This is a genomic window from Citrobacter sp. KH_055_1 (assembly GCF_057838705.1).
Genome location: NZ_CM174473.1, coordinates 4,712,622 through 4,770,292 on the forward strand (window position 1 = coordinate 4,712,622; position 57,671 = coordinate 4,770,292).

At 51.8% G+C, this 57,671-nt stretch carries 49 protein-coding genes, 3 tRNA genes, 3 rRNA genes and 1 pseudogene; 27 read left to right on the plus strand and 29 right to left on the minus strand.

Going from position 1 to position 57,671, the window contains the following annotated elements:
* Positions 1 to 71: 71 nt before the first annotated feature.
* The 6 genes from AC3ITF_RS22135 to AC3ITF_RS22160 form a co-directional block, all read right to left on the minus strand.
* A tRNA-Trp gene (locus tag AC3ITF_RS22135) sits at positions 72 to 147 on the minus strand.
* Positions 148 to 199: 52 nt separating this feature from the next.
* A tRNA-Asp gene (locus AC3ITF_RS22140) sits at positions 200 to 276 on the minus strand.
* 55 nt (positions 277 to 331) lie between these two features.
* A 5S ribosomal RNA gene (gene rrf, locus AC3ITF_RS22145) occupies positions 332 to 447 on the minus strand.
* Positions 448 to 541: 94 nt separating this feature from the next.
* A 23S ribosomal RNA gene (locus AC3ITF_RS22150) occupies positions 542 to 3,451 on the minus strand.
* Between the two features lie 216 nt (positions 3,452 to 3,667).
* Positions 3,668 to 3,743 (minus strand) — tRNA-Glu (locus AC3ITF_RS22155).
* 85 nt (positions 3,744 to 3,828) lie between these two features.
* Positions 3,829 to 5,370: ribosomal RNA gene (locus AC3ITF_RS22160) — 16S ribosomal RNA — on the minus strand.
* Together the 16S, 23S and 5S rRNA genes with 3 tRNA genes alongside form the textbook arrangement of a ribosomal RNA operon.
* A gap of 479 nt (positions 5,371 to 5,849) precedes the next feature.
* Between AC3ITF_RS22160 and AC3ITF_RS22165 the strand changes: the two genes are divergently transcribed.
* Together AC3ITF_RS22165 and mdtD are read left to right on the plus strand one after the other, a co-directional pair.
* Positions 5,850 to 6,554, plus strand: a complete 705-nt coding sequence (locus tag AC3ITF_RS22165) for a FadR/GntR family transcriptional regulator (protein ID WP_096758963.1) — start codon at positions 5,850 to 5,852, stop codon at positions 6,552 to 6,554.
* Between the two features lies 1 nt (position 6,555).
* On the plus strand, positions 6,556 to 7,983 hold the full coding sequence (gene mdtD, locus AC3ITF_RS22170; protein WP_096758964.1) for a multidrug transporter subunit MdtD: 1,428 nt from the start codon (positions 6,556 to 6,558) through the stop codon (positions 7,981 to 7,983).
* On the opposite strand, the gene rbsR is transcribed toward mdtD, so the two are convergent.
* From rbsR to kup, 7 genes are all read right to left on the minus strand, one after another.
* On the minus strand, positions 7,949 to 8,941 hold the full coding sequence (gene rbsR / locus AC3ITF_RS22175; protein WP_096758965.1) for a ribose operon transcriptional repressor RbsR: 993 nt from the start codon (positions 8,939 to 8,941) through the stop codon (positions 7,949 to 7,951). The two genes, mdtD and rbsR, sit on opposite strands and share 35 nt — an antisense overlap.
* A 3-nt stretch (positions 8,942 to 8,944) precedes the next feature.
* The gene (gene rbsK / locus AC3ITF_RS22180; RefSeq protein WP_115259866.1) at positions 8,945 to 9,874 is read right to left on the minus strand and encodes a ribokinase; all 930 of its coding nucleotides are present in this window, start codon (positions 9,872 to 9,874) and stop codon (positions 8,945 to 8,947) included.
* Between the two features lie 137 nt (positions 9,875 to 10,011).
* On the minus strand, positions 10,012 to 10,902 hold the full coding sequence (gene rbsB / locus AC3ITF_RS22185; protein ID WP_096758967.1) for a ribose ABC transporter substrate-binding protein RbsB: 891 nt from the start codon (positions 10,900 to 10,902) through the stop codon (positions 10,012 to 10,014).
* A 24-nt stretch (positions 10,903 to 10,926) separates the two neighbouring features.
* Positions 10,927 to 11,892: a ribose ABC transporter permease gene (gene rbsC, locus AC3ITF_RS22190; protein ID WP_096758968.1), complete on the minus strand. Its 966-nt coding sequence runs from the start codon at positions 11,890 to 11,892 to the stop codon at positions 10,927 to 10,929.
* A 5-nt stretch (positions 11,893 to 11,897) separates the two neighbouring features.
* Complete coding sequence (gene rbsA, locus AC3ITF_RS22195; RefSeq protein WP_096758969.1) at positions 11,898 to 13,403, minus strand: ribose ABC transporter ATP-binding protein RbsA; 1,506 nt, start codon at positions 13,401 to 13,403, stop codon at positions 11,898 to 11,900.
* 7 nt (positions 13,404 to 13,410) lie between these two features.
* Positions 13,411 to 13,830, minus strand: a complete 420-nt coding sequence (gene rbsD, locus AC3ITF_RS22200; protein WP_061075803.1) for a D-ribose pyranase — start codon at positions 13,828 to 13,830, stop codon at positions 13,411 to 13,413.
* Positions 13,831 to 14,021: 191 nt separating this feature from the next.
* The gene (kup, locus tag AC3ITF_RS22205; RefSeq protein WP_115259869.1) at positions 14,022 to 15,890 is read right to left on the minus strand and encodes a low affinity potassium transporter Kup; all 1,869 of its coding nucleotides are present in this window, start codon (positions 15,888 to 15,890) and stop codon (positions 14,022 to 14,024) included.
* A 328-nt stretch (positions 15,891 to 16,218) separates the two neighbouring features.
* Here kup and ravA point away from each other — a divergent pair, with 328 nt between their 5' ends.
* Positions 16,219 to 17,715 carry an ATPase RavA gene (gene ravA, locus AC3ITF_RS22210; protein WP_489176020.1) on the plus strand — a complete coding sequence of 499 codons (1,497 nt, stop codon included), beginning with the start codon at positions 16,219 to 16,221 and terminating at the stop codon, positions 17,713 to 17,715.
* Entirely contained in the window at positions 17,709 to 19,160 is a 1,452-nt protein-coding gene (viaA, locus tag AC3ITF_RS22215; RefSeq protein ID WP_117342610.1) for an ATPase RavA stimulator ViaA, read from the plus strand. Before ravA ends, viaA begins: the two co-directional genes overlap by 7 nt.
* Positions 19,161 to 19,163: 3 nt before the next feature.
* Here viaA and asnA read toward each other — a convergent pair whose 3' ends face one another.
* Positions 19,164 to 20,156 carry an aspartate--ammonia ligase gene (asnA, locus tag AC3ITF_RS22220; protein WP_096758973.1) on the minus strand — a complete coding sequence of 331 codons (993 nt, stop codon included), beginning with the start codon at positions 20,154 to 20,156 and terminating at the stop codon, positions 19,164 to 19,166.
* A 151-nt stretch (positions 20,157 to 20,307) separates the two neighbouring features.
* On the opposite strand from asnA, the gene asnC reads away from it, so the two are divergent.
* Entirely contained in the window at positions 20,308 to 20,766 is a 459-nt protein-coding gene (gene asnC / locus AC3ITF_RS22225) for a transcriptional regulator AsnC (RefSeq protein WP_135912813.1), read from the plus strand.
* A 14-nt stretch (positions 20,767 to 20,780) separates the two neighbouring features.
* Here the strand turns inward: asnC and AC3ITF_RS22230 are convergent, their stop codons facing one another.
* The 5 genes and pseudogenes from AC3ITF_RS22230 to AC3ITF_RS22250 form a co-directional block, all read right to left on the minus strand.
* Complete coding sequence (locus AC3ITF_RS22230) at positions 20,781 to 22,943, minus strand: T6SS phospholipase effector Tle1-like catalytic domain-containing protein (RefSeq protein WP_489176021.1); 2,163 nt, start codon at positions 22,941 to 22,943, stop codon at positions 20,781 to 20,783.
* Positions 22,928 to 23,437 (minus strand): Tli1a family immunity protein, encoded by a 510-nt coding sequence (gene tli1a / locus AC3ITF_RS22235; RefSeq protein ID WP_489176464.1) that lies wholly within the window; start codon positions 23,435 to 23,437, stop codon positions 22,928 to 22,930. Before tli1a ends, AC3ITF_RS22230 begins: the two co-directional genes overlap by 16 nt.
* Before the next feature lie 141 nt (positions 23,438 to 23,578).
* A complete protein-coding gene (locus AC3ITF_RS22240; RefSeq protein ID WP_489176466.1) occupies positions 23,579 to 23,893 on the minus strand; it encodes a hypothetical protein in 315 nt (104 codons plus the stop codon).
* 36 nt (positions 23,894 to 23,929) lie between these two features.
* A pseudogene (locus AC3ITF_RS22245) lies at positions 23,930 to 23,995 on the minus strand (hypothetical protein); the annotation flags it as partial.
* Between the two features lie 4 nt (positions 23,996 to 23,999).
* A complete protein-coding gene (locus AC3ITF_RS22250) occupies positions 24,000 to 24,122 on the minus strand; it encodes a hypothetical protein (protein ID WP_489176022.1) in 123 nt (40 codons plus the stop codon).
* A 564-nt stretch (positions 24,123 to 24,686) separates the two neighbouring features.
* On the opposite strand from AC3ITF_RS22250, the gene mioC reads away from it, so the two are divergent.
* The 21 genes from mioC to phoU all read left to right on the plus strand — a co-directional run bounded on the left by mioC (position 24,687) and on the right by phoU (position 47,650).
* Positions 24,687 to 25,136, plus strand: a complete 450-nt coding sequence (mioC, locus tag AC3ITF_RS22255) for an FMN-binding protein MioC (RefSeq protein ID WP_115259872.1) — start codon at positions 24,687 to 24,689, stop codon at positions 25,134 to 25,136.
* 372 nt (positions 25,137 to 25,508) lie between these two features.
* The gene (gene mnmG, locus AC3ITF_RS22260; RefSeq protein WP_096758975.1) at positions 25,509 to 27,398 is read left to right on the plus strand and encodes a tRNA uridine-5-carboxymethylaminomethyl(34) synthesis enzyme MnmG; all 1,890 of its coding nucleotides are present in this window, start codon (positions 25,509 to 25,511) and stop codon (positions 27,396 to 27,398) included.
* Between the two features lie 105 nt (positions 27,399 to 27,503).
* Positions 27,504 to 28,127: a 16S rRNA (guanine(527)-N(7))-methyltransferase RsmG gene (rsmG, locus tag AC3ITF_RS22265; protein WP_489176023.1), complete on the plus strand. Its 624-nt coding sequence runs from the start codon at positions 27,504 to 27,506 to the stop codon at positions 28,125 to 28,127.
* 615 nt (positions 28,128 to 28,742) lie between these two features.
* A complete protein-coding gene (atpI, locus tag AC3ITF_RS22270) occupies positions 28,743 to 29,123 on the plus strand; it encodes a F0F1 ATP synthase subunit I (RefSeq protein ID WP_096758977.1) in 381 nt (126 codons plus the stop codon).
* A 7-nt stretch (positions 29,124 to 29,130) separates the two neighbouring features.
* Positions 29,131 to 29,946, plus strand: coding sequence for a F0F1 ATP synthase subunit A (atpB, locus tag AC3ITF_RS22275; protein ID WP_096758978.1), 816 nt, complete (start codon positions 29,131 to 29,133; stop codon positions 29,944 to 29,946).
* 46 nt (positions 29,947 to 29,992) lie between these two features.
* Entirely contained in the window at positions 29,993 to 30,232 is a 240-nt protein-coding gene (atpE, locus tag AC3ITF_RS22280) for a F0F1 ATP synthase subunit C (RefSeq protein WP_000429386.1), read from the plus strand.
* A gap of 59 nt (positions 30,233 to 30,291) precedes the next feature.
* Entirely contained in the window at positions 30,292 to 30,762 is a 471-nt protein-coding gene (gene atpF, locus AC3ITF_RS22285; protein WP_003827022.1) for a F0F1 ATP synthase subunit B, read from the plus strand.
* A gap of 14 nt (positions 30,763 to 30,776) precedes the next feature.
* Entirely contained in the window at positions 30,777 to 31,310 is a 534-nt protein-coding gene (atpH, locus tag AC3ITF_RS22290; RefSeq protein ID WP_096758979.1) for a F0F1 ATP synthase subunit delta, read from the plus strand.
* Positions 31,311 to 31,322: 12 nt separating this feature from the next.
* On the plus strand, positions 31,323 to 32,864 hold the full coding sequence (gene atpA / locus AC3ITF_RS22295; protein ID WP_003827026.1) for a F0F1 ATP synthase subunit alpha: 1,542 nt from the start codon (positions 31,323 to 31,325) through the stop codon (positions 32,862 to 32,864).
* Positions 32,865 to 32,914: 50 nt separating this feature from the next.
* Positions 32,915 to 33,778, plus strand: a complete 864-nt coding sequence (gene atpG / locus AC3ITF_RS22300) for a F0F1 ATP synthase subunit gamma (RefSeq protein WP_096758980.1) — start codon at positions 32,915 to 32,917, stop codon at positions 33,776 to 33,778.
* Between the two features lie 26 nt (positions 33,779 to 33,804).
* A complete protein-coding gene (gene atpD, locus AC3ITF_RS22305) occupies positions 33,805 to 35,187 on the plus strand; it encodes a F0F1 ATP synthase subunit beta (protein ID WP_096758981.1) in 1,383 nt (460 codons plus the stop codon).
* 20 nt (positions 35,188 to 35,207) lie between these two features.
* The gene (locus tag AC3ITF_RS22310; RefSeq protein ID WP_005121460.1) at positions 35,208 to 35,627 is read left to right on the plus strand and encodes a F0F1 ATP synthase subunit epsilon; all 420 of its coding nucleotides are present in this window, start codon (positions 35,208 to 35,210) and stop codon (positions 35,625 to 35,627) included.
* A gap of 655 nt (positions 35,628 to 36,282) precedes the next feature.
* On the plus strand, positions 36,283 to 37,653 hold the full coding sequence (glmU, locus tag AC3ITF_RS22315) for a bifunctional UDP-N-acetylglucosamine diphosphorylase/glucosamine-1-phosphate N-acetyltransferase GlmU (protein ID WP_489176024.1): 1,371 nt from the start codon (positions 36,283 to 36,285) through the stop codon (positions 37,651 to 37,653).
* Between the two features lie 364 nt (positions 37,654 to 38,017).
* Positions 38,018 to 39,847: a glutamine--fructose-6-phosphate transaminase (isomerizing) gene (gene glmS, locus AC3ITF_RS22320; protein ID WP_135912819.1), complete on the plus strand. Its 1,830-nt coding sequence runs from the start codon at positions 38,018 to 38,020 to the stop codon at positions 39,845 to 39,847.
* A gap of 105 nt (positions 39,848 to 39,952) precedes the next feature.
* The gene (locus AC3ITF_RS22325; RefSeq protein ID WP_489176025.1) at positions 39,953 to 40,840 is read left to right on the plus strand and encodes an AraC family transcriptional regulator; all 888 of its coding nucleotides are present in this window, start codon (positions 39,953 to 39,955) and stop codon (positions 40,838 to 40,840) included.
* A gap of 68 nt (positions 40,841 to 40,908) precedes the next feature.
* Complete coding sequence (locus AC3ITF_RS22330; RefSeq protein ID WP_182259894.1) at positions 40,909 to 42,660, plus strand: amidohydrolase family protein; 1,752 nt, start codon at positions 40,909 to 40,911, stop codon at positions 42,658 to 42,660.
* 334 nt (positions 42,661 to 42,994) lie between these two features.
* Positions 42,995 to 44,035, plus strand: coding sequence for a phosphate ABC transporter substrate-binding protein PstS (gene pstS, locus AC3ITF_RS22335; RefSeq protein ID WP_096758984.1), 1,041 nt, complete (start codon positions 42,995 to 42,997; stop codon positions 44,033 to 44,035).
* A gap of 144 nt (positions 44,036 to 44,179) precedes the next feature.
* Positions 44,180 to 45,139 (plus strand): phosphate ABC transporter permease PstC, encoded by a 960-nt coding sequence (pstC, locus tag AC3ITF_RS22340; RefSeq protein WP_096758985.1) that lies wholly within the window; start codon positions 44,180 to 44,182, stop codon positions 45,137 to 45,139.
* Complete coding sequence (pstA, locus tag AC3ITF_RS22345) at positions 45,139 to 46,029, plus strand: phosphate ABC transporter permease PstA (RefSeq protein WP_096758986.1); 891 nt, start codon at positions 45,139 to 45,141, stop codon at positions 46,027 to 46,029. Before pstC ends, pstA begins: the two co-directional genes overlap by 1 nt.
* Positions 46,030 to 46,136: 107 nt before the next feature.
* Positions 46,137 to 46,910, plus strand: a complete 774-nt coding sequence (pstB, locus tag AC3ITF_RS22350) for a phosphate ABC transporter ATP-binding protein PstB (protein ID WP_003023821.1) — start codon at positions 46,137 to 46,139, stop codon at positions 46,908 to 46,910.
* A gap of 14 nt (positions 46,911 to 46,924) precedes the next feature.
* Positions 46,925 to 47,650: a phosphate signaling complex protein PhoU gene (phoU, locus tag AC3ITF_RS22355; protein ID WP_115259878.1), complete on the plus strand. Its 726-nt coding sequence runs from the start codon at positions 46,925 to 46,927 to the stop codon at positions 47,648 to 47,650.
* Positions 47,651 to 47,770: 120 nt separating this feature from the next.
* Here the strand turns inward: phoU and yieH are convergent, their stop codons facing one another.
* Positions 47,771 to 48,436, minus strand: a complete 666-nt coding sequence (yieH, locus tag AC3ITF_RS22360) for a 6-phosphogluconate phosphatase (protein ID WP_096758988.1) — start codon at positions 48,434 to 48,436, stop codon at positions 47,771 to 47,773.
* A gap of 167 nt (positions 48,437 to 48,603) precedes the next feature.
* Between yieH and adeP the strand changes: the two genes are divergently transcribed.
* Positions 48,604 to 49,941 carry an adenine permease AdeP gene (adeP, locus tag AC3ITF_RS22365; protein WP_138140552.1) on the plus strand — a complete coding sequence of 446 codons (1,338 nt, stop codon included), beginning with the start codon at positions 48,604 to 48,606 and terminating at the stop codon, positions 49,939 to 49,941.
* Positions 49,942 to 49,995: 54 nt separating this feature from the next.
* Here adeP and AC3ITF_RS22370 read toward each other — a convergent pair whose 3' ends face one another.
* The 9 genes from AC3ITF_RS22370 to rpmH form a co-directional block, all read right to left on the minus strand.
* Positions 49,996 to 50,562, minus strand: coding sequence for an NADPH-dependent FMN reductase (locus AC3ITF_RS22370; RefSeq protein ID WP_096758989.1), 567 nt, complete (start codon positions 50,560 to 50,562; stop codon positions 49,996 to 49,998).
* Between the two features lie 30 nt (positions 50,563 to 50,592).
* Entirely contained in the window at positions 50,593 to 51,342 is a 750-nt protein-coding gene (locus AC3ITF_RS22375; protein WP_181618221.1) for a 4'-phosphopantetheinyl transferase family protein, read from the minus strand.
* 166 nt (positions 51,343 to 51,508) lie between these two features.
* Entirely contained in the window at positions 51,509 to 52,468 is a 960-nt protein-coding gene (gene yidZ, locus AC3ITF_RS22380; protein ID WP_117342605.1) for an HTH-type transcriptional regulator YidZ, read from the minus strand.
* On the minus strand, positions 52,437 to 53,618 hold the full coding sequence (locus tag AC3ITF_RS22385; RefSeq protein WP_117342604.1) for an MFS transporter: 1,182 nt from the start codon (positions 53,616 to 53,618) through the stop codon (positions 52,437 to 52,439). Before AC3ITF_RS22385 ends, yidZ begins: the two co-directional genes overlap by 32 nt.
* Positions 53,619 to 53,798: 180 nt before the next feature.
* Positions 53,799 to 55,163: a tRNA uridine-5-carboxymethylaminomethyl(34) synthesis GTPase MnmE gene (mnmE, locus tag AC3ITF_RS22390; RefSeq protein ID WP_096758993.1), complete on the minus strand. Its 1,365-nt coding sequence runs from the start codon at positions 55,161 to 55,163 to the stop codon at positions 53,799 to 53,801.
* 108 nt (positions 55,164 to 55,271) lie between these two features.
* Complete coding sequence (yidC, locus tag AC3ITF_RS22395; protein WP_115259883.1) at positions 55,272 to 56,918, minus strand: membrane protein insertase YidC; 1,647 nt, start codon at positions 56,916 to 56,918, stop codon at positions 55,272 to 55,274.
* 2 nt (positions 56,919 to 56,920) lie between these two features.
* The gene (gene yidD, locus AC3ITF_RS22400) at positions 56,921 to 57,178 is read right to left on the minus strand and encodes a membrane protein insertion efficiency factor YidD (protein WP_003023846.1); all 258 of its coding nucleotides are present in this window, start codon (positions 57,176 to 57,178) and stop codon (positions 56,921 to 56,923) included.
* Positions 57,142 to 57,501 carry a ribonuclease P protein component gene (rnpA, locus tag AC3ITF_RS22405; RefSeq protein WP_096758995.1) on the minus strand — a complete coding sequence of 120 codons (360 nt, stop codon included), beginning with the start codon at positions 57,499 to 57,501 and terminating at the stop codon, positions 57,142 to 57,144. The genes yidD and rnpA overlap by 37 nt, the downstream gene beginning before the upstream one ends.
* Before the next feature lie 17 nt (positions 57,502 to 57,518).
* A complete protein-coding gene (gene rpmH / locus AC3ITF_RS22410) occupies positions 57,519 to 57,659 on the minus strand; it encodes a 50S ribosomal protein L34 (protein ID WP_003023858.1) in 141 nt (46 codons plus the stop codon).
* Between the last annotated feature and the right edge of the window lie 12 nt (positions 57,660 to 57,671).

Genomic DNA, 57,671 nt, shown 5'->3' on the forward strand with positions numbered 1-57,671 from the left:
AATAAACAGTATGAAGGTGGCGTGATTTTCAGATAAAAAAAATCCTTAGCAAAAATGCTAAGGATTGTTTCTGGCAGGGGCGGAGAGACTCGAACTCGCGACACCCGGTTTTGGAGACCGGTGCTCTACCAACTGAGCTACGCCCCTATATTTCTTATCATTAAGCCTGCTAAGGTAGCAGGCTTAATTTTCTAATAAGTGGCGGAACGGACGGGACTCGAACCCGCGACCCCCTGCGTGACAGGCAGGTATTCTAACCAACTGAACTACCGCTCCACCGAATTTCTTTGTCACTACCCGGATTCTTTATCCCGGTTTACTGCAATTTGATGCCTGGCAGTTCCCTACTCTCGCATGGGGAGACCCCACACTACCATCGGCGCTACGGCGTTTCACTTCTGAGTTCGGCATGGGGTCAGGTGGGACCACCGCGCTACAGCCGCCAGGCAAATTCTGTTATCAGACCGCTTTTGCGTTCTGATTTTATCTGTATCAAGCTGAATTTGATGTCTTTCTTTCGCCAAAACATCTTTGGCGTTGTAAGGTTAAGCCTCACGGTTCATTAGTATCGGTTAGCTCAATGTATCGCTACACTTACACACCCGACCTATCAACGTCGTAGTCTTCAACGTTCCTTCAGGACTCTCAAGGAGTCAGGGAGAACTCATCTCGGGGCAAGTTTCGTGCTTAGATGCTTTCAGCACTTATCTCTTCCGCATTTAGCTACCGGGCAATGCCATTGGCATGACAACCCGAACACCAGTGATGCGTCCACTCCGGTCCTCTCGTACTAGGAGCAGCCCCCCTCAATTCTCCAGCGCCCACGGCAGATAGGGACCGAACTGTCTCACGACGTTCTAAACCCAGCTCGCGTACCACTTTAAATGGCGAACAGCCATACCCTTGGGACCTACTTCAGCCCCAGGATGTGATGAGCCGACATCGAGGTGCCAAACACCGCCGTCGATATGAACTCTTGGGCGGTATCAGCCTGTTATCCCCGGAGTACCTTTTATCCGTTGAGCGATGGCCCTTCCATTCAGAACCACCGGATCACTAAGACCTGCTTTCGCACCTGCTCGAGCCGTCACTCTCGCAGTCAAGCTAGCTTATGCCTTTGCACTAACCTCCTGATGTCCGACCAGGATTAGCTAACCTTCGTGCTCCTCCGTTACTCTTTAGGAGGAGACCGCCCCAGTCAAACTACCCACCAGACACTGTCCGCAACCCGGATTACGGGTCTACGTTAGAACACCAGCCATTAAAGGGTGGTATTTCAAGGTTGGCTCCATGCAGACTGGCGTCCACACTTCAAAGCCTCCCACCTATCCTACACATCAAGGACCAGTGTTCAGTGTCAAGCTATAGTAAAGGTTCACGGGGTCTTTCCGTCTTGCCGCGGGTACACTGCATCTTCACAGCGAGTTCAATTTCACTGAGTCTCGGGTGGAGACAGCCTGGCCATCATTACGCCATTCGTGCAGGTCGGAACTTACCCGACAAGGAATTTCGCTACCTTAGGACCGTTATAGTTACGGCCGCCGTTTACCGGGGCTTCGATCAAGAGCTTCTCCTTACGGATAACCCCATCAATTAACCTTCCGGCACCGGGCAGGCGTCACACCGTATACGTCCACTTTCGTGTTTGCACAGTGCTGTGTTTTTAATAAACAGTTGCAGCCAGCTGGTATCTTCGACTGATTTCAGCTCCACGAGCAAGTCGCTTCACCTACCATCAGCGTGCCTTCTCCCGAAGTTACGGCACCATTTTGCCTAGTTCCTTCACCCGAGTTCTCTCAAGCGCCTTGGTATTCTCTACCTGACCACCTGTGTCGGTTTGGGGTACGATTTGATGTTACCTGATGCTTAGAGGCTTTTCCTGGAAGCAGGGCATTTGTTACTTCAGCACCGTAGTGCCTCGTCATCACACCTCAGCGTTTAATAAGAGTCCGGATTTACCTAAACTCTCCGCCTACATGCTTAAACCGGGACAACCGTCGCCCGGCTAACATAGCCTTCTCCGTCCCCCCTTCGCAGTAACACCAAGTACAGGAATATTAACCTGTTTCCCATCGACTACGCCTTTCGGCCTCGCCTTAGGGGTCGACTCACCCTGCCCCGATTAACGTTGGACAGGAACCCTTGGTCTTCCGGCGTGCGGGTTTTTCACCCGCATTATCGTTACTTATGTCAGCATTCGCACTTCTGATACCTCCAGCACCCCTCACAGGACACCTTCAACGGCTTACAGAACGCTCCCCTACCCAACAACACATAGTGTCGCTGCCGCAGCTTCGGTGCACAGTTTAGCCCCGTTACATCTTCCGCGCAGGCCGACTCGACCAGTGAGCTATTACGCTTTCTTTAAATGATGGCTGCTTCTAAGCCAACATCCTGGCTGTCTGTGCCTTCCCACATCGTTTCCCACTTAACTGTGACTTTGGGACCTTAGCTGGCGGTCTGGGTTGTTTCCCTCTTCACGACGGACGTTAGCACCCGCCGTGTGTCTCCCGTGATAACATTCTTCGGTATTCGTAGTTTGCATCGGGTTGGTAAGTCGGGATGACCCCCTAGCCGAAACAGTGCTCTACCCCCGAAGATGAATTCACGAGGCGCTACCTAAATAGCTTTCGGGGAGAACCAGCTATCTCCCGGTTTGATTGGCCTTTCACCCCCAGCCACAAGTCATCCGCTAATTTTTCAACATTAGTCGGTTCGGTCCTCCAGTTAGTGTTACCCAACCTTCAACCTGCCCATGGCTAGATCACCGGGTTTCGGGTCTATACCCTGCAACTTAACGCCCAGTTAAGACTCGGTTTCCCTTCGGCTCCCCTATACGGTTAACCTTGCTACAGAATATAAGTCGCTGACCCATTATACAAAAGGTACGCAGTCACCCTGATAAATCAAGGCTCCCACTGCTTGTACGTACACGGTTTCAGGTTCTTTTTCACTCCCCTCGCCGGGGTTCTTTTCGCCTTTCCCTCACGGTACTGGTTCACTATCGGTCAGTCAGGAGTATTTAGCCTTGGAGGATGGTCCCCCCATATTCAGACAGGATACCACGTGTCCCGCCCTACTCTTCGAGTTCACAACACATGCGATTTTGTGTACGGGACTATCACCCTGTACCGTCGGACTTTCCAGACCGTTCCACTACCACACATGCTGATTCAGACTCTGGGCTGCTCCCCGTTCGCTCGCCGCTACTGGGGGAATCTCGGTTGATTTCTTTTCCTCGGGGTACTTAGATGTTTCAGTTCCCCCGGTTCGCTTCATTACGCTATGTATTCACGTAATGATAGTGTGTCGAAACACACTGGGTTTCCCCATTCGGAAATCGCCGGCTATAACGGTTCATATCACCTTACCGACGCTTATCGCAGATTAGCACGTCCTTCATCGCCTCTGACTGCCAGGGCATCCACCGTGTACGCTTAGTCGCTTAACCTCACAACCCGAAGATGTTTCGTAAAACACATCGTGTTGCGAAAATTTGAGAGACTCGAACACACCGCTTATCTGTTCTTATTACGGAGAACAGACACAGTGTGTCGTTTCAATTTTCAGCTTGATCCAGATTTTTAAAGAGCAAATATCTCAAACATGACTCGAAAGTCAGTTTTGAGATACTGAGGCAGGTGACTTTCACTCACGAACCAGCAAGTGGCGTCCCCTAGGGGATTCGAACCCCTGTTACCGCCGTGAAAGGGCGGTGTCCTGGGCCTCTAGACGAAGGGGACACTGAAGTCTCAATCGCAAGACGCCTTGCTATTTACTTTTCATCAGACAATCTGTGTGAGCACTACAAAGAACGTTTCTTTAAGGTAAGGAGGTGATCCAACCGCAGGTTCCCCTACGGTTACCTTGTTACGACTTCACCCCAGTCATGAATCACAAAGTGGTAAGCGCCCTCCCGAAGGTTAAGCTACCTACTTCTTTTGCAACCCACTCCCATGGTGTGACGGGCGGTGTGTACAAGGCCCGGGAACGTATTCACCGTAGCATTCTGATCTACGATTACTAGCGATTCCGACTTCATGGAGTCGAGTTGCAGACTCCAATCCGGACTACGACATACTTTATGAGGTCCGCTTGCTCTCGCGAGGTCGCTTCTCTTTGTATATGCCATTGTAGCACGTGTGTAGCCCTACTCGTAAGGGCCATGATGACTTGACGTCATCCCCACCTTCCTCCAGTTTATCACTGGCAGTCTCCTTTGAGTTCCCGGCCGAACCGCTGGCAACAAAGGATAAGGGTTGCGCTCGTTGCGGGACTTAACCCAACATTTCACAACACGAGCTGACGACAGCCATGCAGCACCTGTCTCACGGTTCCCGAAGGCACTAAAGCATCTCTGCTAAATTCCGTGGATGTCAAGAGTAGGTAAGGTTCTTCGCGTTGCATCGAATTAAACCACATGCTCCACCGCTTGTGCGGGCCCCCGTCAATTCATTTGAGTTTTAACCTTGCGGCCGTACTCCCCAGGCGGTCGACTTAACGCGTTAGCTCCGGAAGCCACTCCTCAAGGGAACAACCTCCAAGTCGACATCGTTTACGGCGTGGACTACCAGGGTATCTAATCCTGTTTGCTCCCCACGCTTTCGCACCTGAGCGTCAGTCTTTGTCCAGGGGGCCGCCTTCGCCACCGGTATTCCTCCAGATCTCTACGCATTTCACCGCTACACCTGGAATTCTACCCCCCTCTACAAGACTCTAGCCTGCCAGTTTCGGATGCAGTTCCCAGGTTGAGCCCGGGGATTTCACATCCGACTTGACAGACCGCCTGCGTGCGCTTTACGCCCAGTAATTCCGATTAACGCTTGCACCCTCCGTATTACCGCGGCTGCTGGCACGGAGTTAGCCGGTGCTTCTTCTGCGAGTAACGTCAATCACTGTGGTTATTAACCACAATGCCTTCCTCCTCGCTGAAAGTACTTTACAACCCGAAGGCCTTCTTCATACACGCGGCATGGCTGCATCAGGCTTGCGCCCATTGTGCAATATTCCCCACTGCTGCCTCCCGTAGGAGTCTGGACCGTGTCTCAGTTCCAGTGTGGCTGGTCATCCTCTCAGACCAGCTAGGGATCGTCGCCTAGGTGAGCCGTTACCCCACCTACTAGCTAATCCCATCTGGGCACATCCGATGGCAAGAGGCCCGAAGGTCCCCCTCTTTGGTCTTGCGACATTATGCGGTATTAGCTACCGTTTCCAGTAGTTATCCCCCTCCATCGGGCAGTTTCCCAGACATTACTCACCCGTCCGCCACTCGTCACCCAAGGAGCAAGCTCCTCTGTGCTACCGTTCGACTTGCATGTGTTAGGCCTGCCGCCAGCGTTCAATCTGAGCCATGATCAAACTCTTCAATTTAAGTTTGATGCTCGTGAATTAAACTTCGTAATGAATTACGTATGTTCACTCAGAGACTTAGCATTCATTTTTCGTCTTGCGACGTTAAGAATCCGTATCTTCGAGTGCCCACACAGATTGTCTGATAAATTGTTAAAGAGCAGTGCAACGCGGCTTTCGCTCACCGTTGCGAGGTCCCGTATAATACGTTTTCCTCATTCAGAGTCAAGCATTTCTTTCCGCTTTTCTCCGCAGGGTTCTCAGTGGAACCCCGCTGACCCGGCGGCTTGTAATCCGTTGTTCCGTGTCAGTGGAGGCGCATTATAGGGAGTTATTTCAGGCTGACAAGAGGAAATTTAAAATAACTTTCTGAGTGCGCGTTATTTCACCAAAACTGTCTTTAACATGCCATAAAATAAGCAATCTGCCGTTTTTGCAACCGCAATCACACTTCCTGATGGCATACTAATGAATAAGAGAAAGAGTAAGGAAGAACATTCATGCCTTTAAATGCCCAACAGCTAGCCGCACAGAAAAACCTTTCCTATGTTCTGGCCGAAAAGCTGGCTCAGCGAATATTAAAAGGTGAGTACGCGCCAGGCGCCATCCTACCAGGTGAAATAGAACTGGGCAGCCAGTTCGGTGTGAGCCGTACAGCGGTAAGGGAAGCGGTAAAGACATTAACGGCAAAAGGTATGGTATTACCGCGCCCGCGTATTGGTACTCGCGTTATGCCACAAGCAAACTGGAACTTTCTCGATCAGGAACTGCTCACCTGGTGGATGACGGAAGATAATTTCCCTCAGGTCATCAAACATTTTCTGGTGATGCGCATTAGCCTGGAGCCTCAAGCCTGTTTACTGGCGGCGACTATCGGCACAGCAGAACAAAAAGCACATCTGACTACGTTAATGGAAGAGATGGTCGAGCTGAAAAGGAACTTTAAGCGCGAGCGCTGGATTGAGGTTGATATCGCCTGGCATGAGCACATCTATGAAATGAGTGCGAATCCATTTCTGATCTCCTTTGCCTCGTTATTCCATTCCGTCTACCAGACCTATTTTACCTCTATTACCTATAACGACGTGGTAAAGCTGGATTTGCATCAGGCTATTGTCGATGCCATAGAGGAGAGCGATGGCGATCGCGCCTTCACCGCCTGCCAGGCATTGCTGATAGCTCCTAACGATCTCCCGGATAAATAACATGCCTGAAAAGAAATCGCGCAGTATGGCCGGACTGCCATGGATCGCAGCCATGGCCTTTTTTATGCAGGCATTAGACGCCACCATCCTTAATACTGCGTTACCCGCCATCGCGCACAGCCTCAACCGCTCCCCACTCGCCATGCAGTCTGCCATTATCAGCTACACTCTGACGGTAGCGATGTTGATCCCGGTAAGTGGCTGGCTGGCTGACCGCTTCGGCACCCGACGTATCTTTATGATTGCCGTGAGTCTGTTTACCCTGGGTTCACTTGCCTGTGCACTCTCCGGCTCTTTAACCCAACTGGTTATTTTCCGCGTGATACAAGGCATTGGTGGCGCAATGATGATGCCGGTTGCCCGCCTGGCGCTATTACGCGCCTACCCGCGCAGTGAGCTGCTCCCGGTCCTTAACTTCGTGACTATGCCGGGACTGGTGGGACCCATTTTAGGTCCGGTCCTGGGCGGAGTACTGGTCACGTGGGCCAGCTGGCATTGGATCTTCTTGATTAATATTCCGATTGGCATCGCCGGCATCTTCTACGCCCGCAAATATATGCCTAACTTCACGACGCCGCGCCGCCGTTTTGATATGACTGGCTTCTTTCTCTTTGGTCTGAGTCTGGTACTGTTCTCTAGCGGAGTAGAGTTGTTCGGTGAAAAGCTTGTCGCCAGTTGGGTCGCTCTCAGCATTATTCTTGGCAGTATTTTGCTGCTGCTCGCTTACATCCGCCACGCGCGCCGCCATCCCACACCGTTAATTTCTCTGCCAATCTTTAAGACCCGCACCTTCTCGGTCGGTATCGCGGGAAACCTTGCCACACGTCTGGGAACGGGGTGTGTCCCTTTCTTAATGCCGCTGATGTTGCAGGTAGGCTTTGGCTACCCGGCGCTAATAGCCGGTTGCATGATGGCGCCGACGGCGCTGGGATCTATTCTGGCGAAATCGATGGTGACGCAGGTTCTGCGTCGTCTTGGCTACCGCACCACGCTGGTCGGCGTCACGGTATTTATCGGCCTGATGATTGCGCAGTTCTCTTTGCAATCTCCCGCGATGCCAGTCTGGATGCTGATCCTGCCGCTGTTCATTTTAGGTATGGGAATGTCCACCCAGTTTACTTCAATGAATACCATTACCCTTGCGGATCTAACCGATGATAATGCCAGTAGCGGCAACAGCGTGTTAGCCGTCACGCAGCAGCTGTCGATCAGCTTAGGGGTGGCGATTAGCGCCGCCGTACTGCGTGTCTATGAAGGCATGGAAGGAACCAATACGGTAGAACAGTTCCACTATACCTTTATTACGATGGGCGCGATTACGGTGATATCAGCGCTGATGTTCATGCTGCTAAAAGCCAAAGATGGCCGCAACCTGATCAATGATCGGCATAAGTCTAAACCGACCCCCGCACCATCAGAACAGGAGTAAGCTGCAGGCGCTGTTGCTGTAAAGCGGGCTGCGCCATGCGGTGGATTAATACGTCGATGGCCAGCTCACCCAGTTCATCTTTCGGTTGATGAATTGTGGTGAGCGGTGGCGTCATGTAGCGCGCCAGTTCGATATCATCATAGCCCACGACCGCCATATCCTGCGGAATGCGCAATCCTGACTGATACAGAGCCTGATACGCCCCCACAGCCATTGCATCATTGCCCGCAAAAACAGCCTGTGGTCGCTGGTTATGTGACAACAGCGTTTGCATGGCTTCAAACCCACCGCCGAACTCAAAATCACCGGTGATCTCATAGCCCTGAGGAATATCCAGCCCTGCACGCTTCATCGCTTCCCGGTATCCCTCCAGCCGCAAACGTGCCGGCGTTTTATCCAGTGGACCGGTAATACAAGCTATGCGCGTAAAACCCTTATCAATGAGATGCTGAGTTGCCAGATCGCCACCCAGTAGGGAATTGTCCTGAATCAGGTCACTTTCCCCTTCAAAGGGTGACCAGTCCATCATCACGGTGGGAATAGAAGGGTAGCGCTGCATGATCTCCATGGAAGGCTGATGGGTTTCGGTGCAGAGCAGCAGTAAGCCGTCCACCCGCTTTTGCATCAGTGTCTCCAGATTACGATTCATGCGCTGTTCATCGCCTTCGGTGTTGCACAAAACCAGACTGTAGCCGCGCTCAAAACAGCTGCGCTCAACGCCGCGTACCAGTTCTGAATAGAAGGGATTGGTACTGGCTGTGATTAACATGCCAATGGTGCGAGTCTGATTCAACTTGAGGCTACGCGCCAGCGCGGAAGGCGCGTAGTTAAGCTCTTTAATCGCAGCGTCAACTTTGCCGGTGATAGCCTCGCTGACAAAGCGATCTTTATTAATGACGTGAGAAACCGTCGACGTGGAAACACCCGCCAGGCGGGCAACGTCCTTCATTGTAGCCAAGCGTTACCTCTGCTGACCTAAAAACGCCTCAATTTCTTCGCGCCACGGAACGGAAGGTTGTGCACCTTTACGCGTTACCGCAATCGCCGCGGCCGCATGCGCAAAGCGAATCGCCTCAGGCAACGGTGTCTCTTCCAGTAACGCGGTAATTAACGCACCGTTAAAGGTATCACCGGCAGCGATGGTATCAACGGCGTCCACTTTAAAACCAGGAACACGATGACCTTCACCGTTTACGCTAGCCCACACACCACGACTTCCTAAGGTAATCAGTACGGTGTGAATTCCCTTTGCGTGCAGCGCCAGCGCTGCTTTAGCGGCATCTTCATCGTTTTCTACCCGGATCCCGGTCAGCTTTTCAGCTTCCGTTTCATTCGGGGTAATGATATCTACCAGCGACAGCAGTTCGTCAGGGAGTTCACGAGCCGGAGCCGGATTAAGCGCGACCGTCGTATTATGTCGACGCGCAATTTTTGCCGCAGCCAGTACGCTTTCAATGGGCGACTCTAACTGCATCAGTAAGGCCGAGGCCTGCGCAATACGGTCATGTTGAGCTTCCACTAACGCAGGAGAAAGTGCGGCATTCGCCCCGGCATGAATTGCGATAACATTCTCGCCTTCTGCGTTAACAAAAATCAGCGCCACGCCGGTCGCTTCGCCAGAAATCACGCTAACAGGCGCAATATCGATGTTATCGCTGGCTAATTGTTTACGTACACGCTCACCAATATCGTCATCTCCTGTACAGGCAATGAAGGCGATATTCGCACCACTACGACCCGCAGCAACCGCCTGGTTCGCGCCTTTTCCGCCAAATGCGACCTGATAGTGGCTACCGGTTACGGTTTCGCCAGGTGTCGGAAAAGAGTTAAGGTTAAGGATGTGATCGGCATTAATGCTGCCAAGTACAACGAGGTTGCCTGCGGTTTTCATGTTCGGAATTCCAAGTCAAAGTGCGCCACCGGGTTAGGGTGGCGCGTGCCCTGCTTTTCTTTTTACGCTTTCATCTTCAACGCTCTGAGGATGGCGTATTTATGTCGCCATCAGGTCGCGAGCGGCCTGAATCGCTATTACTGCTTGATGACCAGCTTCAGGTCAACCGGATATTTAGCCTGAACCTTCTCGCCCTTCAGTACCTTATCCGCAATATCAACGCCTTTCGCACCAATCTGATCCGGTAACTGAGCGATGGTCGCAGCCAGTTTGCCATCATTTACCGCTTTTTCGCCATCAGGCGTGCCGTCAAATCCAACCACCATCACATCAGATTTACCCGCCGTTTGCAGAGCACGCAGCGCGCCCAGTGCCATTTCATCGTTCTGAGCAAATACGGCCTGCACATCAGGATGCGCGGTCAGCAGGTTCTGCATAACGTTCAGACCTTTAGTACGGTCGAAATCTGCCGGCTGGCTAGCCAGCACGTTAAATTTGTGTGCCGCAACGGCCTGCTGGAAACCTTCGCCACGCTCACGCGCCGCCGATGTTCCGGCAATACCCTGCAGTTCGATAACTTTCGCACCTTCGCCTGCTTTCTTCGCGATGTAGTCACCGGCAATTTTACCGCCCAGCACGTTATCAGACGCAATATGGCTGACAACGTCCCCTTTGGTTGCCTGACGGTCCAGGGTGATCACCGGAATTTTCGCCTGGTTAGCCATCTTCACGGCATTACCCACGGCATCGGAGTCGGTTGGGTTAATCAGCAGAATTTTGGTTCCACGCACGGTTAAGTCCTGAACGTTCGCCAACTCTTTCGCCGGGTTGTTCTGCGAGTCCAGAATCACCAGGTTATAACCTAGCTTATCGGCTTCTTTTTGCGCCCCATCCTTCAGAGAGACAAAGAACGGGTTGTTAAGGGTAGAGACCACCAGCGCAATGGTATCTTTTGCCATCGCATTCGCGCTCACGGTGGCACTCAGCGCAACAGCAGAAACCAGGGTAGCCAGTTTTTTCATGTTCATATTTAAGATGTCCTGTAGTCGTTGTTACTGCTTTTTGTTGTCTACCAGTACCGCCAGCAAAATGACCACTGCTTTAACGATCATCTGGTAATAGGAGGAAACACCTAACAAATTCAAACCATTATTGAGGAAACCGAGAATCAGTGCGCCGATCAGCGTACCAACAATACGTCCTTTACCGCCAGCCAGGCTGGTGCCGCCTAATACCACCGCCGCGATAGCATCCAGCTCATAGCCGGTACCCGCCGTCGGTTGCGCTGAGGAGAGGCGCGCCACTTCGATGATGCCTGCCAGCGATGCCAGCAGCCCACAGAGTGAATAAACGATAATTTTGATCTTATTGACGCTGATACCGGACAGACGCGTTGCCGCTTCGTTACCGCCCAGCGCATAAATATATCGACCCAGACGGGTATGGTGCAGCATGTACCACGCGGCCAGGAAGACAATCCCCATGATCCATACTGGCGTAGGGACGCCTAACGGACGACCAATACCAAACCAGCCAAACAGATCGGCATTGTCGGTAAAGCCGGTGTTTACCGGACTGCCGTTGGTGTACACCATGGTGACGCCGCGCAGCAGCAGCATCATCACCAGCGTGGCGATAAACGCCTGGACGCGGCCTTTTGCCACAATAACGCCAGTCACGGCACCAACCGCCGCACCTAACGCCAGCGCAGCGGCAACGGCCACCAACGCGTTGACTTCAAGACCCACAATCGAAGCAGCAACGGCACCGGTAAGCGCCAGTAGCGAACCCACAGACAGATCGATACCCGACGTCAGAATAACCAGCGTCATACCAACGGCCATGATGGCGTTAACCGACGTTTGCTGGAGAATGTTGAACAGGTTATTAACGGTAAAAAAGTTGGGGCTCATGGTGGAAACAATCGCGATCAGCACTAACAGAGCGATGAGCGACTTTTGCTCCAGAAGCCATGCTTTAGTGAAATAACGGCGACCAGAAACAGCCTGGGTAGTCATCTTTTTTACTCCTGATTCACGCGATTAAGCTTGCCCACAGCGGCAGCCATTAATACTTCCTGAGTGGCCTGCTCGCGAGTGAATTCACCGCCGAGATGCCCTTCATGCATGACGATAATGCGATCGCTCATGCCCAATACTTCTGGCATCTCCGAAGAGACCAGAATGATGCTCAGCCCATCAGCCTTAAACTGGTTGATTAGCTGGTAAATCTCTTTTTTAGCCCCAACGTCCACGCCGCGCGTGGGTTCATCGAGGATCAGCACTTTGGGCCGGGTCATCAAACCACGCGCAATCGCCACTTTTTGCTGATTGCCACCGGAGAGCAGGCCGATTGCCTGTTCCATCGAGGGCGTTTTCACATTGAACAGACGGATAAAATCGCCCACCGCCTGCTGCTCATCTTTGTGTTTCAGACTGCCGCCCGCACGGCTGAAGTAACGCAATGCGGTCAACGACATGTTCTCTTTCACCGACATGCCCAGCACTAAGCCGTCGCGTTTGCGGTCTTCAGAAATATAGACGATGCCGTTGGCCAGCCCATCCTGTTCAGAACGCGTAACCACTTCATGCCCGTCAAGCGTGACGTAACCACTGGTGCGCGGCAGCGCGCCGTACAGCACTTTCATCAATTCGGTACGTCCAGCACCCATCAGACCCGACACGCCAAGGATCTCACCTTTACGCAGCGTGAATGACACATCATGCACTCCAGGGCCGCACAAGTTATCGACCTTCAGGCGCACATCACCAGGTGCTTTATCCAGCCGCGGGTACTGATCTTCCAGCTTACGTCCCACCATCATTTCAATGAGTGAATCTTCGGTCAGTGAGGCCACTTCACGTTCGGCAATAAACTGCCCATCGCGGAACACCGTCACATCATCACAAATTTCGAAAATCTCTTTCATGCGGTGAGAAATATAGACAATGCCGCGTCCCTGAGATTTCAGTTCACGGATCACGCGGAACAGGGATTCGGTTTCGGTATCCGTCAACGCATCCGTCGGTTCATCCATAATGATGACCCGGGATTCAAAGCTCAGCACTTTGGCGATTTCAACCATCTGCTGATCGCCAATCGATAGCTCACCGACCAACTTGTCGCTTTTAAAACGCAGATTAAGTTTAGCCAGCAACTGGTCTGCTTCGGCATACATCTTCTTCCAGTCGATTTTGCCAAAGCGATTCACAAACTCACGGCCGAGGAAAATGTTCTCGGCGATGGTGAGTTGCGGGATCAGGTTCAGTTCCTGGTGAATGATGCCGATCCCTGCTTCCTGAGAGGATTTAGGACCGTTAAAGGTGGTTTCTTTCCCCAGCCACAATAACGAACCGGCATCACGAGTGTAGATACCAGTCAGGACTTTCATCATGGTGGATTTGCCCGCGCCGTTTTCGCCCACCAGCGCCATAACGCGGCCGGAGTAAACATTCAACGCGGCGCCGGATAGCGCTTTAACGCCCGGGAACGCTTTATCGATCCCTTTGAGTTGCAGTAGTGCGTTCATGATGGCCTCAGAACGTGACGCCAGCACAAAGAATGATATTCGCATACGGAGAACATTCTCCGCTGCGAATTACCGCCTGACTGTCTGCGGTTTGTTTTTTGAATTGTTCATGCGTGGTGTAACGAATTTCTATGGTATTTCCCTGGTGTTGTTGCAGTTGCTCAATGTGGCTGAGCAACGTTTCGTGGAGTTGCGGATTATGTTGTTTGATTTCCGTCGCGAGAATGGCCGACTCGACCTGCATTTCACGCGTGACCACGTCCAGTACCTGCATAAAAGAAGGTACGCCCTGGGTTAATGCCATATCGATACGCGTAGTACTATTTGGGATGGGTAAACCCGCATCACACACCACCAGCGTATCGGTATGCCCCAGACGGGAGATCACCGATGAAATTTCAGAGTTGAGTACCGTGCCTTTCTTCATTTTCTTTCCCCACTAGCGAAACGTTTCGCTGGTGATAAGTTTAGTCTGAAGAATGCACATAAAACCACCATGACGTTACGAAAATGTGATCGTCATCGAAACGTTTCGCAAGCCGTATCATCAGAAGAAAGGAAAATGTGAGGGGGAAAACAAAACGCCCCCTTTCATGAAGAAAGAGGGCGTCGGTAACGTTAAATCTCGACCTGCGTCCCGAGCTCAATCACCCGGTTAGGTGGGATCTCAAACTGGTCCGGTGCACGTAGCGCATTGCGCTGCAACAGCAGATACAATTTGCCGCGCAGGCGTAAATACCACGGACGTTTGCCGACAATCAGCGACTCGTGCGACATGAAGAACGAGGTTTCCATCATCCGACAGCTTAGGCCTTCCAGCCCGCAGCGATGGAACACTTCCTCTACGTTTGGTGTTTCGCGCCAGCCGTAGCTGGCCACCACGCGCCAGAAGGTCGGCGACAGCTGCTCAATTTGCACCCTACGCACATTATGAACATACGGTGCATCTTCTGTACGCAGCGTCAGCAGGATCACGCGTTCATGCAGCACCTTGTTATGTTTGAGGTTATGCATAAGCGCAAACGGGATGACATTCATGGCACGGGACATATACACCGCTGTGCCAGGCACGCGTACCGGCGGCGATTTCTCCAGAGAAGCAATCATCGCCTCCAGAGAATTACCGTGTTCATGCATACGACGCAGCAGACGGAAGCGCTCGCTTTTCCAGGTGGTCATGATGGTGAACATCACCAGACCCAGAGTCAGCGGCAGCCAACCACCAGAAATCAGCTTATCAAGGTTCGCGGAGAACAGCGGGATATCAATGCACAGGAAGGCCACCAGAATCAGGAACACAAAGTATTTATTCCAGTGCCAGTTTTTGCGCGCCACGGTTGTCGACAGAATAGACGTCAGCACCATCGTCCCCGTTACCGCAATACCGTACGCGGCAGCCAGGTTACTGGAGTGCTCAAAGCTGACGATCACAATCACCACGGCGATGTACAGCATCCAGTTGACGAACGGAATATAGATTTGCCCTGACTCCATCTCTGAAGTGTGGATGATACGCATCGGCGACAGATATCCCAGACGTACCGCCTGCCGCGTCAATGAGAATACGCCAGAGATCACCGCCTGCGAGGCAATAACCGTGGCCAGCGCGGCAAGGATCAGCAGGGGAATCAACGCCCAGTCCGGTGCCAGCAGGAAGAACGGGTTTTTGATCGCTTCCGGATGTTTTAACAGCAATGCACCCTGGCCAAAATAGTTCAGCACCAGCGAAGGTAACACTACAGAGAACCACGCCAGGCGAATGGGGAACTTACCAAAGTGGCCCATATCCGCGTACAGCGCTTCAACGCCGGTGATCGACAGCACCACCGCGCCCAGCGCAATAAACGACAGCGTTTTATATTCGAGGAAGAAATGCACCGCCCACATTGGATTTAACGCCTGCAGCACTTCCGGGTTAGCAATAATGCTACGTACGCCCAACACCGCCAACACCAGGAACCAAACCAGCATAATAGGTGCAAAAAGCTTACCCACGGTACCAGTACCGTGCTTTTGAATCATAAACAGCAGTGTCAGGACAATAATAGAGAGCGGAACAATCCAGGTATCCAGTTGCGGTGCCACGATCTCCAGACCTTCGATCGCCGACATCACCGAAATAGCCGGCGTAATCACCACCTCACCATAGAAGAAGCTGCCGCCTATCAACCCCATAATGACCAGCATTGAGGTCGTTCGCGCCGACGTATTACGCCCGGCCAGTGACATTAGCGTCAGGATCCCGCCTTCTCCGGCGTTATCCGCACGCATGACAAACGTCAGGTACTTGATGGAGACAACAAAGATCAGCAGCCAGAAAATCAGCGAGAGAAAACCAAACACGGCATCACGTTCAACGCCAAAACCGAACTGCCCAGACAAACATTCACGGAGTGTATAAAGTGGGCTGGTACCAATATCACCGTAGACAACCCCAATCGCTGCAAGGGTAATCGCAGACAATGATTGCTTATTATCAGTGCTCATAGACTCGTCTTTCGTTTATACACGTCATTCTTCAGGCCGCTTCCATTGGCTTCACTCGTTATTCCGCCCATCCCAGGAGATAACTCATTTACCGTCTTCGTGCAGCTTGATTGATTTGGTGTATATATAAGAAATGTGTGCGTAGTCCCTTGGCCCACAAAAAGGCGCACAGTATGCACGATTAATCGCAAAATCGTACCCCTAAATGAGACCAGATTAATCTGGCTCAAAGAAAAATAAGCGCACCTTCAGTCTATTACTGCACTGGTGTGAAGCATCTATACTCGCAGTTTACGCAGTACATTTGGCGAAAGGACGCCACTTCATTATGGCTCACCCACATTTATTAGCGGAAAGAATTTCCCGTCTGAGCAATGCGCTGGAAAAGGGACTCTATGAACGTAGCCACGCCATTCGTCTGTGCCTGCTGGCGGCGCTTAGCGGTGAGAGTGTGTTCTTACTCGGCCCGCCAGGGATCGCAAAAAGCTTAATTGCACGTCGGCTGAAGTTTGCGTTTAAAAATGCGCGCGCTTTCGAATATTTGATGACGCGCTTCTCCACGCCAGAAGAAGTCTTCGGCCCGCTATCTATTCAGGCCCTGAAAGATGAAGGGCGCTATGAGCGCTTAACGGCGGGTTATCTTCCCGAAGCTGAAATCGTTTTTCTGGATGAAATCTGGAAGGCGGGCCCGGCCATCCTCAACACCCTGCTGACCGCCATTAACGAACGCCACTTCCGCAACGGCGCGTTTGAGGAAAAAATCCCGATGCGTCTGCTGGTGGCGGCCTCCAACGAACTGCCTGAAGCAGACAGCAGCCTGGAAGCACTGTACGACCGTATGCTAATTCGCCTGTGGCTGGACAAGGTGCAGGACAAGGCCAACTTCCGCTCCATGTTGTTAAGCCAGCAGGATGAAAGCGACAACCCTGTTCCGGCAACGTTACAGGTGACCGATGAAGAGTATTACCAGTGGCAAAAAGATATCGGCACCATCACGCTTCCCGATCGCGTCTTTGAGTTGGTCTATACGCTGCGCCAGCAGTTGGATGCACTACCGAACGCTCCTTACGTCTCTGACCGTCGCTGGAAAAAAGCGATCCGCCTGTTGCAGGCCAGCGCCTTCTTTAGCGGACGTGATGCGGTTGCGCCTATCGATCTTATCCTGTTGAAAGATTGCCTGTGGTACGACGCACAAAGCCTGAAACTGATGCAGCAGCAGATTGAAATATTGATGACCGGACACGCCTGGCAGCAGCAATCAATGCTAACGCGCCTCGGCGCGATTGTGCAGCGCCGCCTCCAGTTACAGCAGCAACAGAGCGATAAAACCGCCTTTACCGTTATTCGCCAGGGTGGGATGTTCAGCCGTCGTCCACATTATGATTTACCTGCAGACGTTAATACGGCGGTAGTGACGTTGCTGCTACAAAAGCCTTTAAAACTGCATGATATGGACGTTATTCATATTGCGTTTGAGCGTAGCGCGCTGGAGCAGTGGCTGACCAAAGGCAGTGAGATCCGCGGCAAGCTAAACGGCATAGGCTTTGCCCAGATGCTGAATATGGAAGTCGACAGCGACCAGCACCTGGTCGTGCGCGACGTCAGCTTACAAGGCTCCCGCCTGGCACTTCCGGGTTCATCGAAAGAGAATATGCCCAGCGAGATAAAAGAGCAGCTTGAGGCGCTCGATACCGAGTGGCACCAGCAGCACCGCGGGTTTAGCGAACAGCAAAAATGTCTGTTTATCCATAGCGACTGGTTAGGCCGGATTGAAGCCAGCCTGCAAGACGTTGGCGAGCAGATCCGCCAGGCACAGCAATGCTGACGCTTGATACGCTGAATATCATGTTGGCGGTAAGCGAAGAGGGGATGATCGAAGAGATGATCCTCGCGCTGCTGGCCTCCCCACAGCTGGCGGTTTTTTTTGAAAAATTCCCCCGGCTAAAGAAGGCGATAGCCAACGATCTTCCCCGCTGGCGCGAGGCATTACGCAACCGTCTGAAAGATACCCGCGTACCGCCGGAACTGACGGAAGAAGTGATGTGCTACCAGCAAAGTCAGCTCCTTTCCACCCCGCAGTTTATCGTCCAGTTACCGCAAATATTAACGCTACTGCACCGGTTACATTCCCCCTATGCCGGGCAAGCCCAACAATTGGTTGATGGCAACAGTACATTCACTCCCGCGCTGCACACGCTGTTTTTACAACGCTGGCGTTTAAGCCTGGTGATTCAAACCACCACGCTGAATCACCAGTTGCTGGAAGAAGAACGCGAACAGTTGCTCAGTGAAGTTCAGGAACGTATGACGCTGAGCGGACAGCTGGATCCGGTGCTGGCGGAAAACGACACCGCCGCAGGCCGTTTATGGGACATGAGCGCAGGTCAAATCAAGCGCGGCGATTACCAGTTGATCGTGAAGTACGGTGATTTCCTGACGCAGCAGCCCGAACTCCAACGCTTAGCCGAACAGTTGGGACGCTCCCGGGAAGCCAAATCGGTTCCGCGGAAAGATGCGCCAATGGAAACCTTTCGCACGCTGGTACGCGAACCCGCCACCGTCCCGGAGCAGGTTGATGGCATCCAACAAAGCGACGATATTCTGCGTTTACTCCCTCCGGAGCTGGCGACCCTTGGCATCACCGAACTGGAATATGAGTTCTATCGGCGGCTAGTGGAAAAACAGCTGCTGACATACCGCCTGCATGGCGAAGCCTGGCGTGAAAAAGTCACCGAGCGCCCGGTCGTGCATCAGGATTTTGACGAGCAGCCTCGCGGACCATTTATTGTCTGCGTGGATACGTCGGGTTCAATGGGAGGATTTAATGAGCAGTGCGCGAAAGCCTTTTGTCTGGCGCTAATGCGCGTGGCCCTTGCCGATAACCGCCGCTGCTACATCATGTTATTTTCGACTGAAGTTGTGCGCTACGAACTGTCTGGTCCACAGGGCATTGAGCAGGCGATCCGTTTCTTAAGCCAGCGTTTTCGCGGCGGTACGGATATTGCCAGCTGTTTTCGCGCCATTATTGAAAGGATGCAGGGACGGGAGTGGTTTGATGCTGACGCGGTCGTGATTTCGGATTTTATCGCTCAGCGATTGCCTGATGAAGTAGTGAGTAAAGTTGGGGAGTTACAGCGGGTGCATCAACACCGTTTTCATGCGGTTGCGATGTCAGCCCATGGCAAACCCGGCATCATGCGCATTTTCGATCATATCTGGCGCTTTGATACCGGGATGCGAAGCCGCCTGCTCAGACGCTGGCAGCGTTAATACTTACAGCAGGGAGTCGACGCTTTCACGGACCTGCGCCGGCCATACGCCGCACTGTACCTGACCAATATGCGGCAACTGCAGCAACAACATGGTCAAACGTGACTGACCAATACCGCCGCCAATGGTCTGCGGCATTTCGCCACGCAGCAGCGCCTGGTGCCATTCCAGACTCAGGCGATCTTCGTCGCCCGTCAGGGAAAGCTGGTGTTTCAACGCATCGGCATCCACACGGATCCCCATGGAAGACAGTTCAAACGCATCTTCAAGAACCGGGTTCCAGACCAGAATATCGCCGTTCAGACCGGCGTAACCCAGCTCGGAAGCCGAACTCCAGTCATCATAATCCGGCGCACGTACGTCATGACGATGACCATCGCTGAGCTTGCCGCCGATCCCCACCAGGAATACCGCACCCAGATCTTTCGCGATGGCACGTTCACGCCCTTTGGCATCAAGATCCGGATAACGCGCTAACAGCTCCTGGCTGTGAACAAAATGGATCTGCTCTGGCAGGAACGGTGCCAGACCAAATTCTTTGCTTACCGCCGCTTCGGTCGCCTTAATTCCCGCCCAGATAGCCTCTACCGTGCTTTTCAGGGTGGAGAATTGACGCTCACCATCGCCCATAACGCGCTCCCAGTCCCACTGGTCCACATAGACCGAGTGAAGCGGAGAGAGACGGTCTTCATCCGGGCGCAGGGCTTTCATGTGCGTGTACAGCCCCTCACCCGCGCTGAAGTCGTGTTGTCCCAGCGTTTGACGCTTCCACTTCGCCAGTGAATGCACCACTTCGAACTGGGCGTCTGGCAAAGCTTTCACTTTCACCTGCACCGCTTTTTCACAGCCCGACAAGTTATCCTGCGTGCCATCTCCTACACGGCTCAGGATCGGTGCCTGGACTTCAATCAGCCCCAGACGCTCTTCCAGTTGGCGAGAAAAGTGAGATTTCACGAAGCTAATTTGACGTTGTTTGGCAATGTAAGCGGTTTTCATTATGTTTACTCCTGTGTCCTGTTGCCTATGATTAAGCAACAGAATGCGGTCAATATTCAATAATCAACAAACAAAAAGCCTCATTAGATTTTAATTCGTTAAAATAAACCGCTAAAATAGAGCGAATCATCAATCTACATAAGAAAAACCTATGGAAAATTATCAGATCGACAATCTGGACCGCGGCATTCTCGACGCCCTAATGGAAAATGCCCGTACAGCCTACGCTGAACTGGCTAAACAGTTTGGTGTCAGCCCGGGGACGATCCACGTGCGCGTAGAGAAGATGAAACAGGCTGGGATCATTACCGGGGCGCGCATTGACGTCAGCCCCAAACAGTTGGGCTATGACGTTGGCTGTTTTATCGGCATCATCCTGAAAAGCGCGAAGGACTATCCGTCCGCATTGGCCAGACTGGAAAGCCTTGATGAAGTAACCGAAGCGTATTACACCACCGGGCACTACAGCATCTTTATTAAAGTCATGTGCCGATCCATCGACGCCTTACAGCAGGTACTTATCAACAAGATCCAAACAATCGATGAAATTCAGTCCACTGAAACCTTGATCGTCCTGCAGAACCCGATCATGCGGACCATCAAGCCGTGAAACCAGGTCTGTTACTACGTACTTGTACTCAGCGTCTGCGTCATCCCAGTCACTAAATCCTGAACCTTATGAACTTCACCTTTATAAGCAGTTTTTGGTTCAACCAGATAAATAACGCGGTTGGATGTAGGTTGCGCACCAATGACTTTGCCTTCCGCTGAGATCAGTTGCAGCTTTTTATTCGCTAAATTTCCGCAGTAGATCATACGGTAGCGGAAATAACCTCCCCATGGTTCACGCCCACCAAGCGCACTTTGCATAAACCATGCTCGGGAATCGTGAATCTGATCGTCATAAAGGGCCAGTAAATCAGCTCGAGGTGGGGTACGAATGCCAGTTCCAAGCGTATCGATAAATAGCTGGCAATATAAACGGTCACCGTCCTGCTTAATTTCCTGATATTCAGCGTCTTCATCATCACCATTAATCAGGAAGACCGCATGTTGGGGAATAACATCAAGAACAATCTGTTTGGTTTTTTCCATGAAGCTGCCATTAATATCGCGTCCCCACTGCTTATAGTCGCTCTGGAATTCACGGGCTGCCTCTCGCAGTTGGTACTGTGCGTTAGTCGGATCAAGATCGGGGATGCCTTGATCACTTTCATCCTCGGTCTGTTTACCTGCCCGCTTTTCTTTAATATCTTTCATTTTGTCATCATGCGTTTCAGCCTCATTTTCAAGTCCGGCTTCATCCAGCTGAGGCGCATTTTTATAGAAATATTGCGCGGTAAGGCTGCCATTAGCATAACGACCAATACGCCAGGCGGTTATCCAGCCTATTTGTTCAATAACTGCGCTTTCAAGCGTCTGGGAAAGCTGATAGGGGTGATAACCTTCCTGATTTTTATCTGCCTCTTCAGTTCCTTGTAAGGTGGTGTTTAGTAGGGTTTGTCGCCAGATGTTGAAGCGTTTTGCAAGTTCAGAATCAACGTCAAACTCCAAAAGTGAATTACCATCCATCACCCTTAATGGTGATATATCTTTTATTAACTTGGAGACAGAAGATGGTTGAATAGCGAGTGGAGCACCTGCATCAAATGCAGCAAGATACATATCATGCAAAACAACCTGAGAAAGAATTTCGCTTGTGCCACCACACGATTTTCCCTGATCACGAGCTGGGTAGCCACCTCCGACATCAGAATGCATACCAGGGTAAACGACCTCTAGAGTATTAGAGTGATAACTGCCATCTGGGCGACGAATAGAGTCCAGAGGAAAGCACAAACGCTGCTCATGGGCAGCCACAAAGTGGCGACAACATTTAATCAGACCAGAAAATTTGCTTTCATCAGGCAGTTGCTGGGTATTGTCAGCCCATCCCATATGGCCAGCAGCTCCTGGCAATACGTGAGCAGCACCGACAGAAGCAACAGTATCCAGCAAACCTAAAAATTCGATGCTGACTGGCAATCCTGCCAGCGTTAATTGCTGGCTTTCACTCTGCATTGTTGGCTCTGGCAACTGAGTTAACCAGTTAACAAAAGTCCGCGCTTCTGCAGCTCCACGGGAAAAACCGTAAATAAATAACTTCATATTTAGAAGGTGCGGTTTAGCTTGCTCAAGCTGCGCCTGTAATTTTTTAAGGAACGGGTTAATAACATTACGGCGGTTCACCTCACCGGTAATTGGCCAGTGAGCACGCATATCCGGCAGAAACCCTTTAGCAACACTATCATCCAGTCGCTTATGCGCAGGATCGATGGCGTAACTCATCGCATCAACCAAGCGCAATAACCCCCAGTTAATTCGATCTTCACCGCCTGTAGCTAATGCCAGACCATCGCTACTGTAATCCATCTCTCCAATCTTCGGAAAAGGAGTACCCACGCCCGGAATATAGTAACGAAAGTATCCATCGCCATCCGCGTCCTGATATGTTGCATGATAAAGTTTGGCTATGTTCGTTGGGTGTGGTGGTTTAGCCTTATGAGTGTCATTATGTTCATTATTCCCCGTCCCATCAAAAAATAGGCTAATATGCAAATTCTGACTGCACGTAAAGCCCAGCCTGACCCCAACCTGAGCACTAAGTCGATTATTAAAATCCTCAGTCTCTTTGATCTGTTTTTTATAATTCGCATTTACCTGTTCTTCAGACAGTATCAATCGCCCATCTTCAGGAAACTCAGGTGGTGCGAAGCAGGGAAAAACCAGATTTATTTCACTGGACATATTGCAGGTTCCTTCATATTTCTAGGCTCTTTGATTGGATAGGTAGGGGTGCCATACCCCTCACAAACTGTTGTCACTTTGACCTGATGACATGGCAGAAAATGCACTGTTAATCCGCAACGTTCAGCACCATATTTAGGGATATTAATAATCGCATTGTACTTTTGAAAACTATGTTCAAGAGTCTCTTTCCAAGCATTATATTTTTCTCTATCTTTGTAACCGGGAAATTGAGAAGCAGTACGAGGATCAACCTCCCACTCAATATGAGCTTTTAAATCTGGAGTCCATTTTTCTGGTAACAGAATGCAGCAGTACCCCCCCCCTAAACCGGGAACATAGTAACCATTCACCGAAAAGCCATTAATGCCGATATCTTTAACATGATTGATAGCACGAATATCACCAGCGGTATAACCCTCATTATCCGCCCGTGAACATCCTGAAACCACCATTAAAATAAGCCACAAAAAACCTGTTATGACTGACTTCATATTCGAAAAATGGATTAATTCATCAGACATATTGCAGGCCTCTTCATATTTAAAAGTTCTTTTATAGAGATAATTCATTCCCGCAATAGCCAGAATGAAATCTAGTTACCCTAATTGGTATAAAATAAATAAAATACATGGTTACTCTTCGAAATCCCGCAGCGCACCGAAATATGCGGTATCATTAGCCCTGATGGCAATATCCAGACAACACAAAAAATATTTCTCCTGACTAATTTCTCTAACCGCTTTCTCTCTCATCAGAGTCTCGGCATCACTAATGCACCCCATAAATCCCACCTGAGTATCATCAACTCTGCTTATATCCGGTTTGTCAGCCAGCATTCGCTCGGGTAAATAACTCCCCACTTTCCATGCAATTTCGCCATCACGGTTTATCCAAGTCCAGAACAGCGCAATATCCGTAAAGGCCTTCTGCTGCTCGTCAGTCAACACGTGTGTAAACAGAGAAGGAAAAACCCGATTATCGTAGTAACGTAGCAGCCCAGTCTGCTCTTCCCACTGAACCTGCGATAGCGCCTGAAGATGGCGACTCAATAGATCAAAAGCGAGGGGAGATATCAGTAAAGTAAAGCGCGGTGTAGAGGGTGAAGCTGACGACGGCGGTTGCCGTCTCCGCTAATCCGTCCACTTCCAGCGTAAAGCGCAGTCCTTCCAATGGCATAAAATCCTCTCTAACGTGTGGCAATGAAATAACAGTGCAGTTCTATACTTGTCTTCCAGAGTCCACTCCCCCAAATCATAATCCTGTACGTACCGCCACGATGCTTCTCTCACCAACTGAGTAACATCAGGGAACTGACAAATTGGTTGGAGAAGTAGAGGATATTTTGTACGATTGTTTTTTGATGTAGATCACCTATTCTGAATATCAGATCTATTTAATCCATATATTTCAAATAATTAATAGCCTGCATAAATTGATAATTGGGATCAATTTCGTTTGATAATGGCTGTTTCATTTTCCCCCATTGCCCTAAATGGTAACAGGTAGGTCGATCCCATCTGAAGCTAGCAGTAACCATCAAGCACTCCCCTGTCACTTCATTTACGTTTTCAAATAATAGGAGATTAAAGCATCTGATCTTATTGAGGCGCAGCACTATGACTAGAACGAGATCAACAAACCAAGCTGATAATTATTGATTTCTTATCCCCTACTTTTCCACAGGTAGATCCCAGCTCGCTCACAGCGTACAATACGCACTCTTTATAGAGGTGGGCGAGCATGGCAGACATTACTCTTATCAGCGGCAGTACCCTTGGCGGTGCTGAATACGTTGCAGAACATCTGGCTGAAAAGCTGGAGGATGCAGGTTTTTCAACCGAAACCTTGCACGGCCCGCAGGTCGAGGAGCTTTCAAGCTGTGGCATTTGGCTGGTGATCAGCTCAACTCACGGTGCGGGAGACATTCCGGACAACCTGCTTCCCTTCTATAACGATCTTCAGTCTCAGAAACCCGACCTTTCGCAGGTTCGTTTTGGTGCAATTGGCATTGGCAGTCGCGAATATGACACCTTCTGTGGCGCGATCGATAAATTACAGACTGAACTGACCGCGTCTGGTGCAAAACAGATAGGCGAAACACTCAAGATCAACGTCCTCGAACACGACATTCCGGAAGATCCAGCAGAAGTTTGGCTCGGATCCTGGATTAATTTACTCAAAAACGTGTAAAGATCGTGCGATCGAGTGTGGATAACTCTGGTAGTAAGCTTGGATTAACCGGTAGTTATCCAAAGAACAACCGTTGTTCAGTTTTTGAGTTGTGTATAACCCTTCATTTTGATCCCAGCTTATACGGACCAGGATCACCGATCATTCACAGTTAATGATCCTCAGCAACGTGTTGATCTTATTCAGAGGATCGCCCTTATCCACAGAACATCGCGATCCTAATAAGAGATCACAATAAAACAGATCTCTAAATAAAAAGATCTTCTTTTTAATACCCAGGATCCAAGGTCTTTCTCGATCGACTAAAGTTGAGTAGAATCCACGGCCCGGGCTTCAATCCATTTTCACACCGCGTTATGCGAGGCAATTACCATGTTTTATCAGGATCCTTTTGACGTCATCATCATTGGCGGGGGTCATGCAGGCACCGAGGCCGCGATGGCCGCGGCGCGAATGGGTCAACAGACCCTGCTGTTGACACACAATATCGACACTCTGGGACAGATGAGCTGCAACCCGGCGATCGGCGGTATTGGGAAAGGACACTTGGTAAAAGAAGTGGATGCGCTCGGTGGGCTGATGGCCAAAGCGATCGACCATGCAGGCATTCAGTTTAGGATACTAAACGCGAGCAAAGGACCGGCGGTGCGCGCCACTCGTGCTCAGGCAGACCGCGTGCTGTATCGCCAGGCCGTTCGTACTGCTCTGGAGAATCAGCCAAACCTGATGATCTTCCAGCAGGCGGTTGAAGATCTGATTGTGGAAAACGATCGTGTTGTCGGGGCAGTGACCCAAATGGGACTGAAGTTCCGTGCCAAAGCCGTGGTCTTAACGGTCGGAACCTTCCTCGACGGTAAAATTCATATCGGTCTGGACAACTACAGCGGTGGCCGTGCAGGCGATCCGCCGTCTATTCCGCTGTCACGCCGCCTGCGCGAACTGCCGCTACGCGTCAGCCGCCTGAAAACAGGTACACCACCGCGAATTGATGCGCGTACTATCGATTTCAGCGTGCTGGGTCAGCAGAACAGCGATAACCCCATGCCGGTCTTCTCGTTCCTTGGCGACGTCTCTCAACACCCGCGCCAGATGCCGTGTTATATCACGTATACCAACGAGAAAACCCATGACGTGATCCGCAATAACCTCGATCGTAGCCCGATGTATGCTGGCGTGATCGAAGGAATCGGCCCACGCTACTGCCCGTCGATCGAAGACAAAGTGATGCGCTTTGCCGACAGGAACCAGCATCAGATTTTCCTCGAGCCGGAAGGACTGACGTCCAACGAAATTTACCCGAACGGTATCTCCACCAGCCTACCGTTTGATGTGCAGATGCAAATTGTCCGCTCAATGCAGGGGATGGAAAACGCCCGAATCGTCCGCCCTGGCTACGCGATTGAGTATGATTTCTTCGATCCGCGCGACCTAAAACCGACTTTGGAAAGCAAATTTATTCAGGGCCTGTTCTTTGCCGGACAAATCAACGGTACAACGGGTTACGAAGAAGCCGCTGCGCAAGGTTTACTTGCGGGCCTCAACGCTGCTCGCCTGTCAGCCGACAAAGAAGGCTGGGCGCCTGCGCGTTCACAGGCCTATCTCGGCGTGCTGGTGGACGATCTCTGCACGCTGGGTACCAAAGAACCGTACCGCATGTTTACCTCACGAGCGGAATACCGTTTGATGCTGCGTGAGGACAATGCCGATCTCCGTCTGACCGAAAAAGGACGCGAGCTGGGTCTGGTGGATGATGCACGCTGGGCGCGCTTCAATGAAAAACTGGAGCGCATTGAACAAGAACGTCAGCGTTTGAAATCGACCTGGGTGAACCCATTAGCCGAGACTGCTGCAGAAGTGAACGCTTACCTGGCTACCCCGTTGTCACGTGAGGCCAGCGGTGAAGATCTCCTGCGTCGCCCGGACGTAACCTACGCGCAACTGACGTCGTTGTCAGCGTTTGCACCAGGCCTTGACGATGCTCAGGCCGCTGAACAGGTTGAGATTCAAGTTAAGTACGAAGGCTATATCGCTCGCCAGCAGGACGAGATCGAAAGACACCAGCGTAATGAAAACACCCTGTTGCCTGCGACCCTGGATTATCGCCAGGTATCCGGCTTGTCGAATGAAGTCATTGCCAAGCTGAACGATCACAAACCGGTGTCTATCGGTCAGGCATCGCGCATATCTGGCGTTACGCCTGCCGCCATCTCCATTTTGCTGGTATGGCTGAAAAAACAAGGTATGCTGCGCCGCAGCGCTTAATGACACACTATTTTGGCGGGGGCGCTTTGCTTGCCCGCCCTACAAATTTGTAGGCCCGGTCAGCGTTAGTGCCATCGGGCAAATTATCATCAACAGGTAACGACCGTGCTCAACAAACTCTCTCGTCTGCTGGCCGATGCCGGTATATCTCTTACCGATCACCAGAAAAATCAGCTGATAGCGTATGTCGATATGCTGCATAAATGGAACAAAGCGTACAACCTGACGTCGGTGCGTGATCCCAACGACATGCTGGTACGTCATATTCTGGACAGCATTGTCGTTGCGCCACATCTGCAGGGGGAGCGTTTTATTGACGTTGGTACGGGTCCTGGACTGCCGGGTATTCCGCTCTCCATTGTACGTCCAGAGGCGCATTTCACTCTGTTAGACAGTTTGGGGAAACGCATACGCTTCTTGCGTCAGGTGCAGCATGAACTCAAGCTGGAAAACATCACCCCGGTACAAAGTCGGGTTGAGGATTTTCCTTCGGAACCACCTTTTGATGGCGTGATCAGCCGTGCTTTCGCTTCGCTGAACGATATGGTGACCTGGTGCCATCATTTACCGGGTCAAAACGGACGCTTTTACGCGTTGAAGGGGCTGTTGCCTGAGGATGAAATTGCCTCTTTGCCTGCTGAGTTCAGCGTCGAGTCGGTTGAAAAATTACGCGTTCCACAACTGGATGGCGAACGTCATCTGGTGGTGATTAAGCCAAACAAAATTTAATATTTGTCAAAAAAAATAGAAATAAAACGGTGCGTCAGGCGTTAAAAAATAGGGGTGATCGTGTGGTTAAATGTTGTTACATTTCACCGGTGACTTACTGTTTTGCATCATAACTATAACGTACCGTTTTTTGTTAAAAGTGAAACAAGTCAACTGTGAAAATATCAGGCTGCTAAAAATAGAACCTAACAATCATCGGTGTGTGTTAATTTTTTATTATAAATGTCAATGAGTGGTGTTTTTGTTGTTAGGCGCTATTTTTAAAAGAGTGATGATTTTTAGGCTTAAATATCAAAAAGATGAAAAGGCATCATTTGCCACGCAATTTAATTATGCGAAGGTGAATATGTTCAATATGTGATCTGTCGCACGCTTTGCAGCCAGTGTTTACGCGGTATTTGCAGTTTTGCATGATCGTTCACAGTTTGCCAAAAAGTAATAAATGTGGCCCAGAGAAAAATATTTAAACATTTATTCACTTTTTAGCTACTTATTGTTTGAAATCACGAAGGCGCACCGTATAATTTGTCCGCTTTTTGATGCTTGACTCTAAGCCATAAAGAACGTTTTATACGACACGCGGCGTACCTCGAAGGGAGCAGGAGTAAAAACGTGATGTCTATGTCGCTCTTGAGTCGAAACGTTGCACGTAAGCTTTTGCTCACACAGCTTCTGGTGGTAATGGCAAGTGGATTGCTGTTTAGCCTCAAAGACCCTTTCTGGGGCATCTCCGCATTGTGCGGTGGATTGGCAGTGTTACTGCCTAATATGTTGTTTATGATATTTGCCTGGCGTCACCAGGCACATACACCAGCAAGAGGTCGAGTGGCCTGGTCGTTCGCCTTCGGCGAAGCCTTCAAGGTGTTAGCGATGCTGGTTTTGCTGGTGGTGGCGTTGGCGGTTTTGAAGGCGGTATTTACGCCGCTGATCGTTACGTGGGTTTTGGTGCTGGTGGTTCAGATACTGGCACCGGCTGTAATTAACAACAAAGGGTAAAGGCATCATGGCTTCAGAAAATATGACGCCGCAGGATTACATAGGACACCATCTGAATAACCTTCAGTTGGACCTACGTACATTCTCGCTGGTGGATCCGCACAACCCCCCAGCCACCTTCTGGACGCTCAATATTGACTCCATGTTTTTCTCGGTGGTTCTGGGTCTGTTGTTCCTGCTTGTGTTCCGTAGCGTGGCCAAAAAGGCAACCAGCGGCGTACCGGGTAAATTTCAGACCGCGATTGAGCTGGTAATCGGCTTTGTACATGGTAGCGTGAAAGACATGTACCATGGCAAAAGCAAGCTGATTGCTCCGCTGGCCCTGACGATTTTCGTCTGGGTATTCCTGATGAACCTGATGGATTTACTGCCTATCGACCTGCTGCCGTACATCGGCGAGCATATCTTTGGCCTGCCGGCTCTGCGTGTGGTTCCGTCTGCTGACGTGAACATCACCCTGTCGATGGCACTGGGCGTATTTATCCTCATTCTGTTCTACAGCATCAAAATGAAAGGCATCGGTGGCTTCACGAAAGAGTTGACGCTGCAGCCGTTCAATCACTGGGCGTTCATTCCTGTCAACTTAATCCTTGAAGGGGTAAGCCTGCTGTCCAAACCAATCTCTCTTGGTTTACGACTGTTCGGTAACATGTATGCCGGTGAGCTGATTTTCATTCTGATTGCTGGTCTGTTGCCGTGGTGGTCACAGTGGATCCTGAATGTGCCATGGGCCATTTTCCACATACTGATTATCACGCTGCAAGCCTTCATCTTCATGGTTCTGACGATTGTCTATCTGTCGATGGCGTCTGAAGAGCATTAATTTACCAACACTACTACGTTTTAACTGAAACAAACTGGAGACTGTCATGGAAAACCTGAATATGGATCTGCTGTACATGGCTGCCGCTGTGATGATGGGTCTGGCGGCAATCGGTGCTGCGATCGGTATCGGCATCCTCGGGGGTAAATTCCTGGAAGGCGCAGCGCGTCAACCTGATCTGATTCCTCTGCTGCGTACTCAGTTCTTTATCGTTATGGGTCTGGTGGATGCTATCCCGATGATCGCTGTAGGTCTGGGTCTGTACGTGATGTTCGCTGTCGCGTAGTAAGCGTTGCTTGAATTAAGAGCAATATCAGAACGTTAACTAGATAGAGGCATTGTGCTGTGAATCTTAACGCAACAATCCTCGGCCAGGCCATCGCGTTTGTCCTGTTCGTTCTGTTCTGCATGAAGTACGTATGGCCGCCATTAATGGCAGCCATCGAAAAACGTCAGAAAGAAATTGCTGACGGTCTTGCTTCTGCGGAACGAGCACATAAGGATCTTGACCTTGCAAAGGCCAGCGCGACCGACCAGCTGAAAAAAGCGAAGGCGGAAGCTCAGGTAATCATTGAGCAGGCGAACAAACGTCGCGCTCAGATCCTGGACGAAGCCAAAACTGAAGCAGAGCAGGAACGTACTAAAATCGTGGCACAGGCGCAGGCGGAAATTGACGCCGAACGTAAACGTGCTCGCGAAGAACTGCGTAAGCAAGTCGCTATCCTGGCTGTTGCTGGCGCCGAGAAGATCATCGAACGTTCCGTGGATGAAGCTGCTAACAGCGACATCGTGGACAAACTTGTCGCTGAACTGTAAGGAGGGAGGGGCTGATGTCTGAATTTATTACGGTAGCTCGCCCCTACGCCAAAGCAGCTTTTGACTTTGCCGTTGAGCACCAGAGCGTTGACCGTTGGCAGGATATGCTGACGTTCGCCGCTGAGGTGACGAAGAACGAACAAATGGCAGAGCTTCTCTCTGGCGCGCTGGCGCCGGAAACGCTCGCTGAGTCGTTTATCGCAGTCTGCGGTGAGCAGCTGGACGAAAGCGGCCAAAACCTGATTAAGGTAATGGCTGAAAATAACCGTCTGAATGCGCTCCCGGATGTTCTTGAGCAGTTTATTCACCTGCGTGCAGCCAGTGAGGCTATCTCTGAGGTAGAAGTCACTTCTGCCAATGCACTGAGTGATGAGCAGCTTGCGAAGATCAGCGCCGCGATGGAAAAACGTCTGTCACGCAAAGTTAAGCTGAATTGCAAAATCGATAAGTCTGTAATGGCGGGCGTAATCATCCGTGCGGGTGATATGGTCATTGATGGCAGCGTACGCGGCCGTCTTGAGCGCCTTGCAGACGTCTTGCAGTCTTAAGGGGACTGGAGCATGCAACTGAATTCCACCGAAATCAGCGAACTGATCAAGCAGCGCATTGCTCAGTTCAGTGTTGTGAGCGAAGCTCATAACGAAGGTACTATTGTTTCTGTAAGTGACGGTGTTATCCGCATCCACGGCCTTGCCGATTGTATGCAGGGTGAGATGATTTCCCTGCCGGGTAACCGTTACGCTATCGCACTGAACCTGGAGCGCGACTCCGTAGGTGCAGTTGTGATGGGTCCATACGCTGACCTCGCCGAAGGCATGAAGGTTAAGTGTACGGGTCGTATCCTTGAAGTTCCGGTAGGCCGTGGCCTGCTGGGTCGTGTGGTGAACACTCTGGGTTCCCCAATCGACGGTAAAGGTCCGGTTGATAACGATGGCTTCTCGCCAATCGAAGTTATCGCACCGGGCGTAATCGAACGTCAGTCCGTCGATCAGCCGGTACAGACCGGTTATAAATCCGTTGATGCCATGATCCCAATCGGACGTGGTCAGCGTGAGCTGATCATCGGTGACCGTCAGACCGGTAAAACCGCGATGGCGATCGATGCGATCATCAACCAACGTGACTCCGGCATCAAATGTGTGTACGTGGCTATCGGCCAGAAAGCGTCCACCATTTCTAACGTGGTTCGTAAACTGGAAGAGCACGGCGCACTGTCCAACACTATCGTTGTTGTGGCTACCGCGTCTGAATCTGCTGCACTGCAATATCTGGCACCGTATGCTGGTTGCGCAATGGGCGAATACTTCCGTGACCGCGGTGAAGATGCACTGATCGTTTACGATGACCTGTCCAAACAGGCTGTTGCTTACCGTCAGGTTTCCCTGCTGCTGCGTCGTCCGCCAGGACGTGAAGCATTCCCAGGCGACGTATTTTACCTCCACTCCCGTCTGCTGGAGCGCGCATCCCGCGTTAACGCTGAATACGTTGAGAAGTTCACCAATGGTGAAGTTAAAGGTAAAACCGGCTCCCTGACCGCTCTGCCGATTATCGAAACCCAGGCGGGTGACGTTTCTGCGTTCGTTCCGACCAACGTAATCTCAATTACCGATGGTCAGATCTTCCTGGAAACCAACCTGTTTAACTCCGGTATTCGTCCGGCGGTTAACCCAGGTATCTCCGTATCGCGTGTAGGTGGTGCAGCGCAGACCAAGATCATCAAGAAACTGTCCGGTGGTATTCGTACTGCGCTGGCACAGTATCGTGAACTGGCCGCGTTTTCTCAGTTCGCTTCCGACCTGGATGAAGCTACGCGTAAGCAGCTGAGCCATGGTCAGAAAGTCACTGAGCTGCTGAAGCAGAAACAGTATGCCCCAATGTCTGTTGCACAACAGGGTGTGGTGTTGTTTGCGGCTGAACGCGGTTACCTCGAAGATGTGGAACTGGCGAAAATCGGTAGCTTTGAAGCCGCTCTGCTGGCTTACGTCGACCGTGATCACGCTCCGCTGATGCAAGAGATTAACCAGTCCGGTGGCTATAACGATGAAATCGAAGGCAAGCTGAAAGCTATCCTCGATTCCTTCAAAGCAACCCAGTCCTGGTAACGTCTGGCGGTCTGTCCTAGGGCGGACCGCAAGGCATTGAGGAGAAGCTCATGGCCGGCGCAAAAGAGATACGTAGTAAGATCGCAAGCGTCCAGAACACGCAGAAGATCACTAAAGCGATGGAGATGGTCGCCGCTTCCAAAATGCGTAAATCGCAGGATCGCATGGCGGCCAGCCGTCCTTATGCAGAGACCATGCGCAAAGTGATTGGTCACCTTGCGAATGGTAATCTGGAATATAAGCACCCTTACCTGGAAGAACGCGACGTTAAACGCGTGGGCTACCTGGTGGTGTCGACCGACCGTGGTCTGTGCGGCGGCTTGAACATTAACCTGTTCAAAAAACTGTTGGCGGATATGAAAGCATGGTCCGATAAAGGCGTTCAGTGCGACATCGCAATGATCGGCTCTAAGGGCGTGTCTTTCTTTAACTCTGTTGGCGGTAACGTGGTTGCTCAGGTAACCGGTATGGGGGATAACCCTTCCCTGTCCGAACTGATCGGTCCGGTTAAAGTGATGCTGCAGGCCTACGATGAAGGCCGTCTGGACAGACTGTACGTTGTCAGCAACAAATTTATTAACACCATGTCACAGGTTCCGACCCTGACTCAGATGTTGCCATTACCGGCATCAGAAGATGAAGAGTTGAAACAAAAAGCCTGGGATTACCTGTATGAACCAGACCCGAAACCGCTGCTGGATACCCTGCTGCGTCGTTACGTTGAATCTCAGGTTTATCAGGGCGTGGTAGAAAACCTGGCCAGCGAGCAGGCCGCACGTATGGTGGCGATGAAAGCCGCGACCGACAATGGCGGCAGCCTGATTAAAGAGCTGCAGTTGGTATACAACAAAGCTCGTCAGGCCAGCATTACTCAGGAACTCACCGAGATTGTCGGTGGTGCATCCGCGGTATAACCAGGTTAATTCGTAGAGGATTCAAGATGGCTACTGGAAAAATTGTCCAGGTAATCGGCGCCGTAGTTGACGTCGAATTCCCTCAGGATGCCGTACCGCGTGTGTACGAAGCCCTTGAGGTTCAGAATGGTAATGAAGTTCTGGTGCTGGAAGTTCAGCAGCAGCTCGGCGGCGGTATCGTACGTACCATCGCCATGGGTTCTTCCGACGGTCTGCGTCGTGGTCTGGAAGTAAAAGACCTCGAGCACCCGATCGAAGTCCCGGTAGGTAAAGCAACACTGGGTCGTATCATGAACGTATTGGGTCACCCGATCGACATGAAAGGCGACATCGGTGAAGAAGAGCGTTGGGCTATCCACCGCGCGGCACCGTCCTATGAAGAGCTGTCCAGCTCTCAGGAACTGCTGGAAACCGGCATTAAAGTTATCGACCTGATGTGTCCGTTCGCGAAGGGCGGTAAAGTCGGTCTGTTCGGTGGTGCTGGTGTAGGTAAAACCGTAAACATGATGGAGCTGATCCGTAACATCGCGATCGAACACTCCGGTTATTCTGTGTTTGCGGGTGTAGGTGAACGTACTCGTGAGGGTAACGACTTCTACCACGAAATGACCGATTCCAACGTTCTGGACAAAGTATCCCTGGTATATGGCCAGATGAACGAGCCGCCGGGAAACCGTCTGCGCGTTGCACTGACCGGCCTGACCATGGCTGAGAAATTCCGTGACGAAGGTCGTGACGTACTGCTGTTCGTTGATAACATCTACCGTTACACCCTGGCCGGTACGGAAGTATCCGCACTGCTGGGTCGTATGCCATCAGCGGTAGGCTATCAGCCGACTCTGGCGGAAGAGATGGGTGTTCTTCAGGAACGTATCACCTCGACCAAAACCGGTTCTATCACCTCCGTTCAGGCGGTATACGTACCTGCGGATGACTTGACTGACCCATCCCCAGCCACCACCTTTGCTCACTTAGATGCAACCGTGGTACTGAGCCGTCAGATCGCATCCCTGGGTATCTACCCGGCCGTTGACCCGCTGGACTCCACCAGCCGTCAGCTGGATCCGCTGGTTGTTGGTCAGGAACACTACGACACCGCGCGTGGCGTACAGTCCCTGCTGCAGCGTTACCAGGAACTGAAAGACATCATCGCCATCCTGGGTATGGATGAACTGTCTGAAGAAGACAAACTGGTGGTAGCACGTGCGCGTAAGATCCAGCGCTTCCTGTCCCAGCCGTTCTTCGTTGCGGAAGTATTTACCGGTTCTCCGGGTAAATACGTTTCCCTGAAAGACACCATCCGTGGCTTTAAAGGCATCATGGAAGGCGAATACGACCACCTGCCAGAGCAAGCGTTCTACATGGTTGGTTCTATCGACGAAGCCGTGGAAAAAGCGAAAAAACTTTAACGCCTTAATCGGAGGGTGATATGGCAATGACTTACCACCTGGACGTCGTCAGCGCAGAGCAACAAATGTTCTCTGGTCTGGTCGAAAAAATCCAGGTAACGGGCAGTGAAGGTGAACTGGGTATTTTCCCGGGACACGCACCGCTGCTCACCGCCATTAAGCCTGGTATGATCCGCATCGTTAAACAGTTCGGTCATGAAGAGTTTATCTATCTGTCCGGCGGCATTCTTGAAGTGCAGCCTGGCAACGTGACCGTACTGGCTGATACCGCGATTCGCGGGCAGGATCTCGATGAAGCGAGAGCCCTGGAAGCGAAACGTAAGGCAGAAGAGCACATTAAGAGCTCTCATGGTGACGTGGATTACGCTCAGGCATCTGCGGAACTGGCCAAAGCGATCGCCAAACTGCGCGTTATCGAGTTGACCAAAAAAGCGATGTAACACCGGCTTGAAACACAAAAACCAGTCTGATTTCAGGCTGGTTTTTTTATGCCTGTGTTTTAGATAATTTGAAACTGAAAAGGTATTTTAAAATTTATGTGATATTCATCACATAAATATTGATCGATTAAAAAATGAAGCGTAGACTCTTTTTTGTGATGAGTGTCACATAATTAACTCAGATAAAAACGGGATACCAACATGAAACTGATCAACAAAATCATCGCCCTTTTCAGCAGCATGAACGTCTCTTTCGGCACGTTCAACCTGTAATACCTGCTTTAACGTGGCGCGATGCTTTGCGTAATTTATAAGCTAGCGCCATCTGTTCTCCTGTCGTTTTCGCACTATCCCCCGCCTCGATCCACTCCTTCTATTACTCCCTGAATTCGATAAATAAAATTGAGTCCGGACACTGAATTCTTTATTCATGGGGCAAAAAAATAGCAAAAACATTAACCTAAGGCTTTAATAAGAGCAGTCTCCTGTTTTTGGGAAGACAAAAGGCGTAGATATCGACGAAAATAGTGGGCTAAACGATAGGTATTTTCCCCTATTGAACGTTTTATCTTCGGCCCATTTCACGATGAAAAAAATGTAGTATTTTCAATGTGAAACGGTATAAATTCGTTCTTAAATTACAGTCAGGACGTGTATGTTGAATAGTGCTATGAGCGTCGTGATCCTTGCCGCAGGCAAAGGTACACGTATGTATTCCGATCTTCCTAAAGTGCTGCATACCCTCGCGGGCAAATCGATGGTCCAGCATGTCATTGATGCTGCTAATGAATTAGGCGCAACTCGCGTACATCTGGTCTACGGACACGGTGGCGATCTGCTTAAACAAACGCTGAAAGATGACAACCTGAACTGGGTTCTGCAAGCAGAGCAGTTAGGTACCGGTCATGCTATGCAGCAGGCGGCGCCATTCTTTGGTGATGACGAAGACATTTTGATGCTTTATGGCGATGTTCCGCTCATCTCCACCGACACCTTACAGCGTCTGCGCGATGCAAAACCGCAGGGTGGCATTGGCCTGTTAACGGTGAAACTGGATGACCCAACCGGCTACGGGCGTATTACGCGTGAAAACGGCGCGGTAACTGGCATCGTTGAGCATAAAGATGCCACCGACGAGCAGCGTCAGATTCAGGAAATCAATACCGGTATTCTGGTGGCTAACGGTGCAGACATGAAGCGCTGGCTGGCAAAACTCACCAACAACAATGCGCAGGGTGAATACTACATCACCGATATCATTGCGATGGCCTATCATGAAGGACGTGAGATTGCCGCAGTACATCCGGCGCGTATTAGCGAAACGGAAGGCGTCAATAATCGTCTGCAGCTTTCCCGCCTGGAGCGCGTTTATCAGTCCGAGCAGGCAGAAAAACTGCTGCTGGCTGGCGTGATGCTGCGCGATCCGGCGCGTTTTGATCTACGCGGTACGCTTATTCACGGGCGCGATGTTGAAATTGATACTAACGTTATCATTGAAGGTCACGTGACCCTCGGCGATCGCGTCAAGATTGGCGCAGGTTGCGTCATCAAGAACAGCGTGATTGGTGATGACTGTGAGCTTAGCCCATACAGCGTTGTGGAAGATGCACGCCTCGATGCGGCATGTACTATCGGTCCGTTTGCACGTTTACGTCCCGGCGCTGAGCTGCAGGAAGGCGCACACGTGGGTAACTTCGTCGAAATGAAAAAAGCGCGTCTGGGTAAAGGCTCCAAAGCCGGTCATCTGACGTATCTGGGCGATGCAGAAATTGGCGATAACGTGAACATCGGCGCAGGGACGATTACCTGCAACTACGATGGCGCCAATAAGTTTAAAACCATTATTGGCGACGATGTGTTTGTTGGTTCTGATACTCAACTGGTAGCGCCCGTCTCCGTGGGTAAAGGCGCGACTATTGCCGCCGGGACCACCGTAACGCGTGATGTCGCGGATAACGAACTGGTTATCAGCCGGGTACCGCAGGTCCATAAACAGGGCTGGAAGCGTCCGGTGAAGAAGAAGTAATTAATTTTTGCTGGATGGCGACTTTGCCTTATCCGGCCTACGTGCGGTGACGTTCAGTAGGCCTGATAAACGTGATTGCCATCAGGCAGACAAGAGATGAGGGGATAATATAATCCTCCGCTCAACACGCAGTACCATAAAAATAACCCCACTCTCTACAAGGCTCGGGGCGCCCGGAATACGGGTATTACCCAAAGTATTTCACGCTGTAGCAAGGCGGCAAACTTGGGAATCTACGGGAGCTTACTAAAGTAAGTGACCGTAGTGAGCAAGTGTAGCCAACGCAGCTACGGCGTGAAAGACGAAGGGGAAACAGGTTGACCGACAACGACAGGCACAATGCCTAAATTCGGAATCTAAAAATATGTGTGGAATTGTTGGCGCTATCGCGCAGCGTGATGTTGCTGAAATCCTTCTCGAAGGTTTACGTCGTCTGGAATATCGTGGTTATGACTCTGCCGGTCTGGCAGTTGTCGATGCTGAAGGCAAAATGACCCGTCTGCGTCGTCTGGGCAAAGTACAGATGCTTACCGCGGCTGCGGAAGATCATCCGTTACATGGCGGCACCGGTATTGCTCACACGCGTTGGGCAACGCACGGCGAACCTTCAGAAGCGAACGCGCATCCGCATGTTTCTGATCACATTGTGGTGGTGCATAACGGCATCATCGAAAACCATGAACCGCTGCGTGAAATGCTGAAAACACGTGGCTACACTTTCGTGTCAGAAACCGACACCGAAGTGATTGCTCACCTGGTGCACTGGGAGCTGGAGCAGGGCGGTACTCTGCGTGAGGCCGTACTGCGGACTATCCCGCAGCTGCGCGGTGCATACGGTACGGTGATCATGGATACCCGTAACCCTGAAATCCTGCTGGCGGCGCGTTCTGGTAGCCCGCTGGTAATTGGTTTGGGCATGGGTGAGAACTTTATCGCTTCCGATCAGCTGGCGCTGCTGCCGGTAACCCGTCGCTTTATCTTCCTGGAAGAAGGCGATATTGCGGAAGTGACTCGTCGTTCAGTGACCATTTTCGACAAGTCTGGCGTGGAAGTTAAACGTCAGGATATTGAATCCAGTCTGCAATATGACGCGGGCGAAAAAGGTATCTATCGCCACTACATGCAGAAAGAGATCTACGAACAGCCGAATGCGATCAAAAATACTCTGACCGGGCGCATCAGCCACGGTGAGGTGGATTTAAGCGAGCTGGGTCCGCATGCCAACGAGATGCTGTCTCAGGTGGAGCATATTCAGATCATCGCCTGTGGTACGTCGTACAACTCCGGTATGGTGTCTCGCTACTGGTTTGAGTCGCTGGCGGGTATTCCGTGTGATGTAGAAATCGCCTCTGAATTCCGTTACCGCAAATCAGCTGTGCGTCGCAACAGCCTGATGATCACCCTGTCCCAGTCTGGTGAAACGGCGGATACCCTGGCGGGTCTGCGCTTATCAAAAGAGCTGGGTTATCTGGGATCGCTGGCGATTTGTAACGTACCGGGTTCTTCGCTGGTGCGTGAATCCGACCTGGCGATGATGACCAACGCCGGTACCGAAATCGGCGTGGCCTCCACGAAAGCATTTACCACCCAACTGACTGTACTGCTGATGCTGGTGGCGAAACTGTCACGTCTGAAAGGCCTGGATGCGTCTATTGAGCATGACATCGTTCACGGTCTGCAGGCGCTGCCGAACCGTATTGAGCAGATGCTGTCTCAGGACAAACGCATTGCTGCCCTGGCAGAAGATTTCTCTGACAAACACCATGCGCTGTTCCTCGGCCGTGGCGATCAGTATCCGATTGCGCTGGAAGGCGCGCTGAAGCTGAAAGAGATCTCTTATATTCACGCGGAAGCCTACGCAGCTGGCGAGCTGAAACACGGCCCGCTGGCGCTGATTGATGCGGATATGCCGGTTATCGTCGTGGCACCGAACAACGAACTGTTGGAAAAACTGAAATCCAACATTGAAGAAGTTCGTGCCCGTGGCGGCCAACTGTACGTCTTCGCCGATCAAGATGCGGGCTTTACCAGCAACGAAAACATGCACATCATTGAGATGCCGCATGTGGAAGAGGTGATTGCTCCGATCTTCTATACCGTTCCGCTGCAACTGCTGGCGTATCACGTGGCGCTGATTAAAGGCACCGATGTCGATCAGCCGCGCAACCTGGCGAAGTCGGTTACCGTAGAGTAACGCGCCACGCGATTTATCGCGGAGATAGCGCTAAAAATCCGGCGTGCTGTTACGGCACTCCGGATTTTTTTATGTCTAAAATCAGTATATTAAATGAGGCAGAAGATGACGCAGGACTATCGTAAGTCGGTGTTCAGGGCAATGAACTACATCAGCCAGCATCTGGATCTTAACCCGACTCTGGAAGAGGTCTCGCGTGAGGTCGCTGTGTCCTGCTATCACTTTCATCGCATCTTCAAAGCACAGGTTGGCGAAACGGTCGCTGAATTTACCCGTCGTCTGCGGATGGAAAAGGCCGCTATGAGCCTGATTGACGCACCGCATAGCGATATTACCGGGCTGGCATTACAGGTCGGATTTTCCAGTTCGCAAAACTTTGCCCGGGCATTTCGCCGTCATTTTTCCGTATCGCCAGGCGAATTTCGTCGCTCCCTTCGGGAGGCAATAAAAAGCAAGACAGGACACGTCTCTCAGCAAAAAAGCACCTATTCTCAGTGCGATACTACCCAAGCACACTGGCATACAGCAGGCTTTTTGGGCGCAAAAGTCATTGCGCTCCCCACGCGTAGGGTCGCATTTATGCGCCGATTTGGACCATACGGTAAAGAGACCTGCCAACAAACGCATCAGGACTTGTTGACCTCGTTGCCCGCCAGAACGCCGTTACAGCCTGCCGGAATGCTATGTGTTTACTGGGATCCGCCAGATGTGACGGCAGAACAGCATTGCCGCACGGATGTTGGTTTTGAACTCAGCGAGGGGGAGCAGGTCAGTCGACATATCGCCGTGCAGACAATAGCCGCCGGAAATTATCTGGTATGCAAGTGCGCAGCTTGGGGAGATCAGGTTGATAACACCTGGGCGCTCGCCTTTGCCTGGATGCGAACGAAAGGGCTGATGAAAAGCGATAAACCTTGCTACGAAATGTATTACAACGAAACCAATGCCGCGCATGATTATTATGTCTATGACATTTGCATCCCTTTGAATTAACGCCAGAAAAACAGCTATCTACACAGCATCGAATACGTTTATTCGCAACGCAATGGAGTTAATTTTTCATGAGAATTTCAATGCTCTTTCTGGCATGTTCACTGGCCGTCACGTCTTCCACGGTCTCTGCTCTGGAAGGTAATAAAATGATTATCTTTGGCGGGGAAATCTACAGCGCCGATCCAAATAATCCCTCTCCACAAGCCATCGCTATTGAAGGCAAAAAAATCATTGCCGTGGGAACGTTCAACGATGTGCTGAAGAAGGCCGGTTCTGATGCTATTCGCATTGATTTGCAGGGTAATTACCTGATGCCGGGGTTGATCGACAGCCACGCCCATGTTGCTGATGGCGGATTTAAAACGATCACCGTCGAATTTCCTGAAGGGATGACAAAAGCGGCAGCGATTAGAGCGTTTGTCGATAAAAATAAGCGTAACCCTCAGCGCGATCTCCATGGCGTCCAGTTTTACAGCAATGTACCCCTGGATTACTGGGACAATATTAGCCTGCTGGATAGCGTATTTAATGCGCCAGAATATCAGGATACGCCGGTGGTGCTGGCTGGATCGGATGCCCATACCGGCTGGGTTAATAACGCCATGTTACGTAAAGCCAAGTTGGATCCCCAGGCCATTGCTGACGCTGGCAACAGTATAAGAACCAATGTTGGGCTAACCCCCAATGGAAAACTCAACGGCTTTGTCTCCGAAGGCGCATGGGATCGGGTGCTCGGTGCCATTCCTCCCGTCGATAACGACAAAATTGCGCAGTCGATTATCGCTGGATCAAAGGTGATGAACCGCTATGGTATCACCGCCTGGATGGAGCCGCTGAGCAACCTGCGCCCGCTGGCACCGTCATTTGATGCTCACCCGGGACGCAACGATGAAGGGCTACTTCCGGCGTACAGTTCTCTGGCGAAGGACGGAAAACTCACCGCCCACGTAACCGGTCTGGCATTGGTCAATATTAACGCTTCTCCAGCAGCCATTGATGACGTAGTGGCTATCAGGGATAAATATGCCGGAATACCCGATATCAAGCTGGCTGGGATTAAAATCTTTCAGGACGGAGTGATTGAATATCCGTCCCAGACGGCGAAGTTGAGTCAGTCATACCTGAATCGACTTGGCTACAGTGGTAGTAACTCGCTGGATAAAGTGACGTTCTGTTCGCTGGTGGCCAAAGCGGATGCCGAAAAATTGATTGCCCACTTTCATGCTATCGGCGATCGCGCCGTGCAGGAGTCACTGGATGCGGTTGCCTGTGCGCGCGAAAAGAATGGCAACAGCGGCATATTGCACAGCATTACCCACCTGGAAATCGTTAACCCGCAGAGCCTCCCTCAATTTCAGCAGTTGAACGTCGCAGCGTCTATGCAGTTGCTGTGGGCGGGTAAAGACGGTGCAACGACAACTCTGCTGGATGGCAAAGTGCCAGCGCCGTTACTCCAACACCTTTATCCTGCTGGCGATCTGTTCCGCCATCACGCGCTGATTGCGGGGGCCAGCGACTGGCCGGTATCTAGCCCCAACCCGCTGTTTGCCATTTACACGGCAGTTACGCGGATGGGGGAAGAGGGCGAACTGCCACCTGAGAGTGAAAAAATCAGCCGTGCCGCGATGCTACAGGCTTACACCCTGAATGCAGCAAAAGTTATTGGCCGCGATAAAGAAACGGGCTCAATTGCCGTAGGGAAAAGTGCTGACCTGGTGCTGTTCGATCGCAACCTTGAGAAAGTGAGTATTGAAAAGCTACGGGATGCCACGGTGCTTTGGACGATGTTTGCCGGAAAAAAAGTCTATAGCGGGAAGTAAACTGCTGCTGAAAGGCCACCGGGAGGTGGTCTTTTACATTACGATAGCCTGTTTTTTGAACCGTTAGAAAAGAAATACATCACGGCATTTTGATGAAAAATAGTCATCCTTGGCTACGCTTTTAAGTGTCATAAAAATAAAATTTTCGCGAAATGTTATTGTTATGAAATGCGTTAATAACTTGTTTTTGCAGTATTTTTTAAATTCTGTATTTCACTTTTTTCCATTGTCATAAAACTGTCATATTTCGTACATTTAACTGTCACCTGTTTGTCCTATTTTGCTCACAGTAGCAACTCAAACAATGATTTACGAAAACCGTGCAGGAGACATTATGAAAGTTATGCGTACCACTGTCGCAACTGTTGTCGCCGCGACCTTATCCATGAGCGCGTTCTCTGTATTTGCCGCAGCGAGCCTGACAGGTGCAGGTGCAACTTTTCCTGCGCCAGTGTATGCCAAATGGGCTGATACTTATCAGAAAGAGACCGGTAGTAAAGTCAACTACCAGGGTATCGGCTCCTCCGGTGGTGTAAAACAAATTACGGCAAATACCGTTGATTTCGGCGCTTCTGATGCACCGTTGTCTGATGAGAAACTGGCACAGGAAGGCCTGTTCCAGTTCCCGACCGTGATCGGCGGTGTCGTGCTGGCTGTAAATATCCCTGGCCTGAAATCCGGCGAACTGGTGCTGGACGGTAAGACCCTGGGTGATATCTACCTCGGCAAAATCAAGAAGTGGGATGATGAAGCCATCACCAAACTGAACCCAGGGCTGAAACTGCCTTCGCAGAACATCGCCGTTGTGCGTCGTGCTGATGGTTCCGGTACCTCTTTCGTGTTCACCAGCTACTTGGCAAAAGTGAACGAAGAGTGGAAATCTAAAATTGGTGCAGGCTCTACCGTTAACTGGCCAACCGGTCTGGGTGGTAAAGGTAACGACGGTATCGCCGCGTTCGTACAGCGTCTGCCAGGCTCCATTGGTTACGTTGAATATGCTTACGCTAAGCAGAACAACCTGGCCTATACCAAACTGATTTCTGCTGACGGTAAACCGGTAAGCCCGACCGAAGAAAACTTTGCAAATGCGGCAAAAGGCGCTGACTGGAGCAAAACCTTCGCCCAGGATCTGACTAACCAGAAAGGTGATGAGGCGTGGCCGATTACGTCCACCACATTCATCCTGGTTCACAAAGAGCAGAAGAAACCTGAGCAGGGCGTTGAAGTGCTGAAATTCTTTGACTGGGCGTACAAAAATGGCGGTAAACAGGCGAATGACCTGGATTACGCCAGCCTGCCGGATAACGTGGTTGAGCAGATTCGTGCTGCATGGAAGACCAACGTGAAAGACAGCAGCGGTAAAGCACTGTACTAATAGAATATCTTTGACGAATTGGCGGATGGCGCTACGCTTATCCGCCCTACGGTAGAAACCGTAGGCCCAGAGTGTAGGCCGGATAAGCGTAGCGCCATCCGGCATGGGCAACTGAGTAAACGAGTTTAACTTAAAGAGTGATTTATGGCTGCAACCAAGCCTGCTTTTAACCCACCGGGTAAAAAGGGTGACATGATATTCAGCGTGCTGGTAAAACTGGCTGCGCTGATTGTGCTATTGATGTTGGGTGGCATTATTGTCTCTCTGATCATCTCCTCCTGGCCAAGCATTCAAAAATTTGGTTTCTCATTTTTGTGGACCAAAGAGTGGGATGCGCCAAACGATATCTACGGTGCGCTGGTACCGATTTACGGAACGCTGGTGACCTCGTTTATCGCCTTGCTGATCGCCGTTCCGGTGAGCTTCGGCATCGCTTTATTTTTGACTGAGTTAGCACCTAACTGGTTACGTCGCCCGCTGGGCATTGCAATTGAACTGCTGGCGGCGATCCCGAGTATTGTTTACGGCATGTGGGGCCTGTTTATTTTTGCCCCGCTGTTTGCTACCTACTTCCAGGAGCCGGTGGGTAACATCCTTTCCAATATTCCGTTTGTGGGTGCCCTGTTTGCGGGTCCGGCCTTTGGTATCGGTATTCTGGCAGCCGGTGTGATCCTGGCCATTATGATCATCCCGTACATTGCGGCGGTCATGCGCGATGTGTTCGAACAAACGCCGGTACTGATGAAAGAGTCAGCCTATGGCATCGGCTGTACTACCTGGGAAGTCATCTGGCGCATCGTCCTGCCGTTCACCAAAAATGGGGTGATTGGCGGCGTGATGTTGGGTCTTGGCCGCGCGCTCGGTGAAACCATGGCGGTGACCTTTATCATCGGTAACACCTACCAGCTCGACAGTGCATCGCTGTTTATGCCGGGTAACAGTATTACCTCTGCGTTGGCGAATGAATTTGCCGAAGCGGAATCTGGCCTGCATGTGGCTGCGTTGATGGAACTGGGGCTGATCCTGTTTGTGATTACCTTCATCGTGCTGGCAGCGTCTAAGTTCATGATCATGCGCCTTGCGAAGAACGAGGGGGCACGCTAATGGCTACGCTTGATATGCAAAACACCGCCGCGCTGGCGGAGTCTCGTCGTAAGATGCAGGCGCGTCGCCGCTTGAAAAACCGCATCGCACTGACACTCTCAATGGGGACGATGGCGTTCGGTCTGTTCTGGTTGGTGTGGATCCTGTTCTCAACGGTGGTTCGCGGTATCGACGGTATGTCGCTGGCGCTGTTCACTGAAATGACGCCGCCGCCGAATACGGCGGGTGGCGGTCTGGCGAATGCCCTGGCGGGCAGCGGGCTGTTGATCCTGTGGGCGACCGTGTTGGGTACGCCGCTCGGTATTATGGCGGGCATCTATCTGGCCGAGTACGGGCGTAAGTCCTGGCTGGCTGAGATTATCCGCTTTATCAACGACATCCTGCTGTCTGCGCCGTCGATTGTTGTGGGTCTGTTCGTTTACACCGTGGTCGTCGCGAAAATGGAGCACTTCTCTGGCTGGGCGGGCGTGATTGCGCTGGCGCTGCTGCAGGTGCCAATCGTGATTCGTACCACCGAAAACATGCTCAAACTGGTGCCGGATAGCCTGCGTGAAGCGGCCTATGCGCTGGGTACGCCGAAGTGGAAGATGATTTCAGCGATCACCCTGAAGGCGTCTGTCTCCGGCATTATCACCGGTGTCTTGCTGGCGATTGCGCGTATTGCCGGTGAAACCGCTCCGCTGCTGTTTACATCGCTCTCCAATCAGTTCTGGAGCACCGACATGATGCAGCCGATAGCCAACCTGCCGGTGACCATCTTTAAGTTTGCGATGAGCCCATTTGTGGAATGGCAGCAACTGGCCTGGGCCGGGGTGCTGATTATTACCCTGTGCGTACTGCTGCTGAACATTCTGGCACGAGTTATTTTCGCGAAGAAGAAACACGGTTAAGACGAATTGCCGGATGGCGGCGTAAACGCCTTATCCGGCCTACGGTCGAACATATTTGTAGGCCTGATAAGCTGCGCGCCATCAGGCATGATAAGGAATAGATTGAAATGAGTATGGTTGATACTGCCCCAGGTAAGATTCAGGTTCGTGATTTGAACTTCTACTACGGCAAATTCCATGCCCTGAAGAACATCAACCTGGATATCGCTAAAAACCAGGTCACGGCGTTTATCGGGCCATCAGGCTGTGGTAAATCAACGCTTCTGCGTACCTTCAACAAAATGTTTGAACTGTATCCAGAACAGCGTGCGGAAGGTGAAATCCTGCTGGATGGCGACAATATTCTCACCAATACCCAGGATATCGCGCTGCTGCGTGCCAAAGTAGGGATGGTGTTCCAGAAGCCGACGCCGTTCCCGATGTCCATCTACGACAACATCGCGTTTGGTGTCCGTCTGTTTGAAAAACTCTCGCGTGCAGACATGGACGAGCGCGTGCAGTGGGCCTTGACCAAGGCCGCATTATGGAATGAAACCAAAGATAAACTACACCAGAGCGGGTACTCTCTCTCCGGTGGTCAGCAGCAGCGTTTGTGCATTGCGCGTGGTATTGCCATTCGCCCTGAAGTGTTGCTGCTGGATGAGCCGTGTTCGGCGCTCGACCCGATCTCTACCGGGCGTATTGAAGAGCTGATCACCGAGCTGAAAGAGGATTACACCGTCGTTATCGTTACCCACAACATGCAGCAGGCTGCGCGTTGTTCCGACCACACGGCGTTTATGTACCTGGGCGAGTTGATTGAGTTCAGCAACACGGACGATCTGTTCACCAAGCCCGCGAAGAAACAAACAGAAGATTATATCACCGGCCGTTACGGTTGATTCAGGAGCGCGTTATGGACAGTCTGAACCTTAATAAACATATTTCCGGCCAGTTCAACGCAGAACTGGAAAGCATCCGCACCCAGGTAATGACCATGGGCGGCATGGTGGAGCAGCAGCTTTCTGATGCCATTACCGCTATGCACAACCAGGACAGCGAGCTGGCGAAGCGCGTCATTGAGGGTGATAAGAACGTCAACATGATGGAAGTGGCGATTGATGAAGCCTGTGTGCGCATAATTGCCAAGCGTCAGCCGACGGCGAGCGACCTGCGCCTGGTGATGGCAATCATCAAAACTATCGCCGAGCTGGAACGTATTGGTGATGTAGCGGATAAAATTTGCCGTACCGCGCTGGAGAAATTCTCCCTGCAGCATCAGCCGTTGCTGGTAAGCCTGGAATCACTGGGTCGCCATACGGTGCAAATGCTGCATGATGTTCTGGATGCATTTGCGCGGATGGATCTGGACGAAGCGGTGCGTATTTACCGTGAAGACAGGAAAGTTGACCAGGAATATGAGGGCATCGTACGCCAACTGATGACCTATATGATGGAAGACCCGCGCACCATTCCGAGCGTGCTGACCGCACTGTTCTGCGCCCGTTCTATCGAGCGTATCGGTGACCGTTGCCAGAATATTTGCGAATACATCTTCTACTTCGTGAAGGGACAAGATTTCCGTCACGTCGGCGGCGATGAGCTGGATAAGCTGCTGGCGGGTAAAGACCCGAAGGAATAAGCGGCTTGTTGCGTTCGCCGGAATCCCCGGCGTCGCTATTGTAGGCCGGATAAGGCGTTACGCCGCATCCGGCATTCTGCGCCATCCGCTTGATGGCGCTTTGCTTATCAGGCCTACTGTTTAATCGACGATATTCCAACCCCGCGCCTTCCACAATGCCGGCAATTGTGCCAGATCGGTAAAGGTCGTCACTTTAGGATGATCGATCGGTTTGTTGTGCGAATCGGCGCAGAAGTAGAACACCTCCATCCCGGCATCAATCCCTGACTGCGCACCCGCTGCAGAATCATCCACCAGAATGCAGTTTTGCGGATTGACGTTCATGGCTTTTGCCGCATGGAACATCAGCGCCGGATCGGGCTTCCAGCGTTGGATATCATAGCCGCTGAACAGTAAATCCGGGAAATGATGCAGCATGCCTAGCTTGCCCAACGAGTGCTGCATTTTGCTGACCGGACCGTTCGACACCACGCACATCGGCACTGCCATGCTATCCAGCAGCGCGTTGGCACCCGCAATCACCTCCAGTTCCGTATCGAACAGGCGTGCGACCTCGGCGCGGTAAATCGGTTCTAGTTCGGCTTTTGCCAGTTCGACACCGTGCTCGTCGTTGATAATGTCGATGATCTCGTAGAGCTTTACCCCCTTGAAGCGTTTAAACGTCTCTTCAAGATCGAGCGTAATGCCAAACGCCTGGAACATGCTGACATACGCGCGAGAACAAATGACTTCACTGTCGACGAGGGTTCCGTCACAGTCAAAAAATACAGCTTCTATCTGGGACATGTCATTTCCGTTTTAACAAGTTTAACGTTTACGTACAGCATTATTGGGCGACGCAATCGTTGCCGTATAAGCAAAATCAATGGAAAAAAATCGCTCATAACCCACCCTATTGTCGCATTTTGGTATAGGATAGCGACGAATTTTCCCTCCTTGTTCGGAAATTGATAATGAGTCAACAACACACAACCCAGGCTTCTGGCCGGGGCATACTGGAACGCGTGTTTAAACTGCGCGAACATGGCACGACGGCACGGACCGAAGTGATCGCCGGTTTCACCACGTTCCTGACGATGGTCTACATCGTTTTCGTCAACCCGCAAATTCTGGGCGTAGCCGGAATGGACACCAGTGCCGTCTTCGTGACCACCTGTCTGATTGCGGCGCTGGGCAGTATCCTGATGGGCGTATTCGCTAACCTGCCGGTGGCGCTGGCGCCAGCGATGGGGCTGAACGCCTTCTTCGCGTTCGTCGTGGTACAGGCAATGGGCCTGCCGTGGCAGGTAGGTATGGGCGCTATCTTCTGGGGTGCGGTGGGTCTGCTGCTGCTGACTATCTTCCGCGTGCGTTACTGGATGATTGCCAACATTCCGGTCAGTCTGCGCGTGGGGATCACCAGCGGTATCGGTCTGTTTATCGGCATGATGGGGCTGAAAAATGCCGGCGTTATCGTGGCGAACAAGGATACGCTGGTTTCCATCGGTAACCTGACTTCTCACAGCGTGCTGCTGGGGGTCTTGGGCTTCTTCATTATCGCTATTCTGGCGTCCCGCAACATTCATGCGGCGGTGCTGGTTTCGATTATCGTCACCACCCTGCTGGGCTGGATGCTGGGCGATGTGCACTATAACGGTATCGTTTCTGCACCACCGAGCATCACCACCGTTGTGGGCCATGTTGACCTTGCCGGGTCGTTCAACCTGGGGCTGGCGGGGGTGATCTTCTCCTTCATGCTGGTTAACCTGTTCGACTCCTCCGGTACGCTTATTGGTGTGACGGACAAAGCGGGTCTGGCCGATGAAAAAGGTAAGTTTCCGCGCATGAAGCAGGCGCTGTTTGTGGATAGCGTCTCCTCGGTTGCCGGGTCCTTTATCGGTACTTCTTCGGTGACTGCGTATATCGAGTCGTCTTCCGGGGTTTCAGTTGGTGGGCGTACTGGCCTGACGGCTGTCGTGGTGGGGATCCTGTTCCTGCTGGTGATTTTCCTGTCGCCGCTGGCGGGAATGGTGCCGCCCTATGCGGCAGCAGGTGCGCTGATTTATGTCGGTGTGCTGATGACCTCCAGCCTGTCACGCGTGAAGTGGGATGACCTGACCGAAGCGGTCCCGGCGTTTATTACCGCCGTGATGATGCCGTTTAGCTTCTCGATTACCGAAGGTATCGCGCTGGGCTTTATTTCCTACTGCGTAATGAAAATCGGTACCGGACGCTTCCGCGACCTCAGCCCATGCGTGATCGTTGTGGCGCTGCTGTTTGTGCTGAAGATTGTGTTTATCGACGCACACTAAAATATCGGTATTCTCTACAGCCCGCCCGGCATTACTGCTGGCGGGCTTTTTCTTTTATGCTTTTACGCGCTGAATATAATCCCCGAAGGCGGCTAACTGGCCCGTCAGGTGATCCAGCGTGCTTTGATCAATCACTTCGCCGGTTTGTGTATCCACTTTATTCTGAATGACACCGCCCATAAACTCCGGTTTATTCATGACCATGGCGTCAAGGAACACCAGAATCTGGCGCAGATGGTACTGACAGCGGGCACCGCCAATCGCGCCCATTGAGCTGGTCTGGATCAGCACCGGTTTGCCTGCCAGAGGCTGATCGGGTAGACGGGACAGCCAGTCGATGGCGTTCTTCAGTCCACCTGGTACCGAATAGTTATATTCTGGTGTGACAATCACCACGCCATCCGCTTTTCTGATCTGCTCAGCCAGCGCTTCTACGCTTGCCGGAAAACCTTCTTCCTGCTGTAGATCGGCATCGTACAGTGGAATATCGCCAATCGACGGTAATGCGTTGACGTCCATCCCTGCCGGGGCAATTTTTGGCAGCGTACGGGCAACCATTCCATTAAATGAGCCTTTGCGCAGGCTCCCCAGTAACGTAACAACATTCAATGTTTCGGACATGGTTACTCCTGTTTCATCATGAAGGTTAAATCAGTTAAGCGTGTAGCTCTTCGCTGCGGATAATTGAGAGAAGCGGATCAGGCGGCCCGTTGGCTCATTGGCGCGAGTCTGGATATCGGGCAAACTTTTCCAATCCTGCTTACCATCAAACTCCCAAACCTTGAGTTTTTCAATGGCTGGCGTCACCGCGACCGACCACACCAGCACATCTTCCGCATCGCAAATGGCTTCGATCTGCGCCGTATGGGCGCATTTCAGGCGTCCGGCGCCGGGTAACAACTGGAGTTCGCGCGGATCGTCATTGCTCATATCACCGGTAAGTTTGAGTACGCTCTGGCGCAGGGTAATGAGCTGTGCGCGTGCTTCATTCGGATCGCTTTGGTTGTTGATCCACAGGTTTTCGTTGCTGGAAAAGCGCCTGGTGTCCGTCGAATGTGGATAGTTAAACCCACGGATTGCTCGCTGAAGTTCCATATCCAGGCCGCAGCTGCCTTCTGTCGTCAGCGCAACGCCGACGATATTTCCGGCATAGGAAATGGAAAATCCGGGCAGATTTTTATCGCGAAAGACCGGTTTGCCTTTGGCATGTTGCACGATTTCGGGCAGCGAGCTGGTGCCGTAAAGCATAAACATCAGTTCAGCGAGGAGGCTTCTGGAGGCCAGAAAGCGTGTTCGGCGGTGAGTTGGGAGGCTGTTTGCTTCGATATGACATGGAGAAGGGAGGCGAACTGAAATCAGGTGTCCCTCCGTAAGAATCCCTCTGGCAAAATGTGTCGCCATTTTTCGCTCCGTGATTAATGGTCCGTGATTATTACCAGAGTAACATTTACACGGCGTCCAGGCAGGCTTTGCTGCCTAAAAATCAGGCGAAAACGGGATACATTACGCGACATTTACATTTCTGACACTATCATGGTTAATTTAGCAACAATTTGGGCGCGCAGTGTCAGGACATATCACGATAGAGCGTCTTGATCGTGTCTTTCAGCCAGACGATCTTTGGATTGTGGCTGTTACGTTTATGCCAGAGCAGGGTGAACGGTACGCGCATTTTTTCCAGCTGTGCGGTATCAAAGGGCAGCGGGCGTGCCACCAGTGGAAGCTGGTGGAGTTGATTATAACGCTGACAGTAGACTGGGGCAGTGGCTATCAACGCGTGATCCGGTTGGGCGGCCATAAACAGAGACTGCTCAAACCCCGGTAGGCTCAGGGCGATAGTGCGTTTGCGTCCCATCTCCTGCAGCACATCGTCCAGCGCCCAGGTATCGCTTTGTTCCCAACTGATGCTGATATGCGGATAGCGCAGGAAGGTCTCCAGGTTCCACTCTTCTCGTAACGCCGGATGATCTTCGCGCAGCCAGACGCAGGGGAGATCGGAAAACAGCACCTCATGGTCGATAGATAACGGCAGCAGGCTCAGCAACTCGCGTGAGCGCGGGTGGCTTTCGCGCCCGGTAAACCCGATATCCACCTCACCGCGAATAATGGCGTCCAGCGAATCGTAATCCCAGTTGCGCACTTTGATGGACGCTTGCGGATAGCGTTGATAAATCTGCTGCGAGAGTGCGTTGAACATGATCATCACCAGCGGCGTCTCGGCCACCAGATCAAACTTCAACCCGCGCGGTGCTTCGTGATGCGGCTTATCGAGCAACTGATTGCCCATCTGCATCCACTCCGCCAGGTTCTGTTCCATACTGACCATCAACGGCGTCGGCGTCAGCCCCAGCGGGGTGTTTACAAACAGCGGATCGTCAAACCAGGATCTCAGCTTCGCCAACGATTTACTGACCGCCGACGGCGTGACGTTCATCCGTTTGGCGGTTTTGGTGACGCTGCGCTCCTGCATCAGGAGCTGCAGGCAGAGCAGTAAATTAAGATCGAGACTGCTGAGGGATTTCTTCATGAGTAGGCGCGGACCGGTTAGGAGCAACAGTGATAATCAGCATGATGCTCACTATGCTACAGCCAATCAGAATCCCGATCAGCATATTCAACGCGTCAAGCCCGAGGACAGCCGCCAGCCAAATCCACAGCGATGAGCCACAAACCTGGGCGATGCCTAGCGTTGAGCTGGCGACGCCCGCTCGCAGCGAGAACGGTCCCAGCGCCTGGCTCATGGCAACGCCGAAACCGACCGAGAATCCGGCACAGATTAACGTCAGGCCAAACAGTGTAACTGCATGCGAGCTGGCAAGGGTTAACACCACGCCTGCGCTCAGGAACAGCACCTGCGAGGCCAGCATCAGGGTACGGGGCTTAAACAGGCTCAGGGCGAACGGTGTGGAGAAAGAGACCGCCATACTGACCCCTGCGGTCATCGCCATGGTCGTGGCGTATTCACCGCGGTCAAAACCCATTACCTCCATCAGTAGCACCGGCGAGGTGTTGACGAAGGTAAGGATCACCGACACGCTGAGCGTGGTAATCGCCAGTCGGCTGAGGAAAAAGCGGTTTACCAGCGATTCGGTGCGCTGCTCAACACCCGCAGACCTTGAGAGCGTCGCTGGGCGCGATTCTCGCAGGATAAACACCGATAGCAGGCAAACTGCCACGCCCATACCAATCATTGTGTAGAACAGGCTCTGCCACGGGTATTTGAGCATAATCAGATGCCCCATTACCGGGGCCAGAACTGGCACGATACAGGTGATACCGTTCAACAGAGACAGCACCTTCGCCCGGCGGCGATCGTCGAGCGTATCGCGCAAAATCGCAAAGGCCACTACATAACAGCAGCCTGCGCCAATTCCCTGAATAAAACGGCCCACCAGGAACGGCGTACCGCTCTCGGCGAATGAACACAGGGCGGAAGCAAAAATAAAGATCAGGGCGCCGACAATCGCGACCGGTTTACGACCCGACTGGTCGGCAATCTTACCGGCGAACAGCATCGCCGCGGCCATTCCGGCCAGATACACCGAAAATGCGATATGCAGCTGTGCTTCGCTGGCGTTAAGGTCGGCGGCAATACGCGGTAACCCCACCAGATACATATCAATACCGGCAGGATAAAGCAGAACCAGAGCAAAACTGCAGATTAAAAAGCGTGTCATAGCGACCTCATGAGGAATGTGGCGCTAAGAATACGGGGACAGCGTCAGTAGCACGAGTTGCCATTCGGACAACAGTGATTTCCTGTGAGGAAATCACTTGTTGCCGGATGGCGACTTTGCCTTATCGGGCCTACGGGTCCTGTAGGCCCGGCAAGCATCGCGCCACCGGGCAACACAACGTTACTTACCGATACAGAAGCTGGAGAAAATCCGTCCCAGCAGATCGTCGGAGGTAAACTCCCCAGTGATCTCACTGAGATTCTGCTGCGCGAGGCGTAGCTCTTCTGCCAGCAATTCTCCGGCCCTGGCGCCCAACAGCTGAGCTTTGCCCTGCTCGAGATGCTCTGCCGCTTCTGCCAGTGCCTGCAGGTGACGACGGCGCGCCAGGAAACCGCCTTCCATATTGGTTTCGAAGCCCATACTCTGCTTGAGATGGTTACGCAGCACGTCCACGCCTTCGCCGGTACGCGCGGAGAGGCGAACCAGTGAGTGGCCATTTACTTCGCTAAGGCCCAGCGTTTCTCCGGTGATATCCGCTTTGTTGCGTACTACGGTGATGGGTAACTTCGTCGGCAAACGTGCGATAAAATCAGGCCAGATATCGGCCGGGTCGACGGCATCGGTGGTGGTGCCATCCACCATAAACAGCACGCGGTCGGCCTGTTCGATTTCTTGCCAGGCGCGTTCGATACCAATGCGTTCGACTTCGTCACTGGCGTCACGCAGACCGGCGGTGTCGATGATATGCAGCGGCATACCGTCGATATGAATATGTTCGCGCAGCACGTCGCGGGTGGTGCCAGCAATGTCGGTGACAATCGCCGCCTCACGGCCCGCTAAGGCGTTCAGCAGGCTTGATTTCCCGGCGTTAGGACGTCCGGCGATCACCACCTTCATCCCTTCACGCAGCAGGCTACCCTGACGCGCTTCGGCCCGTACGGCATCGAGATCGGCGATGACGTTATTAAGCAGGCCTTCAATTTTACCGTCAGAGAGGAAGTCGATTTCCTCATCCGGAAAATCAATCGCCGCTTCCACGTAGATGCGCAGGTGAGTGAGTGCTTCCACAAGGTGATTTACGCGGGCGGAGAACGCACCCTGCAAGGAGTTCAGCGCGGAACGTGCGGCTTGTTCTGAACTGGCATCGATCAGGTCGGCAATGGCTTCTGCCTGGGCTAAATCGAGTTTATCGTTCAGGAACGCGCGCTCCGAGAACTCACCGGGTCTGGCAATACGCAGGCCGGGAATAGTCAGAATACGTTTTAATAGCAGGTCGAGAATGACCGGGCCGCCGTGGCCCTGCAATTCTAAAACGTCTTCACCTGTAAAGGAGTTTGGACCGGGGAACCACAGGGCAATGCCCTGATCCAGCGTGCTACCATCGGCATCTTTAAACGGCAGGTAGTCGGCATAACGTGGTTTTGGCAGTTTGCCCAGTACGGATTCTGCAACCTCGCGGGCTTTCAGGCCGGAGATGCGCAGAATACCCACACCACCACGTCCCGGTGGGGTGGCCTGAGCGACGATGGTGTCGTTATGGCTCATGATATGTCTCTTAAATACCAATAATAAAAAAGGCGGTCAATCGACCGCCCTTTAATTTATGTTCCGTTTGCCGGATGGCGGCTTCGCCTTATCCGGCCTACAACCGAATCAGGAATTCTTTTTCTCGCGGCTATGCAGGCCACGCTTCTCCAGACCACGGTAAATCAGCTGCTGCTGAATAATGGTTACCAGGTTGCTGACGATATAGTACAGCACCAGACCTGACGGGAACCACAGGAAGAACACGGTGAAGATGACCGGCATAAAGGTCATGATCTTCTGCTGCATCGGGTCGGTCACGGTGGTCGGCGACATCTTCTGAATGAAGAACATCGTTACGCCCATCAGGATCGGCAGGATGTAGTACGGGTCCTGTGCAGACAGGTCATGGATCCACAGTGCGAACGGCGCATGGCGCAGTTCAATGGAGCCCATCAGCATGTAGTACAGTGCCAGGAAGATTGGCATCTGGATGATCAGCGGGAAGCAGCCGCCCAGAGGGTTAACCTTCTCAGCTTTGTACAGGGCCATCATTTCCTGGCTCTGACGCTGTTTGTCATCGCCCAGACGCTCACGCATTGCCTGAATCTTCGGCTGCAGCATACGCATCTTCGCCATGGAGGTGTACTGCGCTTTAGTCAGCGGGTACATGATGCCACGAACGATAAAGGTGATAACGATGATAGAGAAGCCCCAGTTACCCAGGAAGCTATGGATCCACTTCAGCAGTTTGAACAGCGGCTGAGAGATGAACCACAACCAACCGTAGTCGACGGTCAGATCCAGGTGCGGTGCAACGGCCGCCATTTTATCCTGAATTTCCGGGCCAACCCACAGGGTGCTGGTCATCGCGCTTGTCTGGCCCGGTTGAACCAGTACCGGCTGAGATTTATAGCCGATAGCGGCAATGCCGTTACCCAGATTTGCGGTATAGAAGTTATTGGTGCCGTCGTTACGCGGAACCCATGCCGTGGCGAAATACTGCTGCAGCATTGCGACCCAGCCGTCTTTAGCGTTGACGTTCAGGTTTTCGTTTTCAGCAATGGTGTCGAACTTGTATTTCTCATACTTCTCATCAGGCGTGGAGTAAGCCGCGCCACGGAAGGTATGCAGCGCAAAGTTGCTGCTACCAGTGTCGAGATGAGAGGGCAGATTGATGGATTGCTTCAGCTGACCAAAGGTGGAGATTTCCAGCGGCTTCTCGCTGGCGTTCTGCACGCTGTAGTTAACGCTTACCGCATACTCACCGCGCTTGAGAACAAACGTTTTGGTAAACGTGTTGCCAGCGGCGTCTGTATAGGTCATCGGGATCTGCAGTTCATTTTGACCGTCAGCCAGTACAAAAGCGTCTTTGTCGACGTTGTACAGCGGACGCGGGCCGTTAGCCGGGTTATCCGGGCCGTCACGACCTGTCAGGCCACTCTGTGCCTGATAGATGAACTGTGGCGTGGTATCCAGTAACTGGAACGGTTCGGTAGAACCGAGTTCTTTCGGGTAAGCTGGCAGTGAAGCCTGTTCCACATCACCACCACGGGTGTTGATGGTCAGATCAAGCACGTCAGTCTTAACCGTAATCAGTTTCCCCTGGCCACTGGCCGGTACGCCCTGGTCGGCGGCGCTACCCGCTGCGGTGGTCGTTGTCTGCGTGGTCTGTTGAGCCTGAGGTTGCGGATTTTTATCCTGCTCCCAGGCTTGCCAGATCATGAAAGACACGAACAGCAAAGCGATGACTAAAAGATTGCGTTGCGAATCCATCGTTAGTGTTCTCTGGTATCAAATGGTCCGGGTGGGACGGGATCGTCACCACCAGGGTGTAAAGGGTGGCATTTTAATACGCGTTTCACCGTCAACCAACTGCCTTTTATCACTCCAAACCTGCGCAATGCCTCAATTCCGTAGCTCGAACAGGTTGGAGTGAAACGGCAATGCGGCCCAAGCAGCGGACTGATCAGGCGTTGATAGACCCGAATGAGGGCTATCAGGACCCGCGAGCCAGGCGACAATGGCGACGCCATAATTTTTCCAACGCTTCCGAGAGAGCACGGTTATCGAGGTCGGCAACCCCTTTTTTAGCCACCACTACGAAATCCATTGCTGGAAGTTCGTGCTGACGTAAACGGAAGCTTTCACGCGTCAGGCGTTTAATCCTGTTGCGTTCATGCGCACGTTTAACATTTTTCTTGGCGACCGTTAGACCGATGCGGGGATGCCCCAGCGAATTTTGGCGGCCGAGAATGGTGATTTGCGGCGTGCCAGCCCGTTGTGGCTGCTGGAAGACGAATGTGAAATGAGTGGGAGTTAACAAACGTAACTCCCTGGGAAATGCGAGCTTAACCACTCAGGGGCTAGCTTTTATTACTTAGAAACGGTCAGACGAGAACGGCCTTTAGCACGACGACGTGCCAAAACCTGACGACCATTTTTATTAGCCATACGAGCACGGAAGCCGTGAGAACGGTTGCGCTTCAGTACAGACGGTTGAAAAGTGCGTTTCATGGCGATTTCTAC

Excerpts from the sequence above, each read along its gene's own strand:
- AC3ITF_RS22165 (WP_096758963.1), top strand. The coding sequence starts at position 5,850 with ATGCCTTTAAATGCCCAACAGCTAGCCGCACAGAAAAACCTTTCCTAT.
- mdtD (WP_096758964.1), top strand. The coding sequence starts at position 6,556 with ATGCCTGAAAAGAAATCGCGCAGTATGGCCGGACTGCCATGGATCGCA.
- rbsK (WP_115259866.1), bottom strand. The coding sequence starts at position 9,874 with ATGAAAACCGCAGGCAACCTCGTTGTACTTGGCAGCATTAATGCCGAT.
- rbsB (WP_096758967.1), bottom strand. The coding sequence starts at position 10,902 with ATGAACATGAAAAAACTGGCTACCCTGGTTTCTGCTGTTGCGCTGAGT.
- rbsC (WP_096758968.1), bottom strand. The coding sequence starts at position 11,892 with ATGACTACCCAGGCTGTTTCTGGTCGCCGTTATTTCACTAAAGCATGG.
- rbsA (WP_096758969.1), bottom strand. The coding sequence starts at position 13,403 with ATGAACGCACTACTGCAACTCAAAGGGATCGATAAAGCGTTCCCGGGC.
- rbsD (WP_061075803.1), bottom strand. The coding sequence starts at position 13,830 with ATGAAGAAAGGCACGGTACTCAACTCTGAAATTTCATCGGTGATCTCC.
- kup (WP_115259869.1), bottom strand. The coding sequence starts at position 15,890 with ATGAGCACTGATAATAAGCAATCATTGTCTGCGATTACCCTTGCAGCG.
- ravA (WP_489176020.1), top strand. The coding sequence starts at position 16,219 with ATGGCTCACCCACATTTATTAGCGGAAAGAATTTCCCGTCTGAGCAAT.
- viaA (WP_117342610.1), top strand. The coding sequence starts at position 17,709 with ATGCTGACGCTTGATACGCTGAATATCATGTTGGCGGTAAGCGAAGAG.
- asnA (WP_096758973.1), bottom strand. The coding sequence starts at position 20,156 with ATGAAAACCGCTTACATTGCCAAACAACGTCAAATTAGCTTCGTGAAA.
- asnC (WP_135912813.1), top strand. The coding sequence starts at position 20,308 with ATGGAAAATTATCAGATCGACAATCTGGACCGCGGCATTCTCGACGCC.
- AC3ITF_RS22230 (WP_489176021.1), bottom strand. The coding sequence starts at position 22,943 with ATGTCCAGTGAAATAAATCTGGTTTTTCCCTGCTTCGCACCACCTGAG.
- tli1a (WP_489176464.1), bottom strand. The coding sequence starts at position 23,437 with ATGAAGTCAGTCATAACAGGTTTTTTGTGGCTTATTTTAATGGTGGTT.
- AC3ITF_RS22250 (WP_489176022.1), bottom strand. The coding sequence starts at position 24,122 with ATGCCATTGGAAGGACTGCGCTTTACGCTGGAAGTGGACGGATTAGCG.
- mioC (WP_115259872.1), top strand. The coding sequence starts at position 24,687 with ATGGCAGACATTACTCTTATCAGCGGCAGTACCCTTGGCGGTGCTGAA.
- mnmG (WP_096758975.1), top strand. The coding sequence starts at position 25,509 with ATGTTTTATCAGGATCCTTTTGACGTCATCATCATTGGCGGGGGTCAT.
- atpI (WP_096758977.1), top strand. The coding sequence starts at position 28,743 with ATGTCTATGTCGCTCTTGAGTCGAAACGTTGCACGTAAGCTTTTGCTC.
- atpB (WP_096758978.1), top strand. The coding sequence starts at position 29,131 with ATGGCTTCAGAAAATATGACGCCGCAGGATTACATAGGACACCATCTG.
- atpE (WP_000429386.1), top strand. The coding sequence starts at position 29,993 with ATGGAAAACCTGAATATGGATCTGCTGTACATGGCTGCCGCTGTGATG.
- atpH (WP_096758979.1), top strand. The coding sequence starts at position 30,777 with ATGTCTGAATTTATTACGGTAGCTCGCCCCTACGCCAAAGCAGCTTTT.
- atpA (WP_003827026.1), top strand. The coding sequence starts at position 31,323 with ATGCAACTGAATTCCACCGAAATCAGCGAACTGATCAAGCAGCGCATT.
- atpG (WP_096758980.1), top strand. The coding sequence starts at position 32,915 with ATGGCCGGCGCAAAAGAGATACGTAGTAAGATCGCAAGCGTCCAGAAC.
- atpD (WP_096758981.1), top strand. The coding sequence starts at position 33,805 with ATGGCTACTGGAAAAATTGTCCAGGTAATCGGCGCCGTAGTTGACGTC.
- AC3ITF_RS22310 (WP_005121460.1), top strand. The coding sequence starts at position 35,208 with ATGGCAATGACTTACCACCTGGACGTCGTCAGCGCAGAGCAACAAATG.
- glmU (WP_489176024.1), top strand. The coding sequence starts at position 36,283 with ATGTTGAATAGTGCTATGAGCGTCGTGATCCTTGCCGCAGGCAAAGGT.
- glmS (WP_135912819.1), top strand. The coding sequence starts at position 38,018 with ATGTGTGGAATTGTTGGCGCTATCGCGCAGCGTGATGTTGCTGAAATC.
- AC3ITF_RS22325 (WP_489176025.1), top strand. The coding sequence starts at position 39,953 with ATGACGCAGGACTATCGTAAGTCGGTGTTCAGGGCAATGAACTACATC.
- AC3ITF_RS22330 (WP_182259894.1), top strand. The coding sequence starts at position 40,909 with ATGAGAATTTCAATGCTCTTTCTGGCATGTTCACTGGCCGTCACGTCT.
- pstS (WP_096758984.1), top strand. The coding sequence starts at position 42,995 with ATGAAAGTTATGCGTACCACTGTCGCAACTGTTGTCGCCGCGACCTTA.
- pstC (WP_096758985.1), top strand. The coding sequence starts at position 44,180 with ATGGCTGCAACCAAGCCTGCTTTTAACCCACCGGGTAAAAAGGGTGAC.
- pstA (WP_096758986.1), top strand. The coding sequence starts at position 45,139 with ATGGCTACGCTTGATATGCAAAACACCGCCGCGCTGGCGGAGTCTCGT.
- pstB (WP_003023821.1), top strand. The coding sequence starts at position 46,137 with ATGAGTATGGTTGATACTGCCCCAGGTAAGATTCAGGTTCGTGATTTG.
- phoU (WP_115259878.1), top strand. The coding sequence starts at position 46,925 with ATGGACAGTCTGAACCTTAATAAACATATTTCCGGCCAGTTCAACGCA.
- yieH (WP_096758988.1), bottom strand. The coding sequence starts at position 48,436 with ATGTCCCAGATAGAAGCTGTATTTTTTGACTGTGACGGAACCCTCGTC.
- adeP (WP_138140552.1), top strand. The coding sequence starts at position 48,604 with ATGAGTCAACAACACACAACCCAGGCTTCTGGCCGGGGCATACTGGAA.
- AC3ITF_RS22370 (WP_096758989.1), bottom strand. The coding sequence starts at position 50,562 with ATGTCCGAAACATTGAATGTTGTTACGTTACTGGGGAGCCTGCGCAAA.
- AC3ITF_RS22375 (WP_181618221.1), bottom strand. The coding sequence starts at position 51,342 with ATGGCGACACATTTTGCCAGAGGGATTCTTACGGAGGGACACCTGATT.
- yidZ (WP_117342605.1), bottom strand. The coding sequence starts at position 52,468 with ATGAAGAAATCCCTCAGCAGTCTCGATCTTAATTTACTGCTCTGCCTG.
- AC3ITF_RS22385 (WP_117342604.1), bottom strand. The coding sequence starts at position 53,618 with ATGACACGCTTTTTAATCTGCAGTTTTGCTCTGGTTCTGCTTTATCCT.
- mnmE (WP_096758993.1), bottom strand. The coding sequence starts at position 55,163 with ATGAGCCATAACGACACCATCGTCGCTCAGGCCACCCCACCGGGACGT.
- yidC (WP_115259883.1), bottom strand. The coding sequence starts at position 56,918 with ATGGATTCGCAACGCAATCTTTTAGTCATCGCTTTGCTGTTCGTGTCT.
- yidD (WP_003023846.1), bottom strand. The coding sequence starts at position 57,178 with ATGGCGTCGCCATTGTCGCCTGGCTCGCGGGTCCTGATAGCCCTCATT.
- rpmH (WP_003023858.1), bottom strand. The coding sequence starts at position 57,659 with ATGAAACGCACTTTTCAACCGTCTGTACTGAAGCGCAACCGTTCTCAC.